At 61.3% G+C, this 57,351-nt stretch carries 52 protein-coding genes (2 of these 52 only partly in view); 34 read left to right on the top strand and 18 right to left on the bottom strand.

The genetic code is table 11. The annotated features are described in order from the left end of the window. From AC0L3U_RS29795 to AC0L3U_RS29780, 4 genes are all read left to right on the top strand, one after another. A protein-coding gene (locus tag AC0L3U_RS29795) for an enoyl-CoA hydratase (protein ID WP_473364204.1) crosses the window boundary here: on the top strand, positions 1-362 show its final stretch. The gene continues 463 nt to the left of window position 1, outside the view; only the last 362 of its 825 coding nucleotides appear in the window; the start codon falls outside the window, past its left edge; its stop codon occupies positions 360-362. Between the two features lie 123 nt (positions 363-485). After that, positions 486-1,070: a CoA-binding protein gene (locus AC0L3U_RS29790; RefSeq protein ID WP_473364203.1), complete on the top strand. Its 585-nt coding sequence runs from the start codon at positions 486-488 to the stop codon at positions 1,068-1,070. Between the two features lie 138 nt (positions 1,071-1,208). Next, on the top strand, positions 1,209-2,489 hold the full coding sequence (locus AC0L3U_RS29785) for an O-acetylhomoserine aminocarboxypropyltransferase (RefSeq protein ID WP_027567230.1): 1,281 nt from the start codon (positions 1,209-1,211) through the stop codon (positions 2,487-2,489). 120 nt (positions 2,490-2,609) lie between these two features. Then, entirely contained in the window at positions 2,610-2,954 is a 345-nt protein-coding gene (locus AC0L3U_RS29780; protein WP_247289433.1) for a hypothetical protein, read from the top strand. A 19-nt stretch (positions 2,955-2,973) separates the two neighbouring features. On the opposite strand, the gene AC0L3U_RS29775 is transcribed toward AC0L3U_RS29780, so the two are convergent. Continuing rightward, positions 2,974-4,056: a COX15/CtaA family protein gene (locus tag AC0L3U_RS29775; RefSeq protein ID WP_473364202.1), complete on the bottom strand. Its 1,083-nt coding sequence runs from the start codon at positions 4,054-4,056 to the stop codon at positions 2,974-2,976. 108 nt (positions 4,057-4,164) lie between these two features. Here AC0L3U_RS29775 and AC0L3U_RS29770 point away from each other — a divergent pair, with 108 nt between their 5' ends. Next, positions 4,165-4,386: a DUF2842 domain-containing protein gene (locus tag AC0L3U_RS29770; RefSeq protein ID WP_007611039.1), complete on the top strand. Its 222-nt coding sequence runs from the start codon at positions 4,165-4,167 to the stop codon at positions 4,384-4,386. On the opposite strand, the gene AC0L3U_RS29765 is transcribed toward AC0L3U_RS29770, so the two are convergent. Further along, positions 4,376-5,419, bottom strand: a complete 1,044-nt coding sequence (locus AC0L3U_RS29765) for a polysaccharide deacetylase family protein (RefSeq protein ID WP_473364208.1) — start codon at positions 5,417-5,419, stop codon at positions 4,376-4,378. The genes AC0L3U_RS29770 and AC0L3U_RS29765 overlap by 11 nt on opposite strands. Positions 5,420-5,546: 127 nt before the next feature. On the opposite strand from AC0L3U_RS29765, the gene AC0L3U_RS29760 reads away from it, so the two are divergent. Next, on the top strand, positions 5,547-6,728 hold the full coding sequence (locus tag AC0L3U_RS29760) for a GNAT family N-acetyltransferase (RefSeq protein WP_473364201.1): 1,182 nt from the start codon (positions 5,547-5,549) through the stop codon (positions 6,726-6,728). A 72-nt stretch (positions 6,729-6,800) separates the two neighbouring features. Here the strand turns inward: AC0L3U_RS29760 and AC0L3U_RS29755 are convergent, their stop codons facing one another. Then, entirely contained in the window at positions 6,801-9,059 is a 2,259-nt protein-coding gene (locus tag AC0L3U_RS29755) for a GumC family protein (protein ID WP_473364200.1), read from the bottom strand. A gap of 203 nt (positions 9,060-9,262) precedes the next feature. On the opposite strand from AC0L3U_RS29755, the gene AC0L3U_RS29750 reads away from it, so the two are divergent. From AC0L3U_RS29750 to AC0L3U_RS29740, 3 genes are all read left to right on the top strand, one after another. Next, positions 9,263-10,396 carry a glycosyltransferase family 4 protein gene (locus tag AC0L3U_RS29750; RefSeq protein WP_473364199.1) on the top strand — a complete coding sequence of 378 codons (1,134 nt, stop codon included), beginning with the start codon at positions 9,263-9,265 and terminating at the stop codon, positions 10,394-10,396. 121 nt (positions 10,397-10,517) lie between these two features. After that, positions 10,518-12,068, top strand: coding sequence for an undecaprenyl-phosphate glucose phosphotransferase (locus AC0L3U_RS29745; protein ID WP_473364198.1), 1,551 nt, complete (start codon positions 10,518-10,520; stop codon positions 12,066-12,068). Positions 12,069-12,248: 180 nt separating this feature from the next. After that, positions 12,249-13,505, top strand: a complete 1,257-nt coding sequence (locus AC0L3U_RS29740) for an O-antigen ligase family protein (protein WP_473364197.1) — start codon at positions 12,249-12,251, stop codon at positions 13,503-13,505. On the opposite strand, the gene AC0L3U_RS29735 is transcribed toward AC0L3U_RS29740, so the two are convergent. Then, entirely contained in the window at positions 13,474-13,950 is a 477-nt protein-coding gene (locus AC0L3U_RS29735; RefSeq protein ID WP_211398202.1) for a MarR family winged helix-turn-helix transcriptional regulator, read from the bottom strand. The genes AC0L3U_RS29740 and AC0L3U_RS29735 overlap by 32 nt on opposite strands. 146 nt (positions 13,951-14,096) lie before the next feature. Between AC0L3U_RS29735 and AC0L3U_RS29730 the strand changes: the two genes are divergently transcribed. Further along, positions 14,097-15,293: an FAD-dependent monooxygenase gene (locus AC0L3U_RS29730; protein ID WP_473289427.1), complete on the top strand. Its 1,197-nt coding sequence runs from the start codon at positions 14,097-14,099 to the stop codon at positions 15,291-15,293. An 87-nt stretch (positions 15,294-15,380) separates the two neighbouring features. Here the strand turns inward: AC0L3U_RS29730 and AC0L3U_RS29725 are convergent, their stop codons facing one another. After that, on the bottom strand, positions 15,381-15,854 hold the full coding sequence (locus AC0L3U_RS29725; RefSeq protein ID WP_473364196.1) for a MarR family winged helix-turn-helix transcriptional regulator: 474 nt from the start codon (positions 15,852-15,854) through the stop codon (positions 15,381-15,383). A 117-nt stretch (positions 15,855-15,971) separates the two neighbouring features. Between AC0L3U_RS29725 and AC0L3U_RS29720 the strand changes: the two genes are divergently transcribed. Further along, the gene (locus AC0L3U_RS29720) at positions 15,972-16,478 is read left to right on the top strand and encodes a hypothetical protein (RefSeq protein WP_473364195.1); all 507 of its coding nucleotides are present in this window, start codon (positions 15,972-15,974) and stop codon (positions 16,476-16,478) included. On the opposite strand, the gene AC0L3U_RS29715 is transcribed toward AC0L3U_RS29720, so the two are convergent. Genes AC0L3U_RS29715 through AC0L3U_RS29705 form a run of 3 tightly spaced genes read right to left on the bottom strand, consistent with a single transcriptional unit; the run spans position 16,429 to position 19,211 of the window. After that, positions 16,429-17,607, bottom strand: a complete 1,179-nt coding sequence (locus AC0L3U_RS29715; RefSeq protein WP_473364194.1) for a saccharopine dehydrogenase family protein — start codon at positions 17,605-17,607, stop codon at positions 16,429-16,431. The genes AC0L3U_RS29720 and AC0L3U_RS29715 overlap by 50 nt on opposite strands. Positions 17,608-17,621: 14 nt before the next feature. After that, positions 17,622-18,404 carry a DUF169 domain-containing protein gene (locus tag AC0L3U_RS29710; protein WP_473348609.1) on the bottom strand — a complete coding sequence of 261 codons (783 nt, stop codon included), beginning with the start codon at positions 18,402-18,404 and terminating at the stop codon, positions 17,622-17,624. Between the two features lie 57 nt (positions 18,405-18,461). Next, entirely contained in the window at positions 18,462-19,211 is a 750-nt protein-coding gene (locus AC0L3U_RS29705; RefSeq protein ID WP_473364193.1) for a YdcF family protein, read from the bottom strand. 182 nt (positions 19,212-19,393) lie between these two features. Here AC0L3U_RS29705 and AC0L3U_RS29700 point away from each other — a divergent pair, with 182 nt between their 5' ends. The 3 genes from AC0L3U_RS29700 to AC0L3U_RS29690 all read left to right on the top strand — a co-directional run bounded on the left by AC0L3U_RS29700 (position 19,394) and on the right by AC0L3U_RS29690 (position 21,285). Next, the gene (locus AC0L3U_RS29700) at positions 19,394-20,335 is read left to right on the top strand and encodes an acetamidase/formamidase family protein (RefSeq protein ID WP_473364192.1); all 942 of its coding nucleotides are present in this window, start codon (positions 19,394-19,396) and stop codon (positions 20,333-20,335) included. Positions 20,336-20,535: 200 nt separating this feature from the next. Next, positions 20,536-20,733 carry a hypothetical protein gene (locus AC0L3U_RS29695; RefSeq protein WP_007603456.1) on the top strand — a complete coding sequence of 66 codons (198 nt, stop codon included), beginning with the start codon at positions 20,536-20,538 and terminating at the stop codon, positions 20,731-20,733. Between the two features lie 72 nt (positions 20,734-20,805). Further along, positions 20,806-21,285, top strand: coding sequence for a GcrA family cell cycle regulator (locus AC0L3U_RS29690; RefSeq protein ID WP_473364191.1), 480 nt, complete (start codon positions 20,806-20,808; stop codon positions 21,283-21,285). A gap of 344 nt (positions 21,286-21,629) precedes the next feature. On the opposite strand, the gene AC0L3U_RS29685 is transcribed toward AC0L3U_RS29690, so the two are convergent. After that, positions 21,630-23,186 (bottom strand): porin, encoded by a 1,557-nt coding sequence (locus AC0L3U_RS29685; RefSeq protein WP_473364190.1) that lies wholly within the window; start codon positions 23,184-23,186, stop codon positions 21,630-21,632. 403 nt (positions 23,187-23,589) lie between these two features. On the opposite strand from AC0L3U_RS29685, the gene AC0L3U_RS29680 reads away from it, so the two are divergent. Beyond that, positions 23,590-24,096 (top strand): MarR family winged helix-turn-helix transcriptional regulator, encoded by a 507-nt coding sequence (locus tag AC0L3U_RS29680; protein ID WP_456764051.1) that lies wholly within the window; start codon positions 23,590-23,592, stop codon positions 24,094-24,096. A gap of 10 nt (positions 24,097-24,106) precedes the next feature. Here the strand turns inward: AC0L3U_RS29680 and AC0L3U_RS29675 are convergent, their stop codons facing one another. From AC0L3U_RS29675 to AC0L3U_RS29665, 3 genes are all read right to left on the bottom strand, one after another. Further along, complete coding sequence (locus AC0L3U_RS29675; protein WP_473364189.1) at positions 24,107-25,225, bottom strand: alpha/beta hydrolase family protein; 1,119 nt, start codon at positions 25,223-25,225, stop codon at positions 24,107-24,109. Positions 25,226-25,488: 263 nt separating this feature from the next. After that, positions 25,489-26,460 carry an SDR family NAD(P)-dependent oxidoreductase gene (locus AC0L3U_RS29670; protein ID WP_473364188.1) on the bottom strand — a complete coding sequence of 324 codons (972 nt, stop codon included), beginning with the start codon at positions 26,458-26,460 and terminating at the stop codon, positions 25,489-25,491. A 145-nt stretch (positions 26,461-26,605) separates the two neighbouring features. Beyond that, a complete protein-coding gene (locus AC0L3U_RS29665; protein ID WP_473364187.1) occupies positions 26,606-27,514 on the bottom strand; it encodes a dihydrodipicolinate synthase family protein in 909 nt (302 codons plus the stop codon). A 331-nt stretch (positions 27,515-27,845) separates the two neighbouring features. Here AC0L3U_RS29665 and AC0L3U_RS29660 point away from each other — a divergent pair, with 331 nt between their 5' ends. After that, entirely contained in the window at positions 27,846-28,085 is a 240-nt protein-coding gene (locus AC0L3U_RS29660; RefSeq protein WP_007603449.1) for a hypothetical protein, read from the top strand. A 148-nt stretch (positions 28,086-28,233) separates the two neighbouring features. On the opposite strand, the gene AC0L3U_RS29655 is transcribed toward AC0L3U_RS29660, so the two are convergent. Beyond that, complete coding sequence (locus tag AC0L3U_RS29655; RefSeq protein ID WP_473364186.1) at positions 28,234-28,368, bottom strand: hypothetical protein; 135 nt, start codon at positions 28,366-28,368, stop codon at positions 28,234-28,236. A gap of 236 nt (positions 28,369-28,604) precedes the next feature. On the opposite strand from AC0L3U_RS29655, the gene AC0L3U_RS29650 reads away from it, so the two are divergent. The 8 genes from AC0L3U_RS29650 to AC0L3U_RS29615 all read left to right on the top strand — a co-directional run bounded on the left by AC0L3U_RS29650 (position 28,605) and on the right by AC0L3U_RS29615 (position 38,657). Next, a complete protein-coding gene (locus AC0L3U_RS29650; protein ID WP_473364185.1) occupies positions 28,605-29,558 on the top strand; it encodes a P-loop NTPase fold protein in 954 nt (317 codons plus the stop codon). 23 nt (positions 29,559-29,581) lie between these two features. Further along, the gene (locus tag AC0L3U_RS29645; protein ID WP_473364184.1) at positions 29,582-30,328 is read left to right on the top strand and encodes a hypothetical protein; all 747 of its coding nucleotides are present in this window, start codon (positions 29,582-29,584) and stop codon (positions 30,326-30,328) included. Positions 30,329-30,976: 648 nt separating this feature from the next. After that, a complete protein-coding gene (locus tag AC0L3U_RS29640; RefSeq protein WP_473364183.1) occupies positions 30,977-32,245 on the top strand; it encodes a tyrosine-type recombinase/integrase in 1,269 nt (422 codons plus the stop codon). A 260-nt stretch (positions 32,246-32,505) separates the two neighbouring features. Further along, positions 32,506-32,784 carry a hypothetical protein gene (locus tag AC0L3U_RS29635; protein ID WP_473364182.1) on the top strand — a complete coding sequence of 93 codons (279 nt, stop codon included), beginning with the start codon at positions 32,506-32,508 and terminating at the stop codon, positions 32,782-32,784. Positions 32,785-33,288: 504 nt separating this feature from the next. Continuing rightward, on the top strand, positions 33,289-33,792 hold the full coding sequence (locus AC0L3U_RS29630) for a hypothetical protein (RefSeq protein WP_473364181.1): 504 nt from the start codon (positions 33,289-33,291) through the stop codon (positions 33,790-33,792). 321 nt (positions 33,793-34,113) lie between these two features. After that, on the top strand, positions 34,114-37,194 hold the full coding sequence (locus AC0L3U_RS29625) for a DUF3987 domain-containing protein (RefSeq protein ID WP_473364180.1): 3,081 nt from the start codon (positions 34,114-34,116) through the stop codon (positions 37,192-37,194). A 294-nt stretch (positions 37,195-37,488) separates the two neighbouring features. Beyond that, a complete protein-coding gene (locus AC0L3U_RS29620; protein ID WP_473364179.1) occupies positions 37,489-38,001 on the top strand; it encodes a hypothetical protein in 513 nt (170 codons plus the stop codon). A 140-nt stretch (positions 38,002-38,141) separates the two neighbouring features. Further along, on the top strand, positions 38,142-38,657 hold the full coding sequence (locus tag AC0L3U_RS29615) for a hypothetical protein (RefSeq protein WP_473364178.1): 516 nt from the start codon (positions 38,142-38,144) through the stop codon (positions 38,655-38,657). Between the two features lie 23 nt (positions 38,658-38,680). On the opposite strand, the gene AC0L3U_RS29610 is transcribed toward AC0L3U_RS29615, so the two are convergent. Together AC0L3U_RS29610 and AC0L3U_RS29605 are read right to left on the bottom strand one after the other, a co-directional pair. Beyond that, complete coding sequence (locus AC0L3U_RS29610) at positions 38,681-38,851, bottom strand: hypothetical protein (protein ID WP_473364177.1); 171 nt, start codon at positions 38,849-38,851, stop codon at positions 38,681-38,683. A 421-nt stretch (positions 38,852-39,272) separates the two neighbouring features. Beyond that, positions 39,273-39,560: a hypothetical protein gene (locus AC0L3U_RS29605; protein WP_473364176.1), complete on the bottom strand. Its 288-nt coding sequence runs from the start codon at positions 39,558-39,560 to the stop codon at positions 39,273-39,275. Positions 39,561-40,042: 482 nt separating this feature from the next. Between AC0L3U_RS29605 and AC0L3U_RS29600 the strand changes: the two genes are divergently transcribed. The 3 genes from AC0L3U_RS29600 to AC0L3U_RS29590 all read left to right on the top strand — a co-directional run bounded on the left by AC0L3U_RS29600 (position 40,043) and on the right by AC0L3U_RS29590 (position 44,884). Then, positions 40,043-40,627 carry a recombinase family protein gene (locus AC0L3U_RS29600; protein WP_473364175.1) on the top strand — a complete coding sequence of 195 codons (585 nt, stop codon included), beginning with the start codon at positions 40,043-40,045 and terminating at the stop codon, positions 40,625-40,627. A gap of 665 nt (positions 40,628-41,292) precedes the next feature. Beyond that, positions 41,293-41,700, top strand: coding sequence for a hypothetical protein (locus AC0L3U_RS29595; protein ID WP_473364174.1), 408 nt, complete (start codon positions 41,293-41,295; stop codon positions 41,698-41,700). A gap of 61 nt (positions 41,701-41,761) precedes the next feature. Then, positions 41,762-44,884, top strand: coding sequence for an ATP-binding protein (locus AC0L3U_RS29590; protein ID WP_473364173.1), 3,123 nt, complete (start codon positions 41,762-41,764; stop codon positions 44,882-44,884). Between the two features lie 198 nt (positions 44,885-45,082). Here the strand turns inward: AC0L3U_RS29590 and AC0L3U_RS29585 are convergent, their stop codons facing one another. Then, the gene (locus tag AC0L3U_RS29585) at positions 45,083-46,342 is read right to left on the bottom strand and encodes a cytochrome P450 (protein WP_473364172.1); all 1,260 of its coding nucleotides are present in this window, start codon (positions 46,340-46,342) and stop codon (positions 45,083-45,085) included. Between the two features lie 442 nt (positions 46,343-46,784). Here AC0L3U_RS29585 and AC0L3U_RS29580 point away from each other — a divergent pair, with 442 nt between their 5' ends. The 4 genes from AC0L3U_RS29580 (at position 46,785) to AC0L3U_RS29565 (ending at position 52,390) form a co-directional block, all read left to right on the top strand. After that, positions 46,785-48,470, top strand: coding sequence for a hypothetical protein (locus AC0L3U_RS29580; protein ID WP_473364171.1), 1,686 nt, complete (start codon positions 46,785-46,787; stop codon positions 48,468-48,470). A 168-nt stretch (positions 48,471-48,638) separates the two neighbouring features. After that, positions 48,639-50,060, top strand: coding sequence for a carbohydrate-binding protein (locus AC0L3U_RS29575; protein ID WP_473364170.1), 1,422 nt, complete (start codon positions 48,639-48,641; stop codon positions 50,058-50,060). Positions 50,061-51,053: 993 nt separating this feature from the next. Beyond that, positions 51,054-51,299, top strand: coding sequence for a hypothetical protein (locus tag AC0L3U_RS29570; protein WP_247452942.1), 246 nt, complete (start codon positions 51,054-51,056; stop codon positions 51,297-51,299). 83 nt (positions 51,300-51,382) lie between these two features. Beyond that, a complete protein-coding gene (locus AC0L3U_RS29565; protein ID WP_473364169.1) occupies positions 51,383-52,390 on the top strand; it encodes a COG3904 family protein in 1,008 nt (335 codons plus the stop codon). A 535-nt stretch (positions 52,391-52,925) separates the two neighbouring features. Here the strand turns inward: AC0L3U_RS29565 and AC0L3U_RS29560 are convergent. Both AC0L3U_RS29560 and AC0L3U_RS29555 read right to left on the bottom strand, forming a co-directional pair. After that, positions 52,926-53,483 carry a hypothetical protein gene (locus AC0L3U_RS29560; RefSeq protein ID WP_473364168.1) on the bottom strand — a complete coding sequence of 186 codons (558 nt, stop codon included), beginning with the start codon at positions 53,481-53,483 and terminating at the stop codon, positions 52,926-52,928. Between the two features lie 99 nt (positions 53,484-53,582). Further along, positions 53,583-53,807 (bottom strand): hypothetical protein, encoded by a 225-nt coding sequence (locus AC0L3U_RS29555; RefSeq protein WP_473364167.1) that lies wholly within the window; start codon positions 53,805-53,807, stop codon positions 53,583-53,585. Positions 53,808-54,718: 911 nt separating this feature from the next. Here AC0L3U_RS29555 and AC0L3U_RS29550 point away from each other — a divergent pair. The 3 genes from AC0L3U_RS29550 to AC0L3U_RS29540 all read left to right on the top strand — a co-directional run. Next, on the top strand, positions 54,719-55,456 hold the full coding sequence (locus AC0L3U_RS29550) for a hypothetical protein (RefSeq protein ID WP_473364166.1): 738 nt from the start codon (positions 54,719-54,721) through the stop codon (positions 55,454-55,456). Positions 55,457-55,740: 284 nt separating this feature from the next. Then, complete coding sequence (locus tag AC0L3U_RS29545; RefSeq protein ID WP_473364165.1) at positions 55,741-56,091, top strand: KTSC domain-containing protein; 351 nt, start codon at positions 55,741-55,743, stop codon at positions 56,089-56,091. Positions 56,092-56,180: 89 nt separating this feature from the next. Next, on the top strand, positions 56,181-57,351 hold the 5' portion of the coding sequence (locus AC0L3U_RS29540; RefSeq protein WP_473364164.1) for a peptidoglycan-binding protein. It continues 860 nt past the right edge of the window; 1,171 of the gene's 2,031 nt are visible here — the first part of the coding sequence; it begins with the start codon at positions 56,181-56,183; its stop codon lies beyond the right edge, outside the window.

The following is a 57,351-nucleotide window of genomic DNA, read 5'->3' as shown; positions in this document are numbered from 1 at the left end:
TCTGCTCGACGCCGATGGTGGCGCTGTCGCGCAACGTGCCGCGCAAGCAAGCGATGGAGATGCTGCTGACGGGCGAGCCGATCCCGGCCGCGCGCGCCCGCGAGATCGGACTCGTCAATCGTGTCGTCGCGGCCGGCACCGAGCGCGCTGCCGCCATTGCGCTGGCCGAACAGGTCGCGCTGAAATCCGCCTACACCGTCAAGCTCGGCAAGGAGGCGTTCTATCGCCAGGCCGAGATGAGCCTTGCAGACGCCTATCGCTATGCGGCAGAGGTGATGACCGACAACATGATGGCGCGCGACGCCGAGGAAGGCATCGGCGCCTTCATCGAGAAGCGCACGCCGACATGGCGGGATGAGTAGTCAACTCCTCATCCTGAGGAGCCGCGGAACGCGGCGTCTCGAAGGATAGAGGCCCGACTGCGGCTTCATGGTTCGAGACGCGCGTGCCGCGCTCCTCACCATGAGGGTCAGAGAAAGAAGAAGATGAGCCACGACGCCTATCCCGACAATTACATCCGGGGCATCCTCAACAACGTGAAGTCGATCGCGATGGTCGGCGCTTCGCCGGCCAACGTGCGGCCGAGCTATTTCGCGTTCAAATATCTGGCCCAGCGCGGCTACGACATGATTCCGGTCAACCCCGGCCATGTCGGCAAGGAGCTGCTCGGAAAACCCTTCGTCGCCTCGCTGTCCGACATCGGCCGTCCCGTCGACATGATCGACATTTTCCGCAACTCCAGTCACATCATGCCGGTGGTCGAGGAAGCCCTCACGCTCGATCCGCTGCCGATGGTGATCTGGATGCAGCTGGGGGCGCGCGACGATGCGGCGGCGCTGAAGGCAGAATCGTTGGGTATCAAGGTGGTGATGAACCGCTGCCCCAAGATCGAATATGGCCGCCTCTCCTCGGAGATCTCCTGGATGGGCGTCAATTCACGCACGCTGAGCTCCAAACGCGCCCCGGTGCCGACGCAGGGCATGCGGCTATCCCTCAATCGGATGAGTGTCGGCGGCGGCGAAACCGCGGCATCGGACCGCGCCGCCAAGAACAAGAGCGAGCAAAGCTGACGCAGTTGCGAAGGTTTCATTTCGCGAACGCGACAATGCGTAGCACGATCGTTCCGATGTGAAGCCGCGCCTTGACGGCAGCCGCGGCGCCAATCAGCATGCCGCGCGATTTCAGACCACGAGAACAGGACGCCCTCAATGAGCGATCGCCTTCCGGGATTTTCGACCCTCGCCGTGCATGCCGGTGCACAGCCCGATCCCACCACCGGTGCGCGCGCGACTCCGATCTATCAAACGACGTCGTTCGTCTTCAACGACGCCGACCACGCCGCCTCGCTGTTCGGCCTGCAGGCGTTCGGCAACATCTATACCCGCATCGGCAATCCCACCAACGCGGTGCTGGAAGAGCGCGTCGCGGCCCTCGAAGGCGGCACGGCCGCGCTTGCGGTGGCCTCGGGCCATGCCGCGCAGGTCGTGGTGCTGCAGCAATTGCTCCAGCCCGGCGACGAGTTCATCGCCGCGCGAAAGCTCTATGGCGGCTCGATCAACCAGTTCACGCACGCGTTCAAGAGCTTCGGCTGGAACGTGGTGTGGGCCGATCCCGACGACATCGCGAGCTTCGAACGCGCGGTCACGCCGCGCACGAAAGCGATCTTCATCGAATCCATCGCCAATCCCGCCGGCAGCATCACCGACATCGAGGCGATCTCGACGGTGGCGCGCAAGGCGGGGGTACCGCTGATCGTCGACAACACGCTGGCCTCACCCTATCTGATCCGTCCCATCGACCACGGCGCCGACATCGTCGTGCACTCGCTGACGAAGTTTCTCGGCGGCCATGGCAATTCGATCGGCGGCATCATCGTCGATGCCGGCACCTTCGACTGGTCGACCGGCGGCAAATATCCGATGCTGTCGGAGCCACGGCCCGAATATCACGGCATCCGGCTGCAGGAGACGTTCGGCAATTTCGCCTTCGCGATCGCCTGCCGCGTACTCGGCCTGCGCGACCTCGGACCGGCGCTGTCGCCGTTCAACGCCTTCATGATCCTCACCGGCATCGAGACATTGCCGCTGCGCATGCAGAAGCACTGCGACAATGCGAAAGCGGTCGCCGAATTCCTCGCCGGCCATCCGGCGGTGGCCGCGGTGAACTATGCGGGCCTTGCGAGCGACAAGTACAACCAGCTCGCGCGCAAATACGCGCCGAAGGGTGCCGGCGCCGTGTTCACCTTCAGCCTGAAGGGCGGCTACGACGCCGGCGTCAGCCTGGTGTCGAAGTTGCAGCTGTTCTCGCATCTGGCCAATGTCGGCGACACCCGCTCGCTGGTCATCCATCCGGCCTCGACCACACACAGCCAGCTCGACGACGCCGCCAAGGTCAAGTCCGGCGCCGGCCCGGACGTGGTGCGGCTCTCGATCGGCATCGAGGACAAGGAAGATTTGATCGCCGATCTGGAGCAGGCGCTGGGCGCGTAGCTGTCCTGGTCATTCCGGGGCGCCTGAGTGCGCCCCGGAATATGGCTCCAGTTAACAGTCATTAACCATATCTGCCGCATACATCGTCACTGGATCGCCCCTTTTGATTCGGAGCCGACGATGCTGCGCTGGATGGTGCCTGCCCTTGCGGCGATGCTGACGGTCTCAGCTGCGATTGCGGCCGATTTGCCGGCCACGCCGCGGCGGCGGGCTGCCGCTCCGCCGCAGGAGCCGCCGCAGGTCTATGTCGAGACCGATCCGGATGCGCTGATCTCGCCGGCCTACGGCATCGGCAGCTACATCCGCAATTTGCCGGGGACGCCACTGCTGCCGGGCTCGCATACGCTGCCGGGCTATTACGGCCGCCCGTGGGACTACGATTACCAGGGCGCGTATTACGGCGGGAAGCAGGTCGATTATTTCTGGCGCCTGCCCTATTCGTGCGGCATCTACGGCTATTGCTGATCAGCCGGGCTGATGGTGATCAGCCGGCCTGACCGACGGGAACTGCGCGCGGCTGCGCTTCGGTTGCGCCACGCGTCGCGAGCCGCTCGGTCTGCATCACCGCAAGCGTCAGCACCACGATCGCGACCGCCTGATGCGCGAGCGCGAGGTCAATCGGCACCTGGTTGAGCAGCGTGAGGATGCCGAGCACGCCTTGCAGGCTGACCGCGCCCAGCAGCAAAAGCGCGCCGCTCGCCGCAGACCCCGCGCGTGAACGCACCGCATCGAACGCGTGCAACGCCGCCAGCGCGAACAGCGCATAGGCCGTCATGCGGTGCTCGAACTGCACCGTCAGCACATTGTCGAACATGTTGCGCCACCATGGCGTCTCGAACCACAGCCGCTCCCCTGAGGGAATGAACGCGCCGTCGATCTGCGGCCAGGTGTTGTAGGCGCGGCCGGCGCGTAGTCCCGCAACCAGCGCACCGAAATAGATCTGGATGAAGGTCACGACCAGGAGCAAGGCGCTCGTGAAGCGCAGCCGCGAGGGTGCTGCGATCGGCGGACGCTCGGCGAGCCGCCGCACCGTCCAAACGATGCCGGCGAAGATGATGAGCGCGAGCACAAGATGCGTTGCCAGCCGATATTGCGACACCTCGACGCGCTCGGAGAGCCCCGAGGCCACCATCCACCAGCCAACTGCTCCCTGGAGCCCGCCGAGCCCGAACAGCAGCCACAACCGCCGCTTCAACTCGCCGGACAGGCCGCCGCGCCAGAGGAAGAACAGGAACGGCAACAGATAGGCGACGCCAATGAAACGGCCGAGCAGCCGGTGGCTCCATTCCCACCAGAAGATCTCCTTGAACTCGGACAGGCTCATGCCGGCGTTGAGCTCGCGATATTGCGGGATCGTCTTGTAGGCCTCGAAGGCCGCCGTCCACTGCGCTTCCGAGAGTGGCGGAACGCTGCCCGTGACCGGCTTCCATTCGACGATCGAGAGTCCGGATTCCGTCAGCCGCGTCGCGCCCCCGACCAACACCATCAGCGCGATCAGCGCAGCGACTGAGATCAGCCACCAGCGCACGGCGCGATGCGGCTCGGACGGGGCGGAAATCGTCGTCATTCGAGGCAAAACCAGAGCTTGAACGGGCAAGGCTTGAACCAAACTGCGTGCCCCTTATAGTCCCCCGCTTCCGCAGCGCAAGTTACGCGAAAGCCGCGATATTCCGTCATGACGATCCGCACCCGCAAGTTCCTCGGCACCATCCTGCTCCTGGTGCTCGCCACCGTCTGGGCCCTGCTCGGCATGGCGCTGGCGCAGATGCCGTGGATCGCCGAATCCGGCTGGCGGCAGGCAATCTATTATGTGGTGGTCGGCATGGGCTGGGTGCTGCCAGCGATGCCGATTGTGAGCTGGATGCAGCGACCGGACCGCGCGAAAACTAGCTCGTAGTTCCACCCGTCGGCTTCACCGGCGCAAAAGCAACCCCCGACACCAGCACCCGCATGATCCGCAGCGAGCGTACCCGGCCATCCCAGGAAATGCGCGGCAGCGCGCGCAGATTGGTGCGTCCCTCCGCGTCCACGACGCCCGGGATCGTCGTCACCGCGCTGGCAAAGCCGGCCTCCTCCGCCATGATGACATGGCTGCGCCGGAACGAGGCGCGATCGCCGAACGGAAAGGCGAGATGCCGGATGTCGCGAGCGAAGGCCGCTTCCGCCACTGCCTTGCCCATCGTCATCTCGCGCAGCGCGGCCGCATCCTTCATGTTGGCGAGAACGGGATAGTTCACGGTCGCACTGCCGATCGTCACCAGCGGATCGGCCGCAAGCCTCGCCAGATCCTCCCAATTCATCGATGCCTCGCGTGAGAGCGCGGCAAGGTCGACCCGATAGCGCGTGCAGAGGTCTGCGATCGCAGCCGACACATCCGCCGGCGGCAGCGAGCGCAGCCAGGCCTCGACGAACGAAAACAGCGCCTGCTTCTCGGCGTTGCCAGTCACAGTAAAGCGCTGCTCCTTCTCGCCCATCATCAGGCTGACACGGCTCTCGCGCGCGATCACCTGTTCGAGTCCGAGCCACCAGGCCTCACCGACGCCGTCGGGAAACGCCGTGGGCACGTAGATCGTGAAGGGCACGGCGTGGCGCGCCAGCACCGGATAGGCAAAGTCGATCAGATCCTTGCCGGCGCCGTCGAAGGTGAGCGCCACGAAGCGGCGGTGTTCCGACAGCGTCACCGCGCGCCGGCAGACCTCGTCCATGCCGAGAAAATCGTACTTCCACCGCTTCAGCGCGCGAATGGCGCGATCGAGGAAATGCGGCGTGATCTCGTTCTCGCGCTGCGGCTGAAACCCGCCGCGCCGCCGCGGCCGCACATGCGCAAAGCGCAGGATGGCGCCGGCACCACGACTGCGCAGCGCGGCCTGGCCCGTGAGCCAGGTCAGCTCGAGGCGCAGCCGTTCCAGCCATCTGTCGTCGGATGCCAATGTCACACCTCGCGCCCGTCGGCGGCCGTTCCCCCTCTTATAGTCATTACTCTTTGTTGACATTTCTTTGCAAAGGTCGGCCACAGGCCGAATTACGCATATTTTTGATTTCTCGACAGGTTCGCGAATGACCATGGCTGCGGCGATGCAAAGCCGGACGGCAGAATTGCCCGCGCGGTCGAAAGCGGGCCGCATCGCGCATGTCGATATCGTCACCGATCTCAGCGCGGCCGAGGCCGTCTGGCGCGCCTTCGAGCAGCCCGGCCACCTCTTCACGCCCTATCAGCGATTTGATCTGCTCAGTCCCTGGCAGCGTCTGGTCGGCGAGCACGAACGCGCCCGCCCTTTCGTCGTTGTTGCCCGCGACGCCGAGCATCAGCCATTGCTGCTGCTGCCGCTCTCGCTGCGCCAAAACCACGGCGTCCGCACGGCCTGCTTCATGGGCGGCAAGCATACGACCTTCAACATGGGCCTGTGGAACGCCGAATTTGCAGCGCAGATCGCCAGCGCCGATCTCGATGCGCTGCTTGCGCCGCTCGGCGAGCATGCCGACGTGCTCGCACTGACGCAGCAGCCGCTGCACTGGAACGACCAGCAGAACCCGTTCGCGCATTTGCCGCGCCAGAGCGCGATCAACGGCTGCCCGCTGCTCACGATGGAACCGGGCGGCCCGCCGGCATCGCGGATCAGCAACTCCTTCCGCCGCCGCCTCAAGAGCAAGGAGAAGAAGCTTCAGGCGCTCGCCGGCTATCGCTATCATTTGGCGACCACCGATGCGGACATCGCCCGCCTGCTCGACTGGTTCTTCCGCGTCAAGCCGGCGCGGATGGCCGAACAGAAGCTTCCCAACGTCTTCGCCGAGCCCGGCGTCGAGCCATTCGTCCGCAGCGCCTGCCTTGCGCCACGCGGTGACGGCCGCGTCATCGACATCCATGCGCTCGAATGCGACGACGAGGTGATCGCGATCTTCGCCGGCGTCGCCGACGGCCAGCGCTTCTCGATGATGTTCAACACCTACACGATGTCCGAGCACGCCCGCTACAGCCCCGGGCTGATCCTGATGCGCTACATCATCGACCGCTGCGCCGAGCGCGGCTACCGCTCGCTCGACCTCGGCATCGGCTCGGACGAGTACAAGCGGATGTTCTGCAAGGACGACCAGGACATCTTCGACAGCTTCGTTCCGCTGACGTCACGCGGAAAACTCGCGGCGATGGCGATGTCCTCGCTGAGCCACGGCAAGCGGCTGGTGAAGCAGAACCAGATGCTGTTCGACCTGGCGCAGCGGCTGCGGCGGGCGTTCGGGTAAGTTCTCAGCCTCTTGATCTCTCGCCACTTGCGAGCTGCCCTTCCTCTCCCGCAAGGGGAGAGGGAAAAACAATCACGCCGCCACGACGCGTGGCGCGTCCCTCGCATCCGACGGCTGCACGGACCTGCTCAGCATCGTCACTTCGCTGAAGCCGACGGCGCCGAGCTGCTCGCACATCAGCGCGCGCGCATCCGGCGTCATCGACACCTCGGGCACCACGACGGCGCGGGCATTCGCCGTCAGGAGCTCGGCCGGAAGGTCGGAGGCACTGCCGGCATCGAGCAGCACGTGGTCGTAGGCGCGCAGCAGCGCGTCGATCGCGAGCGTCACGCGCGGCGACTGCAACAGGCTGCGATCGAAGCCGGGGCGGCCGGCCATGACCAGATGCAGCCGCGAGAGCTTGTCCCGGGTGATGATCTGCGCGAACGATGCCTCGCCCTGCATCAGCTCGGCAAGGCCGGGTGCCGAGGCATCGACGGACACGGCGGCCATGGTCGGCGAGGACGCGGCGAGATCGACCACGACGACCCGCGCATCGCGCGCCAGGTGCCGGGCCAATGTCAGCGTCGACAGCGTGATGGCTTCGCCGCTCGCGGTGCCGAGCACCGTGACTTTCTTTGCCATGGTCCCGGCGGCGCGCAGGCTGTCGGCCAGTTGCTCGATCTCCGCGAATTCGGTGACATCGGCATCAGCCGTCATCTCCGGCTGAAGCGGTGCGGGTTCTGCCATGACCGGATCGACGAAGGGCTCGACGACCATCGGTTGGGCAACCGATTCATAGCGCGCCGGCGTCCGCGTTTGCGTGAACACCGCGACCGCACGAGGCGCAGTCTGGCGCAACAATTCTCCGGTGACGACGACGCCGGACGAGAGCAGCAGTGTCGCGATCGTCGCGATCAGCACGATCGGCAGCTTCTTCGGATAGGCCGGCGTGTTCGACACGACGGCGCGCGAGATGATGCGACCATCCGTCGGCGCGGTGTCGATGGTCTCGCGGGTGTTGGCTTCACGGTACTTCGCGAGATAGGTTTCAAGCAGGTCGCGCTGGGCCTTGGCCTCACGCTCGAGGGCGCGGAGCTGCACGTCCTGGCCGTTGGTGGCCGTCGCCTGCTTCTTGAGCTGCTCGAGGCTCGCCGACAATTCCTGAACGCGCCCGCTTGCGGCACGCGCATCGTTTTCGAGCGTTCGGGCGAGCTTGGCGGCCTCGTCGCGGATCTGGGTGTCGAGGTCGGCGAGCTGTGCCTTCAATTCCTTGATGCGTGGATGGTTGCCGAGCAACGTCGACGATTGCTCGGCTAGCTGCGCCCGCAACGCCACGCGCTGCTGCGAAGGCGTCCGCATGGATTCCGAGTTCAAAATTTCCGACGATTCGATCGGCTTGCCGCTCTGGATCATCTCGCGGATCAGGCGCGCCTTGGACTCGGCGTCGGCCTTGAGCGCGCGCGCATTGTTGAGCTGGGTGTTGACCTCGCCCATCTGCTGGTTCGACAGTGTCGTGTTGTTGGTGCCGACGAACAGGCTCGACTTGGAGCGGAAGTCCTCGGCCTTCGCTTCGGCCTCGGAGACATTCCGTCGCAGCTCGTCAATCCTGCCGGCATACCACTGACTGGCGTTTCGGGCCTGATCCTGGCGCGCATCCTGCTGGAGCACGAGATAGCCGTCGGCGATCGAATTGGCGACGCGCACGGCGAGATCGGGATCGGCAGACTGGAATTCGATCACGATGACGCGCGACTTGTCGACGGCGTAGGCCTGCAGGCGCTCGTAATAGGCGTCCAGCACGCGCTCTTCGGGCGTCATCGAGAACGGATCGCGGCCGATGCCGATCAGCGCCGCAAGCGACTTCAGCGGCGAAATACCTTGCAGCACCGGATCGAACTCGGGCCGCTCCGCAAGCTTGTTCTTCTTGATGATCTCGCGCGCGAGATCGCGCGACAGCACGAGCTGCACCTGGCTGGTGACGGCTTCGGCGTCAAGCGCCTGCCGTTCCTCGGCGCGATCGCTGTTGGGGCGCAGAAACACGTTCTCGCGGCCGTCGATCAGGATGCGGGATTCAGACTTGTAGCGCGGCGTGATGAGATTGACGATCGCGACGGACGTGACGAGTGCCAGCACCGTCGGCACGATGATCCAGCCGCGCTTGCGCGCCAATGCCGCACCGAGCGCGTGCAGGTCGATGTCGCCGGATTCGACTGGCGCCGGCCGCGGAGCAACGGACGCAGGCTTCGCTTCAATCCGAGGATCGGGTTCGGCCCGCTTGGCTGCAGCTTTCGCGACAGCCCGCTCGACCACCGCCTTGTCCTTGCCGGCACGCCAGAACGCTAAACGCATCGAACACTCCCGCAGGCGCAACGCCACGAACCTACCTCAACCGGGGCGATTACACTCCATTAAGGTTGCCGCTGGGTTAATCGCGGCGTGCGGCAGCTCGCGCGTGCACGTCCGTCACCGTTTGTTAACCACGAGGGCTCTTAATCCGTCTCGATATTTCGTCAGATTGTTCGAGCATTCGCCGTCGAGCGCTGGTTTTGATCATGCCCCCCTCTCCCGACCAGCCGCTTCGCATCCTGCACGCCGTGCGCGCTCCGGTCGGCGGCATCTTCCGCCACATCCTCGACGTCGCCAACGGCCAGGTCGATCGTGGCCATCATGTCGGCATCCTCGCCGACAGTCTCACCGGTGGTGAGCGCGCCGACAAGGCCCTTGCCGAGCTCGCACCGCGGCTGAAGCTCGGCGTGCACCGGATGGCGATCCGCCGCGAACCCTCGCTCGACGATGTCCTGGTCTGGTTCCGCTTGCGGCGCCTGATCGCCACGCTCAAGCCCGACGTGATGCATGGCCACGGTGCCAAGGCCGGCGCTTTCATCCGCATGCGGCGGCGATCCGGCGACAGCATCCGCATCTACACCCCGCATGGCGGCTCGTTGCATTATCCCCTCAACACCTTCAAGGGCGAGTTTTACGCGCGGCTCGAGCGTACGCTGATGGACGCGACCGACCTGTTCCTGTTCGAAAGCGCGTTTGCCCGCGACACCTATCAGCGCATCGTCGGCAAGCCGAAGGGCGTGGTGCATTGCGTCTTCAACGGCGTGACGCCGGAGGAATTCGAACCTGTCGTCATGGCCGACGACGCCACCGACCTCGCTTATGTCGGTGAGTTCAGGCACATCAAGGGTGCCGATCTGCTGGTCGACGCGGTGGCGCGCCTGCACGAGGGCGGCAAGAAGGTCACGCTGACGCTCGGCGGCGATGGCGAGGAGACCGCGGCGCTGAAGGCGCAAGTCGAGAGGCTCGGCCTCTCCAGCGCTATCCGCTTCATCGGTCACGTCAAGGCACGCTACGGCTTCTCCAAGGGGCGATTGCTGGTCGTTCCCTCGCGTGGCGATTCCATGCCCTATGTCGTGATCGAGGCCGGTGCTGCCGGCATTCCGATGATCGCGTCCAAGATCGGCGGCATTCCCGAGATTTTCGGCGCGGAGAACCCGGCGCTGTTTGCGCCGAGCAACGCGGACACCATGGCGGAAGCGATTGCGGCCGCGCTCGACGATCCGCTGGGAACAGCGCAGCGCGCCTCGTCGCTTCGCGAGCGCATCTCCGCGCATTTCTCCCAGCAGGCGATGGTCGAGGGCGTGCTCGCGGGCTACCGCGACGCATTTACCAATCACTAACCACTCTTAAGACCCGCTTTAGAGAATCTTCCGATTTGTCCGATAATCCAAGCGCCAGGGGATGCTCGCCCGGGGCGCAAGGACGCGGCCCCGCGGGTTTTTGGAATGGACGTGGACGCCCGTGGAACCGCTCAACGCACGCTCGATGCTCGATGCCGCGACCAGCGCCGCGGCAAAGCCGGCTGATCGGTCCTTTGTGGAGCGCCGTCAACGGCTCTCGCCCGCCGCGCTCGACGTCGTCAACCAGAAGGTCGCCCGCGCCTATTCACCGATCGTGATCACCGGCTTCGTACGCCTCGCCGATTTCGCGCTGCTGAGCCTCGTCGGCATCGTCCTCTATCTCGGCTATGTCATGCCGCACGCCGGCTCCTTCAGCTGGATCTATCCCGCGCAGGTCATCGCCGTCGCAGTGTCCGCCGTGGTCTGCTTCCAGGCTGCCGACATCTATCAGGTGCAGCTGTTCCGCGGCCAGCTCCGGCAGATGACGCGGATGATCTCGTCCTGGTCGTTCGTCTTCCTGCTGTTCATCGGCATCTCCTTCTTCGCCAAGTTCGGCAGCGAAATTTCGCGGCTGTGGCTTGCCGCCTTCTACGTCCTCGGGCTCGCCGCGCTCCTCTGCGAGCGTCTGGTGCTGCGCTCGCTGGTGCGCGCCTGGGGGCGCGAGGGCCGGCTCGACCGCCGCACCATCATCGTCGGCTCCGACCGCAACGGCGAACAATTGGTCGAGGCGCTGAAGGAGCAGGAAGATTCCGACATCCACGTGCTCGGCGTGTTCGACGACCGCAACGACAGCCGCGCGCTCGACACCTGTGCCGGCGCGCGCAAGCTCGGCAAGGTCGACGACATCGTCGAATTCGCCCGCCGCACCCGCGTCGATCTCGTGCTGTTCGCTCTGCCGATCTCCGCCGAGACGCGCATCCTGGAGATGCTGAAGAAGCTCTGGGTGCTCCCGGTGGACATCCGCCTCTCCGCGCACACCAACAAGCTGCGCTTCCGCCCCCGCTCCTATTCCTATATCGGCGAGGTGCCGACGCTGGACGTGTTCGAGGCGCCGATCACCGACTGGGACCTGGTGATGAAATGGCTGTTCGACCGCGTGGTCGGCGCCCTCGCGCTGCTCGTGGCCTTGCCGGTGATGGGATTGGTGGCGCTGGCCGTGAAGCTCGACAGTCCCGGCCCCGTGCTGTTCCGCCAAAAGCGCTTCGGCTTCAACAACGAGCGCATCGACGTCTACAAGTTCCGCTCGATGTACCATCATCAGGCTGATCCGACGGCCTCGAAGGTCGTGACCAAGAACGACTCGCGCGTTACCCGCGTCGGCCGCTTCATCCGCAAGACCAGCCTCGACGAGCTGCCGCAACTGTTCAACGTGGTCTTCTCCGGCGATCTCTCTTTGGTCGGCCCGCGTCCACATGCGGTGCAGGGCAAGCTGCAGAGCCGGCTGTTCGACGAAGCCGTCGACGGCTATTTCGCCCGCCACCGGGTCAAGCCCGGCATCACCGGCTGGGCCCAGATCAACGGCTGGCGTGGCGAGATCGACAATCAAGAGAAGATCCAGAAACGCGTCGAGTTCGACCTCTATTACATCGAGAACTGGTCGGTGCTGTTCGATCTCGTGATTCTGCTGAAGACGCCGATCTCGCTGCTGACCAAAAACGAGAACGCGTATTGACTGAGTTTCTCCTTCATGCCCCGCCTTGTGCGCTGTTGCGCACTGGGGCGGGGCATCCAGTACTCCGCAGCGCCAGCCGTTCTCTGCAAAGCGCGCCGCGGAATACTGGATCGCCGGTCAAGCCTCGCGATGACAGCGGTGTTTGTGGGCGTAGCAGTTGCGTAAACGTATGAGCGTGTGATGGCGTATGCGGCGACAGCCGGGGAGATGAATGCAGCGGTTCGCGCTGCGCCCGGCGTGCTGGCCCTCCAGCGCGCGCTGGTATGGCTGGTCGGCGCCTCCGGCGCGATCGTCTTCATCGAGCCGAGCCCCTACGAGATCGTGACGCTGCTGGCCACCGTCACCTTCTTCGCCACCGGCCTGCGTCTGCGGCTCGCTTTGATGCCGCTGGTGCTGATGCTGGTTCTGCTCAATATCGGCTACACGATCAGCGCGATCCCGCTGTTCGAGCAGTCCGAGGTGGTCAGCTGGATTGCAACCTCCTGGTACATGGCGGTGACGGTCGTGTTCTTCGCCATGGTCACGTCGGAGGACACCGCGGCCCGGCTCGACATGCTCCGCCGCGGGCTCGTGGTCGGCGCGATGGTCGCCTCGCTATTGGCGGTCGCCGGCTACTTCCACCTGGTTCCCGGCGGCGACGACCTCCTCACACTGTACGGACGCGCGCGCGGCACCTTCAAGGACCCGAACGTGCTCGGCGCCTTCCTGATCCTGCCGGCACTGTTCTCGCTGCAGAGCGTCGTCTCCGACAAGTTCGGCAAGGCATTTCGCAACGTCTTCGCCTTCGGCATCATGTCGCTGGCGATCCTGCTCGCGTTCTCCCGCGCCGCCTGGGGCGGGCTGGTGCTGACATCCGCCTTCATGCTGGCGCTGATGGTGCTGACCAGCCGCACCAACGCGCAGCGCTCGCGCATCATCGTCATGGCGATCCTGGCCGCAGTGCTCGGCCTCGCGCTGATCGCGGTGTTGATGTCGTTCGATTCCACCGCCGAGATGTTCAAGCAGCGCGCGAGCTTCGACCAGAGCTATGACGAAGGCAGGTTCGGCCGGTTCGGCCGGCACATCCTGGGAGCGGAGATGGCGCTCGACCTGCCGTTCGGCATCGGCCCTCTGCAATTCCACCGCTTCTTCCCCGAGGACACCCACAACTCCTATCTCAACGCCTTCATGTCCGGCGGCTGGCTGTCAGGCATCTGCTATCCCGCGCTGGTCTTCACGACCGTCATCATGGGTGTCAGGCACATCTTCGTGCCCGTGCCCTGGCAGCGCGCTTATCTGGCGGTGTTCTCCGCCTTCGTCGGCACCGTCGGCGAAAGCTTCGTGATCGACACCGACCACTGGCGGCATTTCTGGATGATGCTGGGCGCGATGTGGGGCATGATCGCGGCTGCGCAGATCTACAAGGCTAGGGCTGGCGACGAAGCTTCTTCAGCTTGAGATCGGGGCGTTTCTCCGGCGGCGTGTCGAGCAGGCCCTTCAGCGCCGCGGTCGCCGCGAGCACGCCCTTGTAGCCCTCATTGGCGAAGCGCAGCAGCAGGCGCAATTCCTGGTCGGAATAGCCGCCAAAAACCTTCTCCATTGCCTGCTGCATCGGCACGTAGAACTGGCCGACCCTTTCGATCGCCTCCGGCACGACGGCAATGAAGACCTTGCGACGGTCGGCATCGTCGCGCTCACGACGGACAAGGCCTGCCTTTTCGAGCCGGTCGACCACGCCGGTAATGGCCCCCGTCGTGAGCCCCGTGACCTCAGCGAGCCGGCCGGCGGTGACGCGGCCTTCGAGATACAGGATGTCCATGCATTCGAGGTCGGAATTGGCAATTCCGGCAACGTTCGCAACGGTCTGGCCATAGAGCACGCCCTGCGCGGACGACCTGCGCATCGCCTCCTCGAGTTCCTGCAGCAGCGCAGCGCGCGCCTTCGTCCTTGACAAGACAGACCTCGTATCTTACTCGATATATATCTTAGTCACTAAGATATTTAGCGACCATAATTCTCCTAGCACCACGGAAACGTCGGGAGCAAGCCATGTCCTATCGTCCTCGCAAGGCCCTGATCATCGGCGCCGGCATTGCCGGCCCCGTCGCGGCGGTTCTGCTGCGTCGCGCCGGCATCGAGTCCGCGATCTACGAGGCCTGGCCCTATTCGAAAGGCATCGGCGGCGGCCTTCAGATCGCGCCGAACGGCATGCAGGTCATGGACGAGATCGGCCTTTCGAACGAGCTGATCAGCCGCGGCTCGATCGCGGAATCGTTCGACTTCTATTCGCAAGGCGGGAAGAGGCTCGGCTCGATCAATCGCGACATGGCGCGGCGTTTCGGCCAGCCCGCGGTCAATGTCTGCCGCGCCACGCTGAACGAGATGCTGATCGACAAGGCCTGGTGCGCGTGCGTTTCACTCTATTTCGAGAAGCGCCTGATCAAGATCGAGGATCGCGGCGACCAGCCGATCATCGCCTACTTCGCCGACGGCACCACGGCCGAGGGCGACTTCCTGATCGGCGCCGATGGCGTGCACTCGGTAGCGCGCCGCCAGGTGGTGCCGGACGGGCCGCAGCCGTTCGACACCGGATTGATCGGCTTCGGCGGTTTCGTGCCGCACGCCGTCCTCGACGGCCGGCCGATCGGCCGGCATGTCGAGACCACGTTCGGGCAGAGCGGCTTCTTCGGCTACGGCTATTGCAGTCCCGATCCGGACGACGGCGTGATGTGGTGGAGCACGCAGCCCGCGCACGGCATGGACGCGGCGATGTTCCGCGCGCTCGACCGTGCGACGCTGAAGCAGCACCTGCGCGGCTTCCACCGCGGCTGGCACGATCCGATCCCCGGCATCATCGAGGCAGCCGAGAACATCGTGGTCACCGACACGCTCGACGTCGCCACCCTGCCGACCTGGTCGCGCAAGCGCTCGCTGCTGATCGGCGATGCCGCCCATGCGACCAGCCCCCATGCCGGCCAGGGCGCCTCGCTCGCGCTGGAGGATGCGATGCGCCTCGCACGGTTGATGCAGCAAGGCCAGGAGCTCGGCGCCACCTTCCAGGCCTTCGAGGCCGAACGGCGCCCGCGCACGGAAAAGATCGTCGCCCTGGCCCGCCGCAACGGCAACAGCAAGCGCGAATTCAGCGCCACCGGCGCGTGGATCCGCAATCGGATGATGAAGTGGCTGTTGCCACTGGGCGCAAAGAGCATGGATTTCATGTACGCGTATGACGCTCGGGCGGTGTAAGCGCATCAGGTCGAACCGGCCTCGGCACGGGCGACGCTAGAAGGACGCAGAGCGTCACCACTTGGTCGATGTCGGCACGACGATTGATCAAGCCTCTGTAGCACTCTCTTGGTCTTCAAGCCTCTTGCGCAGCGCCTTCATGAGGCGACCGGCGGTCCTGAGGTCTTCCATAGGAAGACCTTGCACAAGGGAGTTGATCCTTGGGTCATACTGGCGGATGGCAGCGTCGTAAGTCTTCCGCCCCTTGTCCGTCAGCACCACGAGGTGGGCGCGACGGTGATGTGGATTGGGCTCAAACGTAACGAGCCCGTCCTGCGCCAGGTCATTGACGATGCGCTGAACGTTCTGGCGGTTCGCTCCAAGGTCGCGGGCGAGCCAGGCGACCGGTTGGGCGCGATCCGCGGCTACGATTGCCCCCAGAATTTGCCAGCGGGCGCTTGTCAGGCCGAGCGAAGCGACCAGCCGGTCGCCCCACGTCACGGTCAGGTTATTGACCCTGAACAGATCGAGAATGAGGTCAGTCAAGGCATCACCAGCCGGAGATCGCTTCGTAGCGCGCATATTGTCACCATGAATTTATTGACATCATAATGTCAATATGGTTCCTTGAAGCATAAATATCGACACCATCGTGTCACATTGAACAAGCTAGCCGTTCTCGGTCAAGGAAACCTAATTATGATCAAGGTGATTCATCCCATCGCTGGCGCCATCGCGCTTCTGACCATTTCGACATTTTGGCTGTCGACTGCGCTCAGTGAGCTTTTCGCGTCCCAAGCCGTCATCACCGCCGTCAAGACGGCCATACCATGGGGCTTTCTTTTGTTGGTCCCGGCGCTGGCGGCGGCGGGCGGCACGGGCTTTACACTGGCACGGGGTCGGCGAGCCGGCATGGTCGGCGCGAAGATCAAGCGAATGCCGCTAATCGCCGGCAATGGCATCCTGGTGCTGGTCCCTGCCGCACTGTTCCTCGCACATAAGGCGAGTGCCGCCGAGCTTGATGCAGTGTTCTATGCGGTGCAGGCTGTCGAGCTTGCCGCAGGAGCTGTGAACATCACCTTGCTCGTGCTCAACACGCGAGACGGCTTGAGGATGAAAGGTCGGCTTCGCCGCGTGGGAGAGGCGAAGGTGACAGCTACTTCTCCACGGCGAACGTCAGCCCGGCGTTCTCGACCAGCCGCTTGATCAGCTTGTGCTGCATCGCCGCGCCCGGCGTCCAGAAGCCGGCTGCGACGTCGGTCGTGTCACGCAGCATGCAGATGGCACATTCGGAGATCATCTTCGAGGTCGAGCCGTAGCCGGGATCGCGGTCGCCGGTGACGCCGGCGCGAACCATGCGGCCATCGGGTGCGATCGCGATATAGAGCAGATCGAACAGACCGTTTTCGCGCTCTTCCTTCGACGGCCCCTCGCCCGGCTTCGGTGCGTCGGGGCCGGTCTTGCCCGCATTGGCAGCCATCACGAGCTTGGCGTTGGCCTCGCCCTTCTCGCCGGGACCGGTCAGGACCATCTCGTCGTAGACGAAGTCCTGGCCGTAGGGAAATCCCATCAGCATGTTGGAGCGGTGAACGTTGCGCGTGTTGATCAGCGCCATCATGAACGGCGCCGCCCAGGATTGCAGGTCCTCCTCGAAGGCGGCCCTGTTGCCTTTCGGCTGCTTCGGACCGGTGAAGCCGGGCGTCAGCGCAAAATGATCGTTGAGAATGGCGACAAGGCTGAGATCCTTGGCCACGGCATCGAAGGTCGCCTTCGCGCTCGCGGCGGTGCCGCCCGAGAGCGTGCCGCGCATGTCGCGCACACGCCCTTTCACCCGCGGGGCCGGCGCGCCGAAGACACGTTTGGCCTCTTCCTGGACGAAGAACGTGCCGAGCTCGAACGGCACGGAATCGTAGCCGCACGAAAACACGATCCGCGCGCCGCTCTCTTTTGCAGCCGCCTCGTACTTGTCGATCATCTGGCGCATCCAGATCGGCTCGCCGCAGAGATCGAAATAATCCGTGCCGGTGGCCACGCAGGCGGCGAGCAGTTCCTCACCATAGAGCTGATACGGGCCGACAGTGGTGATCACCGACATCGTCCGTTCCGCCATCGCCTTCAGCGAGGCCGCATCCGACGCATCCGCGACAATGAGCTCCGTATTCCCGGGCGCGCCGATCGCATCGCGCACCGATTTCAGCTTGCCGAGGCTGCGGCCCGCCATCGCCCATTTGAGCGAATGGTCGCTCTTGTAATGCTGGGTCAGATATTCGGCGACGAGCTGGCCGGTAAAACCGGTCGCGCCATAGACGACGATGTCGAATTTCGCAGAGCTCATGGTCGGCCTTTACTTTACTTCTTCGCGTAGCTCACGCCCATGCCGGCACGGACATCGCTTTGAATACCATAGGGCGGGATCGGATAACGCAGGCCGTTCTTCGCCAGCGCCTTCATGCCCACAACCGCCTTGGCGAGATGTTCCGGCTTCAGGGCCATCAGCATCTCCTCGTCCGGCACGCCGCCATAGCGCCGTTCGGCATAGCATGGCAAGGACAGGCTGGGCTCACCGCTCTTGAGCGCCCTGCCCCAGGAATCGGCGCAAGCGGTCTCGCCGACCACGCCCCATTCGAATTTCTTGTAGCCGGTATATTGCAGCCCGTTGATCAGGATGATCATCTGCCCCGGCGTCGCATAGACGAGACAGATATCGGGCGGGTGGAGCCGGCCGCTCGCCAGCGGGCTGACTGCGAGCGCCTGATATTGCCCGAACGGAACCACGTCCAGCGCCTCCTGGCGCTTGCGTGCGTCCTCCGCGGTGCCGTGCCAGACCCCGACATAGTTTTCGCCGGCGAGCCATTTCTCGTCCTGCGGTGCAAGGCCGATCACCGCGCGGCATTGTGCGCCGACGAGATCGTCGGCCGTGATGCCCACGGTCCAGCCCAGACGCGCAGCCATGCTGACGATCTGGTCGGTGGTGTGGACTGCGTTCGGCCGCCGGATTTTCGGGATTGCCTCCATGTCCGCGGTCCGCGCGAACAGCTTCATGCCGATCACCGTGGTCTTCAGCCGCAGCAGGCTGTTGAGATCGGCAACGAGGCCGGCAAGATCGATGCTGTCTGCACTCTGCTGTTGCATGGCGTCCTCCCGGCCGGGCGTTCGCGCACCGGCGCTGTTATTGTTTCTTGAACGGTTCTAGTCCTTCGCCGGTCCCGGGAGCAACTCGCCAGTGCGGCCCATCAGGCGGTAGGCGACAAGCCCGATCCATTCGCGCACGGCGACCTCGGTTCGGCCGAGCCCGTCCGCACCGACATTGGTGAACGAGAAAAGATCGTCGCGCCCGCCCATTCGCCAGTCCACGGGATAGGCTTCGACGTCAAATCCCGCCTTGCGAAAGATCCCCATCGAACGCGGCATGTGAAAGGCCGAGGTGACCAGGAGCCAGCGCTCGCCCGGCTTGGGCGCCACCAATTGTTTGGTGAAGATGGCATTCTCGTAGGTGTTGCGAGAGTCCCGCTCGAGGATCAGGCGCTGCTTCGCGATGCCCAAATTCTCCAGGATCGGCGCGGAGTAGTCGGCCTCCCGGGCGTCTGTCGAAACCAGGTTCGCGGTGCCCCCGGTGAAAACAACGCGCGTGTTCGGATAGCGGCGCGCGAGCTCGGCCGGCGCAAACAGGCGATCGGCCGCGTGCGCGACGACCGGCGTGCGGTGTGCCGCCGACAGATCGGTGTCGACCGAGCCGCCGAGCACGATGATGCCGTCGGGCGCGCCGCGCGACGGATCCCACGGCGGAAAACGCGACTCCAGCGGATAGAGCAAAAGGTTACCGAGCGGCGAGAATGCGGCGAGCGCCAGCATGATCAGCGTGGCCGCGGCGAGCTTGCGGCCGAAGGCGGCAAAGCGCGTCGCCATCAGGACGACCGAGACGATCCCGAGCTCGATCATCAAGTTGATCGGCAGCACCGCTGTGCCGAGGGTCTTGGACAGGACAAAAAGCAGGGGAGCCTCGCTGGAATGATCGTGCCTGGTGCGCGCGGACTTGACCCGCCCGTCGATCTTCAGAAAGCTTCTTGGAAGAGGATCGATTGCCTGGTCAAGCCCGGGCCTGTGAAATGGACGGATACCACATGACCCATCACCACCTGCATTCCAGCCCCGAGACCTGTCATTGGGGCTTCTTCGAAGCCGCGCTCAAGCCGGTCCTCACCATCGCAAGCGGCGACGAGGTCACGATCGACACCATCAGCGGCGGTCCGGACATGCTGCCCGACCCCAGCAAGTTTCACATTCCGCCCGAGATGCACGAGGTTCACGCGAAGAACGAGCGCATGCTGCCCGGCCATATCCTCACCGGCCCGATCGCGGTCGAGGGGGCCGAGCCCGGCGACGTGCTCGCGGTCGAGATCCTCGACGTCCAGCTCCGGCAGGATTGGGGCTGGAACATGATCAAGCCGCTGTCCGGCACCCTGCCCGACGATTTTCACGAGACGCGCATCCTGAACATCCCTCTCGACCGGTCGCGGATGGTCGCCCGCATGCCGTGGGGGCTCGACCTGCCGCTCAAGCCGTTCTTCGGCGTGATGGGCGTTTCGCCGCCTCCCGCCTGGGGCCGCATCTCCTCGCTGGTCCCGCGCGCCATGGGCGGCAATCTCGACAACAAGGAGCTTGGCGCCGGTGCGACGCTGTACCTGCCGGTGTTCGTCCCGGGCGCGCTGTTCTCCTGCGGCGACGGCCATGGCGTGCAGGGCGACGGCGAGGTCTGCGTCACCGCGATCGAGACCGCACTCCAGGGCCGCTTCCGTCTGACGCTGCGCAAGGACCTCAAGCTCGATTATCCCCGCGGCGAGACGGCGACGCACTACATGACCATGGCGATGGACCCCGACCTCGACCAATGCGTGGTGCGGGCTCTGCGCGACATGATCGTGCTGCTGGGCGAGAGGCGCAATTTGTCGCGCGAGGACGCCTATACGCTGTGCAGCCTGGCGGCCGATCTGCGGGTGACCCAGACCGTGAACGGCTCCAAAGGCATCCATTGCATGATCGACAAGGCGATCGTGCACGGCTGAGCCGACCCGCCCTCTCCTGACCTCTCGAGGCCACGCCGCCGACTGCCTGCTCGCGGGGCGTGTCCTGCCATGCCTGATTTCCCTCGCGATTCCAACGAGCTGACTAAGAGTCGCAGCCTGCATTTGACTTCCGCTGCCAAACCTAAATAGAGTCTTAATAGTAACTTTTATGTACCCGCGTATGAGGCTAGCGTTTAGGCATGGCCACCGAAAAAGCCGAGACTGACCGCATTCCCGTAACCTTGGCGCTCTCGACCATCACCTATCTGGAGAAGCTGGTGAGACAGGGCACCCACGGCACCAGCGTTCCCGGCGTCGCACGTACGTTGATCGAGGAAGGCATCCGTCTCGCCATCAAGGACGGGCTTTTGTCGATCCGCGACAATGGCAGGACGTGAGCGCGCGCCGAACGTGAGGCGGACGGATCTCGAGAGGCGGATGGCCGACATCTGCAACCTGGGACCGCACCAATGCCTGTTCTCTCACCCACCTGGACCGACGAACGAATTGAACTTTTGAAGCAGCATTTCGAGGCTGGCCTCTCCTGCCGCGAGATCGCGGCCGACATCGGCGTCAGCCGCAATGCCGTGATCGGCAAGCTGTCCCGCCTCAATCTGACGCGCGGCCGGACGGTCGACGACCGCAAGGTTCAGGACAGGGGCCTGGCGCCCTCGCGCGCGTCACGGACCGTGCCGCGGCTGCAATACGAGATGCTCGCCACGATCTACGGCGAGACCGGTGCGCCGATGGTCACCGGTCCGATCGACGACGCCAATCGCTGCTCGCTGCTGGAGCTTGCCGAGAACCGCTGCCGCTGGCCGATCTCGACGCCTGGTGCGGACGATTTCTGCTTCTGCGGCAACTCCGCACCCGACGGCCAGTCCTATTGCGCCGGCCACAGCCGCCTCGCCTATCGGCCGAATTCCCGCGCGCGCGTCATGCGCGCTTAGAACCATATCCTAGAGCCGTGTCCTCAAACGAAAAACCTCCGGCAGGGCATTGCCGGAGGTTTCTGGAGGTTTAGCATCAAGTCAGAGCCGCGACTTTCGTCATCGGCTGAAAACTATATAGCTTAGTAACTCAGGTAAGTAAATAAATTTGGGCCGACCGAATCGCATGGCTCGTCTTCGTCGCCCGCACGGGCCGCCGGATTTTCCGAACGCCCGCTCATAAAAAAACATCTCGTAAAAAAGCCCCGGCGGTTGTCCCGCCGGGGCTGCGTCATATCCGAAGACCCATATCTGAAGACCAAGTCCGAAGACCAAGTCCGAAGACCAAGTCCGACGATCAAGGCTTACCAGTTGCGCTGGGCGCGAACCAACAGGCTGTAGGTGTCCTGGTCCTTCAGCTCATAGGCCGCCGCAGGCTTGGCAACGCTGGTGAGCGCCGGCGTCGTGATCACGCCCGAGTACTTCTGGTCAAGGTGGCTGTAGGTGAAGTCAGCCGAGAAGGTCAGGTTCTTGACCGGGGTCCAGCGGGTGATGACACCGATCTGGCCGATGTTGAAGTCCGGGTTGCAGGTGCCGGTCAGGGTCGCGAACGCGGCACTGCCGCAGATCATGCCCTTGGCCGTGCCGCTGTAGCTGACGGCGGCCCACGCACCATAGAGCGCCGAGTTCCAGTATGGGCTCCAGTTGTGGGTGTAGGCACCACGGAAGCCGTAGGTCTTGGTCAGCTCGAGGCCGCTGCCGGGTGCGAACACCGCGTCAGACACGCCGGCGAAGCCGATGCTCTGATACGCGCCGCCCGAACCGCCGAACATCGAGTAGCTGGTCGCTGCCAGCTCCTGGAAGTTGTAGCGGCTCGCGCCATCAGTGTAGACGCCCGAGATGTTGATCAAGTCCCCGGCGCCGGTCGGGATGTTCTTGATCGAGAGAGCCAGCTGGACGGCCCAGCCCCACTTGTCTTCAGGATGACCGGTGGCTTCGCTCGCGCCGTAATAGGCGACATGGTTGTCGTGCGCCGCGACCGAGGCCTGGAACAGGCCCCAGGCCTGGTCGACACGGAGCGTGCCGACGAGATCGGGGGCGCGGGTGCCGCCGAGATCGTTGGAGCCGTAGGCACCGCCGAGGACGCCGGTGGTGGACATGCCGGCCGTATTCCAGAGGGCGGTCTGGAAGACCTGCGTCTGGTCCTGGGCCGAGACGATCGCCGTCACGCCCTGGCCGAGATCGGCGGTGTAGGTGAACTGGGCAACACCGTTGGTGCTGCCGCTGCCGCCGACGAGCTGGTCGAAGTTGTTGCCGGGATAGTTGATCCAGGGCGCGTCGAACTGCGACACCGCCTTACCCATGGTGAAGCCGGCGAACTGGATGAAGGCGTAGTAGACGCCGAGCGCGCCGCCCGAGATCCCGCCGTCGGTGCCGTTGATGGCGCCGCCGCTGGACCCGATCAGACCCGTGCCTGCGGCGTTGACGCCGAGCGTGCTGCTGTACTGGGTGGCACCCGTTCCCGAACCGGCGCCGACATAGTTGCCGGTCGTCCAGGTGAAGACCGCATCGAAATAGGTGCGGACAACGCCGTACTCGGTCGCGGTGCGCGTGTCGATGTTGAGATCTTCACGAGCGCGCATCGAGTAGTAGTTGGTCAGGCGGTTGTTCGCCGCGAAGACGTTGTTGTACTGGGCGCTGTAATTGCCGCCGGCATTGAGCGCCACTTCGGCACGCAGATAGCCGCCCAGCTTGATGCAGGTGTCGCTGCCCGGGATGTAGTAGAAACCCGCGCCGTAGAGCGAGCAGACCTTCACGTACTCGACCGCCTTGGCCTTGACCGGAAGATCAGCCGCCTGAGCTCCACCGACGGCGATCAGACCCGCCGCAGTGCCGAGCAAAAGGCTCTTCACCAATTTCATATTAAAACCTCCAAGTTGCTCATGTTACGAAGACCGGACCGTGAGGCCCCCCAGATCCCCGTCTTACAAATCCGCTCGGCCGCTTTGCGCTTCGGACAGCCCCTCTTTCGATGCGAGGGACATGAGCAAACCACCTGCAACGGGACGATCGAGTACCCCCCACCGTCACAAGCAATATGACCGCGCCGTTCACTAATCAAAATACCTTATTTGGTCAGCTATGTAGTTTCGCTAAACCTGTGCCCCTTACGCAACACCATTGCGGAGCGATTCCATGAGCTGATCATCTTTGTAGTTTTAGTGACAAAATTACCCTGCTCTGCACTTGCGTCAGAGCAGGCTTGCGTGGACTATGGCTTGCACGACACCGGCCGCATACAAATCAGATCACGGGAGTGACGCTGTGTCAGCGACGAGGAAAGAAGGGGCGCGCCTCCGCTCCATCGGCAATCTGGATATCATCAGGCGCTTCACCTGGGAGATATCGTCGATCAACATGTATCTGGAGGAGCTGCGTCAGTTCTGGGCGAGAACGCTCGGCATCAGCGGCCCGCAATGGCTGATCCTGATGGCGATCTCCGACCTCGACAAGGACGACGGCATTCCGGTCAACGTCGTCTCGAAACTCCTCCACGTCGATCCGTCGTTCGTCACCACCCAGTCCAAGCTGCTCGAGAAGAAGGCCCTGTTGCGCCGTCGTCCCTCGCCGACCGACGCAAGGGTGGTCCGGCTGTCCCTGACCGAGAAGACGCAGAAGCACCTGGCGAGCCTCAACGATCAGTACAAGACGATCAAGGAATTCGTCTTCCAGGAGTTCGACGAGAAGGAACTGACGGAATTCACGACCAAGCTCGCGATGCTCAAGACCCGCCTCGAAAAGGCCTGCGTCCGACTGACCCTCGACTTCTGAGGTAACGTCCCTAGATGCGCCCCGCGGCGCCGAGCCGCGATTCGAGCCAATCGAAGATGTATTCATTGGCAAGGCTCGGGTTGTCCGCATGGGCCTGCGCCGCGCCGGTTTCGGCCGCGGTGAACACCTTCAACACGACATCCGAACTGCCGAGCCGGGACGTCTGGACGATCTGACGCGCCCGATCGGCCTTGAGCCAGCCGTCCTCACCGAGCGTGATCAGCACCGGACAGTCGGCGCTGGAGGCCATCAACGGCGCATGCGGCACCGGAACGATGCTGACGTCGCTCATCGCGAATCGGCTGGCAAAAAAGGCCCGCTCGTGCAGGTCCCACAGGCCGCCATCGCAGACGGCGGCGGCAAGCCGCGGCTCCTGCAACACCGCGCGCGCCACGAAGGAAGAACCCCAGCCATCGGCGACGATCCCGACACGTGCGAAATCGACCTCGCTGCACGTCTCCAGATAGTCCATCACGCACGGAATCGCACTCTCAAGATCCCGGCGCCGCAACAGCGCGTCGAGATGATCGTCGCGCTGGTCGCCGAACAGGTCCAGCGCCAGCAGCGAGAAGCCGCGCTCGCGCGCATGCGGCGCGAGCTTGAACAGAAATTCCTCCTTGCGGTGGCCGGGTTCGCCGATGCAGATCACGGTCGGAGCCCGCACACTTCCCGACGGCGCGTGCGCGGGCAGGAAATAGCCCTGCAACGAATGGCCGTCGAGCCAGGGTATCGTCAGGACCTCTCCGGCTGGATCGCGCGCGGCGAGGAAGCGGCGGGCGCAATCCTGCATCGCGAGCACCGCGACCCAGCGGCGCTCGTCCGCCTGATCGAGCGGCATCGCGGCCGCGCTGTAGTAATTCATGGCGCGGAGCCAGTTGCGCTGCGCGGTCGCCCTGTGACCTTCCGCGAACGCGGCCTCGGCACGAAGCCGATTGGCCTGCGCCAGATTCTTCCACTCGCGATGCCAGGACTGGTCGTTGCCCCGCTTCAGCTGCCGCGCGATCATCAGGCATTCGGCGATCGTGGCGCCGCCCTCCTGGGCCGCGGTGAGGAGCCGCGTGAACTCAGCGGAGATGTCCTCTCGCTCCGGGCAAAGGGTCCAGTCGTCGGAGAGGCATGCGGGTATCATCGGGAGCTACGCTCTGGTCATCGCCTTACAGATGACTGAGTAAACTATTTTGGTTCCCTGACCAAGCTGCCGTGCGCCGAATGAGAGCCGTTCGAGATCACCATCGCTTGAACGCAGGGACGTGTTGCATGCGTGACATTCCTATTCGTCATGCGTGACCGAACACCCGCAAGAAGACTGGCAAGAGGTGGCACGCGAAATTGCTGTGCGCCTCTTGCCATGATGAGCATCATACCTATATCCGCGCGCGCTCGTTGACCGCCTCAGCCGAGCCGCCAGCCGACCTCCTGCGTAAAGCTTTCGAAGAAGGCGCGATCGTAGGCCTGCTCCGGCGTAGCACGAACGCGCTCGTCGAGGCGCTTTGCGTCCTCGCCCACGAGAATGCGCCATTGCTCCGCCTTGACCCCGTCGAGGATGATCCTGGCGGCCTGCGCCGCCGTCGTCGGCGCATCCTCGAGGAAGCTGCGGGCGCGTTCGGTGAACACCGCATGGATGTCGTCGTCCGACATCTTGTCGGCATCCGGCACGCCGGCCGCGACCATGCGCTTGCGGGTCAGCGCGACCTCGTCGGCATTGAGCCGCTCCGAACCGTCGGCGCTCTGCACCTTGCGCGAATTGGAGACGATCGAGGTACCGATATGGCCGGGCATCACCACCGAGCATTTGACGTGCGGCGCGTGCAGGCGGAGGTCGTTGATCAGCGCTTCGGTAAATCCCTTCACGGCGAACTTCGCCGAGCTGTAGGCGGTGTGCGACTGGGTCATGCCGATCGAGGCCCAGAAGCCGTTGACGCTCGCGGTGTTGACGATGTGGGCCTCGTCGGCCGCGACCAGCATCGGCAGGAAGGTGCGGACGCCGAGATAGACGCCGCCCCAGCAGATGTTGAAGGTGCGCTCCCACTGCTCGCGGGTGTTGGTGAACAGGCTGCCGCCGCCGCCGATGCCGGCATTGTTGAACAGAAGATGGATCCGGTCGGTCTTCTGCTGCTCGGCGAGCTCGTCGCGGAATCGCTTGAGATGATCCTCGATCGAGACGTCGGCGACGTGGCTCGTGACGCGCAGGCCCTGCGGCAGCTTCTCGACCTCGCACAGACGCTTGGTCTCGGCCATCGCGGCTTCGGAGACGTCGCACATCGCGACATTGCAGCCCTCGGCGACGAGCTGCCGCGCGAGCTCGCGCCCCATTCCCGTGCCGCCACCGGTAATGACGGCGATCTTTCCTGCAAAATCCTTCATGGGACTTTCGGCCCCTCCCTTGTCGGTATGTTTCTTCACAGCTCGCGCCGCGCGCATCGGAGCGCGCACAAAATGTAGCAGCGCCGCATCCGCAGGTAAAAGCGGATCGGCGCTGCCCTGTTCACCAGTAATTTCGGGGCGTGGACTATTCGGCCGCCTCGACACGCCGCCCGTTCAACGCGCCGAGCCCGTCCAGCGCCTTGCGGATCGCCGCCTGCTGCACGGGCGAGGCCTCCGGCATCGGCGCACGCGGATAAGTCCTGGGCAGGCCCTGCAGCGTCTGCGCATAGCGCGTGCAGGCCGGCAGATTGTCGGCGATCACAGCGTTCCACAGCGTCAGCAGCTTCTTGTGCAGGTCGAGCGCGCGCGGATGGTCCCCCGCCTTCACCGCATCCCACAGCGCGACGGAGGCATGCGGTGCTGCGGTCAGGATCGCGGCGATCGAGCCATGGGCCCCCAATGTGTAGGACGGATACATCAGGGCATCGACCGCGCTGTAGATCAGCTTGTCCGGGGCCATCATCATGAGGTCCGCGAACAGCTTCAGGTCGCCCGCGCTCTGCTTGACGCCGACCACCAGCGGCACCTCGGTCATGATCCGCGTCAGCAGCGCCGGCGACAGATACGACCACGGCACCACGTTGTAGATGATGATGGGCATCCCGGTCTCATCCGCCATGGCGCGGAAATGCGCCACCATCGCCTCGTCGTCCGGCTTGAACAGATAATGCACCGGCGTGACCTGGAGGGCGGCGACATTCATGTCGCGCACCAGCTTGCCGCGGCGGATCGCATCACGCGTGGAATCGACGATGATGCCGGCGATGACGGGAATGCGCCCCTTCACCGCGGCGACCGTCGCCTCCATCAGGTCGCGATATTCCTCGTGATCGAGCGTGTGCCCCTCGCCGGTCGAGCCGGCGGCCGCGACGCCATGCGCGCCGGCGCCGATCATCCAGTCGACCTGTGGCGCCACCAGCGTGTAGTCGATCTCGCCATCCTTGCGGAACGGCGTCGTCATCGGCGGGATCACGCCGGTCGGTCGTGCCTTCATGGTCTGCCCTCGCGTTTCCATATCCCTTGTGGCGGTCCCGCTCTTTTGGCGGGTGGCCACGGTCCTTCCGAGCCTACCGGCTGCGCGCGGCCTGTGAAGCGCCACCGGCGCGGCGCTGCCCCCGGAATTCCACATCCCTGCGACTCACCCCTGCAGGTTCCCCGTATTTGCCCGGCTTCGGTTTAGGGGCAATTTTTTTACAATCCGAATCGCTAAATGGAGTCCGGACGCTGGGTCGAGTCGGCCAGGCCAGCGTGTTGTTTGCGTCACAGGCTCTGGCACTCCGCTTGCATCCTCTTCGTGGTCAGAAACTACCGATGAGGTGACTGGAATGTTCGTGACCGTCGTTGCCGTGCTCTGCCGGCTGAGTGCAGCCAGCTCAGGCAGTTGCATCGAGGAAATCGTGACCGACAGCAACATGACGCCCGAGATGTCGATGATGCAGTGTGCGATCGGCGCACAGGCCCCCCTGGCGAAATGGATGGGCGAACATCCGATCTACCACGCCAACTGGCGGCTCGATCGCTACAAATGCGTTCCGGGTCGCTACGAGATCAAGGGCCACGCCTAAGGCCCCGCAAAACTACTGATACCAAGACGACGGACCAAGACTAAAACGAGGAAACGCCCCGGAGGCCGACTGGCTTTTCCGTGCGGGCATCGACAGCGCCAGTCCCCATTGCGGCGGCGCGCTTTGTGACAACGATCACACCTTCCTCTTAAGCCACCGCACGCAGAATGATCGCACGCGCGCGTCGCCCCTCCGGCGTCGGCATCAGCGCATAATTGTGCGGCTGGTCGCGGAGCAGATGCAGTTCGACCGGCACGCCCGCCGCCCGCGCGGTCTGCGACATCGACGCGGTCAGATAGAGTAGATCTGGAACAAGCTGAGATGCCGTCGGAGAAGATGGTGAGGACACTGGTGGACGGAACGACGAGGATATGGCGGTGGGGTATTTGAGGTAAGGTCGAACCTCGTGCAGTTGCGCTCATTTGTGGACCGCTGCCTTACGATTGTTCGGCGCGGTGCCAACATAGAAGATATTGTTGAACTCAGCGAAAGTCTCTCAATCTGGACCCTGACTAGGCAATGACATCCACCGAAGCAGTAAAACGCGAGATCGAACGGTTCTTACGCTCTCCTGCCCCCGAAGTGCTGTGCATTACCGGATCGTGGGGCGTTGGAAAAACCTATACGTGGCAAACGATTCTAGATCGCGTTCGGAGCAAACATGAAACGGGACTGTCGCGACACTCTTATGTTTCACTCTTTGGAATTGACTCTCTGGAGGCAATGAAGACGGCAATATTCGAGAACTTGGAATTTCTGCTACCAGAAGGCAGCACAAGTCTTGAACGATTTCTCTCAGGAGGTAATGCGGCTTTTAAAGGCGGAAAAAAGCTGGCGGGCGCTCTCTCTGCCCTCCCCGTTCCTTATCTGGGTGGCGCATTATCGAAGGCGCAGCCGCTTCTATTCTCGGCGATCCGCAATCAAATCGTTTGCGTCGATGATCTTGAGAGGCGCGGCTCGATTTCGGTGAAAGATGTCTTTGGTCTAATCTCTTACTTGCGCGAACAGCGAGCGTGCAAAGCTGTGTTTTTGCTCAATCCGGCGCAACTGGACGATGCCGGACAGAAGCAGTTCGATGATTACTTTGAGAAAGTCATTGATACGCAACTCGTTCTTGCCCCGACCAGTGCAGAGGCACTTGGTATCGCGATCACTGATAGTGACGATCTATCCAGCCTCATTCGGGAACACTGCGAGAGGCTGAACATCTCGAATATTCGCGTTATCAAGAAAATCGAGCGTCTAATACGGATGCTCGACGAACAGATTCTCAGCAAATGCTCGCCTGACGTTATGCGTCAGATTGTTCACTCGATGGTCATGTTTGGGTGGCGCAGCTGGATGCCGGAGCCGCACCGCCGCCGAGTTCTTACCTCATGCGTGGACAGTTCGAGCGGTACACGATGGGGCGCGGTGAATTCCAAGACGAAGAGCACGGTAGTGACGACCCAGAACGTGAGCGTTGGGACGTAATTCTCGACGGTTACGGTTGGGGAATGATGGACGATCTTGATAAAGCGCTCCTGAATTTCGTTGAAACGAGCCTCTTGGATGCGGACGAGTTATTGTCGAGGGCGAAAGAAGTCGAAAATGGCTTAGGTCAGCGGAAACAAATGGAAGCGTTTGAACAGTGCTGGCGTCCGTTCCATGACAGCTTCAAGGATAACGAAGACGAAGTATCCGCGAGCATCGTTCATGGGATCAAAGACAATTTCGCTGTAGTATCGCGTCCAAGCCTCGATGCAGCTGTTGCGATACTCGAGGAAATTGGGCGCGATAGCGACGCGGCCAACTTGATCGACTACGCGGCGGCAAACGGCAGCTCGGAGTTTTGGACGTCCGACGACCCTTTCTATCGCGGGGTGAAGAACGAGCGCATCCTACAAGTTATGCAAGAGCGACGACGGGTAGCGCAGCCGACCCTTGATTTCGAGAATGACTTGCGCTCGGTGGAAAGCTTGAAGCGCGAGAAGCTGGCCTTGCTGGCGGCCGTACCCGTGGAACGATTTGAGCAACTATTCAAAGACAGCTCTGGCGAACAGCTGAGAAGCTACATTTACGCGCCTCTGGAATTGGGCAAGGTCGGAGGCATAAGTGACGATGCAAAGCTGATCGCGGCCAAGGTCAAGGAGGCTCTGAGGCGAATAGCGAATACGTCCAAGCTAAATGCAATCCGAGCGAGTAAATATGGCGTGTCACTAGACTCCGATGAGCCACTTGATGCTGGGCGATCAATCGAGTAGCCGATGATGCCTCTCCGCCTACGGACCGCGCCGGTACCGAACTAGGACCATTCGCGATGGCGACTCAGTGGCGTTTCGAAAGATCTCGAGAAAAAACGCTTCCCGCTAGGTCTTTGATCTGATTGATCGGCGCGAGAGGATTTGAACCCCGCCGCCTGGTCTCTCAGACTGGGGTATTACTGGGCCGCCGCCCTGAGGCGCACTGCGAATCCCCGCACAGCACTTAAGCCCCGCTGTCTCTTCCCCATCTCGTAAGGCCGGCATGATGACACCATACCCCTGTTTTGCCCGACGCGTCAAATCGCTTCGGAAAAACGAAATCCAATCAATGACATCGCTACTGTGCATGGGGTTGTTTTCGGCATTTTAGTTTGCCGGCCACCGAAGCAGCCACCGCAACCAATCGTAGCGCATGCGTCACCGGCGGCAGCTGGCTCCATGCCGCCCCTCGATCACCCGACAGATGCTTTGGAAAAAATGGTCGGAGCGAGAGGATTTGAACCTCCGACCCCTAGTCTCCCAGTGATGCAATTAGGGTTTCTCGGGGATGCTCATTAAGTCTCAGCTACTCTCTTAAGTACTTGCATGTCAATAACTTTCGACGCCTCAGCTTGTATCGGAACATCCCGTCGGATATCATTGTATCCGATGCAAAAGTTTCCTCGGGTTTCCCGGCAGGCGTTGACGGACCGTTTCGTGAAGGCGCTTAAGGCGTCCAACGGGCGTGTCGAAATCGGGGACGCCAGGTGCCGAGGGCTATCCATCCGCTGCACCCCCGCCGGCATCAAAACCTGGACATTTGCCTACAAACTGAACGGCCGGATGCGCCGGATCACCTTAGGCGAATACCCTGATCTGGGCCTGAGCGAGGCCCGCGAACAGGCCGATGAGCGGCGCCGACAGCGGAACGGCGGGAACGATCCTCGCGCCGTTCAGGACGCCGAACGCGCTACGCAGACTAGGGCGGTGCTGACCTTCGGCGAGCTCTGCGACCTGTACATCGCACACGTGAAAGCCGGCGGCAAAATCAGCTGGAAAACCGACGAAGGGTACCTGAAGCGCCCCAAGGCTAAGTTCGGAACGCGGCCAGCGGTCTCCGTCACCAAGCGCGAGCTGATGGACTTCTTCGAAGAGGTCGCCCGATCGTCGAAGTCCAGCGCGAACCGGACGCAGTCGACGGTTCGGACCGTGTGGGGCTGGGCCGCAGAGCGCGATCACGTCCCGATGAATTTTCTCGCTGGCCTAAAAAAGGTCGGAGGCAAGGAAACCGAGAAGGATCGCGTGCTCACGGCAGATGAGCTTCGGGTGCTCCTTGGGGCGCTCAACGACCCTGAGGTGGAGGCGACCGAAACCGTCCGATTGGCACTCAAAGGCGTCCTTCTGACTGCCCAACGCCCCGGCGAGGTGGCAGGGATGATGCTGTCAGAGCTCCACGACCTCGACGGCCCTACTCCACACTGGATCATCCCCAGGCTTCGGACGAAGAACAAGAAGACCGAGCATACGGTGCCGTTGTCGTCGGCGGCGGTCGACCTGATCCGGCAAGCGCTCGAGCTGAGCGGCAAGTATGCAAAGGACCAAAACGACAAGCCAGTCTTCGCGAGCCGGTTCGAAAAAGTTACCGCCCTCGCCCGCCACTCCCTCAGCCAAGCGGTTAGGCGGATCCTGGACGATAAGCGTTACAAGGATGCCTTCGCAAAATTTACACCGCACGACCTACGACGAACCGCTGCGACGCTTGCGCAGTCGCTGCGCATCCAACGCGACTATGTGAAGGCGCTGCTGAATCACAAGGACGACGATGTGACCGCCATCTATGCGCGCTGGCACATGTTCGACGAGAAGCGCGAGGCGGCCCTGGCGATCGAAGCAGCGTTGTCAAATCTGCCGACGAAGTCGTTGGAATTGGCGGCGTGACGGCCCGACCGTCCGAACGAGTCTCAACAATGCCCTTGCGTACATCACGAAAACGTGAGAACCTAGTTTTGTAAACGTCGCGCAACGGAGACGCGCGTGACGTGGAGCGAGGGACACGATCCCCGGCTGTGTAGCGGCGAACACCCGCAGGTACTACCGCAAGGTAGGCCGTCTGCTTCGGCAGACCCCACAAGGCGCTTTAAGCAAACTCGATCCGACTGCGCACTCGGGCTCCAAGATCAATCGATTGGAGCAAAGCTGTGTCCAGAATTCAAACCCGCCTTCTGCCAGATTTTCCAAATGAAAACCGCCTTGGTGATGCGCTTCTTTTCCGCGAGCTGCTCGGGAATCCCGGACGAAGCACCTTCGCCCGCTATCTGTCGCTGGGATTGATCCCTCCTCCCGACAAGAAGCTAGGAACACTGAATCGCTGGTACGAAACCACGATCGCGGCCGCGGTCGAGGCGCTGCCGACCGCACGATCACCAAAGGGTACACCGCGCGCTCGCTCTTCCGCCAACGAAACGGCGGTGGCGTGATGACACTCGCGCTCATGCCAGAGACCCGGCCCACCAACGTCGTGTCGTTCGTCCAGAACGGAACAGCCTGCGTGATTTTCTTCCCCTACGCGGCAGAATTTACCGAATCCGATTGGAAGAGGATCGACGCAGCGCCTCGCATCCGGTTTTTTCTGTACGCGTGTTCGGACGCACAGGTGCCACCGGGCCAATCTGGTGGTTACGGTGAATTCGAAGACTACTATCCCGTTGCCAGTGTGCGATCCGCGGTCAACAGGTCCACGTACATGTGTTCGGAGATCCTGTCTCCCCGGCAGCGATCGCGCGCTGGGCTTGTCAAAACGCTGATGAACCTGGCCGCGAAAGCATGCAGCGACGATCACAGCTGCGCTATTCTGGCCGTGACCGATCGTCAGTCTCTCGTCGACGATTACGCGGTGTATCGACCGCACCCACGGTTGAAGCCCCGACCGCCCCTCCGTACAGACCAAACGTCTGATGGGGACGTTCCAGTGGGAGGCGCGCATGCAGCCCGCTGACATCCACTCGCTGTCGCAGGTGCCTCATGCACCGTTGCCAGCCATTGCCCTGTCGATTGCCGAAGGCATCGCGACGATAACGCTCGAGCCCCATGTGCGGGAGCTAACGGCATCAGAAAAGAAGGCCGTTCTGGCCGCAAATCGCATCCGAGTTTTCATTGACGGCCGCGTCGCCGGCAACTTGTCAAGGAAGCCGCCCGCGCCGATCAAGCTTTCTGACTATCCGGCGGACACACTTCGATTCTGCTTCCAACACGCCACGCTCGTCTGTGTGGGGGTCGTCGATTGTCGTAAAGAACAGTCGGCAGACGACGTCGAATCGCTGATGAGGCAGTTCGACGGGAAGGACGTCGAGGATAGCCGCTTTGTGATTAGGATGCTCACCGATGCGCCGTACGATGTCGGCGACTATATCTCCCGACATAGGCCGTACGTACCGTTTCGTGTCGCCTCCCCGCATTACACGGAGACCGTGGAGGGCGACGCGTAAGCGCGGGGATGTCGTTAATAGCTGCCTGCAGTAGCGGCCTTCGGGCCGTGGTGGTTCGCAACCGCGCCAACCCTCGACGAAATTCGAGCATCCGACCACAGACCGGGTCGCCGAGCTGCTTCGCTTCAAAGCGAAAGCCCGGCCGGAGTGACCAGCTCCGAACCGGGCTTATAAGGTTTTGCAAGTGCCCAATATACATGAAGACCGCGCGCAACACAATGTTGCGCCGTCTACCCGTGCAGACGCGCCTTTGCCCTATAGGGCGCATGACGCCATTTGCATCGGCTCGCGCCGATCCGCGCACCCGTCGAGGTGCGACCAATGACCGGCGCGACAAATGTAGAACACGCGCTCGACGCCGCCCGCCGCGGCCTCCGCGTGTATCCGTTGGCAGCTAACACCGACGAAGCTGCCTTTCCCGAGGCCGACACCGCAGCAACCACTGACGGAAGTCAGATACGAGAATGGTGGGCCCTCTGGCCAGACGCCAACATCGGCATCGCAACTGACAATCTGCTCGCAATTCGGATTGATCCTCGATGCACCGACGAGGCGTTCCGCAACACGCTCGGCACGTTATTCCAGCAGCATGGTGGGCGGACCGGCAGCCTCGTGCTCGTGGGAGAGCTCGTCGGCAGCTACGTCATGTTCGAACTGCCAGTTGGCGCGTCAGTGCAAGGCGGGCCGGACTTTCTGTGCGATCGCATGAGCATATTGTCGTCGGTTGACGACGTGCTGATCGGACCGGGGTCCACCATCAACGGTCTCGCCCCTTATCGCTTCCATAATGAGAGATCGCTGTCGCCGGCGCCCCCCTGGCTTTTGGAGCTGTGCGGCGTCGAGCTGCCTGCAGAAAGCAAGTCAATGGACGTTGTGGCTTTGAAGAAACCCGCGCCGGCCGTGCCACTGGCACCCGTCAAAACAAAACTCGACTGGGCGCTCGAGGCCTCGCAGCACGTACCGGTGCACCCCTGCCGCTGGTACGTTGACCCCGGCCCGGGCGCCACTCCGAAGGAACGCGAGCAGGCAATAAGTGCGGCGAAAGAACCGCTAACCAAGTGGAAGGACTTCGCCACGCAAGATCCGGAGCAGATCCGCAAATGGTGGGGCCGGTGGCCGGACGCCAACATCGGTGGTGTCACTGACCAGCTCTTGGTGGTCGACGTCGACAAAAAGAACGGAGGTTGCGAGACGTATGAGTTCTTGCGACTCCTTGAAGATTTCCCCGAGACAATGACGAACAACACGCAGGGCGGTGGCCAACATCTATTTTATGTATTGCGTGCAGATGATCCACGCAAAAACGGCACACATACGCTAGGCCCGGGCATCGATGTTAAGACCGATGCCGCATACGTCTTGATGCCAGGCAGCACGATTGAAGGTCGCTCGTACACGCGCGCTAATAATGCGCCGATCGCATTCGTGCCTCCCTGGATTGTCGAGCAGTGCAAAAACGCAAGGTCGAAACCGAGTGCAGCCGGCAAACGCGTCGTCGAAGAAGACGATATCGCGATCGAACTGTTCACAAAGTGGATACGCGATCGAGCGCCATACGCCGAACTCGGCAAGATCGACGATACGACCTTTATTGTGTGCGCGCGAGGTTACGACTTTGCTTGCTCGCCGCAAACTGTCTACGAAAAAGCGCTGGGTTGGAATGAAACCCACTGCAACGGGCTCGGTGACTTGGAGCGCTTGGCTGTAGTCGTCGAATCTGCCGGCCGTAACCGTCAAAGACCCATCGGGTGCGATCACCCGTTGGCACCAGGTTTCGATGCGGTTGAGATCGACGAATCCAAAGCGCCCCTTGCAGCCGAGATCGACACGAGTGAGGCGGCCGCAGTGGACGCCTCAATACCGACCGCGAGAAGCGGCGATGTAAGAGCGTGGGAAAATGAGCCCAATGCGATCTTCGTTGACCATCTGAAGCCCGGTGACTTGCCGGCCGGCGTTCTCCCGGAAGTGGTGGAGCAGTTTGCGCACGACAGTGCTCGCCGGCTCGGCGTAGACGCTGGCGCGCCTGCCGCGGCATTGGTAACCGCGCTCGGATCGCTTGTGCCTGCCGGGAACCGTCTGCAGATGCGTCAACGCGATACCAAGTGGACCGTGAAGCCCATCCTCTGGACGGCCATCATAGCCCCGTCTGGCTCGAACAAGTCGGCGACCATCAATGCCGCGATGGACCCCGTAAAAACGCTTCAACAAAAGTGGCGGAAAACGTTCACGGCTGACGAGCACAAGCGGAAGCTTGACGAGACGCGCCGCGCAACGGCCGAAAAGGCAGCCAAGGTCAAGCCGGAAAATACCGACCAGGTTTTTGAGGACGAAGCCGAAGCGGAGAAACCTAGATTCAGGCAGAAGATTTACAACGACGCGACGACGGAGGCCCTCGCAGTGGCACTTTGCGAGAACCCGGAAGGACTGCTGTATCACGCTGACGAACTTGCGGGCTGGCTGGCCGGCATGGACGCATATCGCGCCAAGGGCGGAAAGGACCGCGCCTTCTGGCTGCAGGCGAAGGAAGGCGGCGACTTCATCGTCAACCGGAAACTGTCAGAGCGGATATGCGTCGAAAACTGCGCCATCTCGGTCTTGGGTGGTATCCAGCCCGACAAGATCAAGGCGCTTAAGACCAGCATGTCGGATGACGGGCTGCTGCAGCGATTTACGCCAATTGTCCTTCATCGCCGGGATAGCGGCGCCGACATCGACCCCGATACATCCTTGGACGAAAGGGTATCGACGGCCGCAAACGCGATCGCAGAAGCAGGCAACAGCACCCTGTTTCGATTTTCACCTGAGGCTGATGCCGAGTTGCACGCCATTGAGGCGTTCAAGGCCGGGGAGATCGCGCGGCCGGACGCATCCCCCACGCTCTGCCAGTGGCTCGACAAAATGCCCAACGAGTTCGGCAGGCTTTCCCTCGTTTTCCACTTCATCGAGCATTACGGGGCTTCTGGCGCCGCTGTAGGCACGCCGCCGGCCATCATCAGCCGCGACACCGCGGTGCGGGCGCGACGGTATCTGACCGAGTTCGTCTATTCGCACGCGTTGACATTCTACCTGAAGGATCTGGGTGCATCCACGATGGACGAGCACGCCCTTTGGATCGCCGGCTTTGTGCTGGCGCGCGGGCTGCCTGCCATCTCGAGCCGGGACATTTATCGCGCCTATCCCGCCCTGAAGTCGCCGGAGAAGCGGAGCCTGATCGTGGCGACGATGCGCGTCCTGGAAATGCACGATTGGGTCAAGCCGGCCCACATCGATCGACATGGCGCCGAGGACCGTTGGACCGTTAATCCGGCGGTACATGACGGCAGGTTCGCAGAAATCGCGGCAACGGAACGGAGCCGGCGGGATGGGGTGCAGGAACGCATCAAACTGGGTGCAGCTGCATGATTGTCACCGTTGTCACCGCCTGTCACCGCGTTTCCAGACAGTCGCGGCGTAACGGTTTGTCACCATTGTCACCGTCTGTCACTTGCGCGCGTGAGAACCATAAAAGCCCTTCTTCTAATAATAGAAGCCAGAGACCCACTGGCCGTCTTTCCTTCAAATTCCCTCAAGTGACAACGGTGACAACCGGGGCCAGTCCTGAGCGATGCCAATTACGTCAACACTGGCCGATTCCAAAAAAGGAAAGCCGACTCGCCGCCGGCGCCCATCAATCGATCCACCTTCGAGACTCTCAACATGCAGCGATCAACACCTTCCGCCACTGGCACCAAATTCACCGTTCGCGGCCAGGTCTACATCCAAACCGGTGCGTTCTTTCACGCCATGAGCAACGAGCGCGAGGTTCGCGTCCTCGAACTCGAAACGATCTGCCCGGATTGTTCGCAACCGTTTCGGGCCACGGCATCAATGCGCCAGATCAAAACCCGGCAGTTGGTCCGACGCTGCCCGACATGCCGCAAGATCCACACAGGCCCGGTGTCCACCGCGGAGCCAGTCGCGCGCAAGACCGTCAAAAAGAAAGGCACTGGCCAGAAGATGCCAGCAGCATCACGCCGACCTGTGGTCCGCAAACTCGAGTCGCCTTCCCAAATCGCACTTTTGGAAATCCGGCCCGTAGATGTACGACCAGGGGAAACGCCGGCGTCGGCGATGCAGCGGGCTTTGTCGGGGACGCTGGACGGACCAGCCGAGCCGCCGGCGGCCCTGGCACAGCGCCAGTGGTGCGACATCTCGGGCATGCTCGATTAGGACGGAGCGGTCAACGAATCGTCCTGTGTCATAATTTCGCGAGCTATTCCGTTTATCGAACCGCATTTTTGTGGCGGTTACCGAGCCGCCTGCTGCGGATTTGGAACGTTGGATAGATCGCATCACGACTAGGGGTAGGCATGCCTGCTTTCAATCTTCAATTCCCGGCGGATCCGGATGAATGGCTGGCAAACATCTGGCGCCTGCTCGACGAAGCCGACCAAACGTGGCGGTTTACGAAGAAAGGCGACAAGCGACCGCTGTGTGACATCGATGCGTCGGTGTCGGCCAGACGAGGGATCAAAGCGGCAAAACAGCTCGCAGCCGCCGAACGCATCTTGGCTGCAGCTCGAGCACGCAACTTGTGCCGCGCTCTCCCCGGTCAATCGATCGCTGATCGAATGCTGCGGGTGATGCGGCCAGGCGAATGGCTCGGCATGGGCGATATCGCCCGGATGGCCGGCGTTCACAAAAGCGGGCGCGGCAAGGTGCACCAGGTTTTACTGCGCCGGGGATGGGTCGAGAAGGCTCGCAATCCAGCATACCGGGGGATCCTAGACCCGTGGCAGATTAAGGCCGGCGCTGAGCCGGAGCCGTTGCACCTCTTCCGGCTGACAGAGTTGGGTGAGCGCATAAGGGCGGCCTTGCCGAAGTAAGGGCCGGCCCGGCGAGTCGGCAACTATTCGCTGCGCTGACCAAACACCCGCCAGACCGCTCCGAACACCAACAGGATGCCAAAGAAAACCGCGTGGCCGTATCCACTGGCGGAGCCATCGTCCCGCCAGAGATGCGGCACGTTGTAAATTAACATTGTGATGCCAAGCGCGGCCAAAACGGCGGCAAGCTTCATGTGTCCTCCAAGCAAGCCCGCGCCACACTGGCGCGGGGCACGTCGCTACTTCAAGAGTTTCGCTATTTGTCGCTGACGATTTTCTTCGGCCGGACTGCTGACGCGCGCTGGCGTTTCGGCTCACAACCGCGGAGGCCTCGCTCTGCGTCGTCGACGGCAATCGCTTGAAGGATTTTGACTCCAGCGGGGACGCTGACGTTAACATCAAAGGCCAAGCGCACGTCGCCCGATGGAAGAATGTCCACGTTTAGGGGCTGCTTCATTGCACGGTTCTCCGGGTTCAAGAGGGCATTACGTGAGTCTCCCGAACGTCTCCTGTCAAACCGCCCCTGTGGAAAGAAGAGTAGAACTGAGAGAACGAGGTGATGAAAGAAAAGCCCGCCGCGCGTTTCCGCGCAGCGGGGCCATTAGGTCCCCCGGGCTAGGCTGCGGCCGCTACGAGGGCCTGGAATTCTTCTGCGATGGATGAAGGTACACAGGCGTCAATCAACATCATTCCCCACGACTTCGGCTGTGTCATGTCGAGGGACACACCTGCGCAATCCCCGCAGCGATTGAAGAGTGCCAAAAACCGCAATGCCAATTCGGCGGGCACGCACGCATCGATATGGGAAAATCCGCCTTTCGCGGCCAAGTCGATATCGCAGCTGTAGGTAGCGGGAGTAATCGGGGTGACGATCTTGGACGGGAATGGGATGATGTTGGACATGGTGTGCCTTTCCGCTTTCGGGCGGGATGCAGTGAATGATCCCGGTGCGAAAAGACCCGCACACGGTCCGCAGCGCCTTTGGACTCTCGTCTTGGACATGTCGCTGCCACCGGGACTCTGAATTTGAATACGCGTGCTACTTCGGGTTTTCGGCCCTAGAACGCATAATGCGCCGATTCCCATCGTAGTCAACTAAGCTATTGATATCATTGCATAAAACTGAGTGAAGCATTCTCTACACGTCAAGAATTGGAGTGATGCGCGAGCCACTTAGCGCGAGCACAAACTCTACAAAATATTTCGCGCGAGCACCGTGTGCGCGATCGATTTCGACCATACGGAAAACCCCGGCTCGCATCAGCGCTGCCAAGTGTTGCGATCGTTCAACAATTTTCGCGCGCTGTCGGCATACGCAAAACATTTGTTTTCCGTATGAGCGTAGCGTACAGTGCGAGGAACGCGAAGCGCGCCAGGAGCAAACCATGAAGAAAGTAGCGATCTATCTGCGCGTGAGCACCGACAGCCAGACAACAGCAAACCAGGGCCGTGAGCTCCAGGCAGTCGCGGCGCGCTCCGGCTGGGAAGTCGTGAAGGTCTATGAAGACGCTGGCATCAGCGGCGCGAAGGGTCGCGACAAGCGCCCCGGCCTCGATGCGATGATGAGGGCCGTTAATTCGAAAGAGTTCGATATGGTCGCCGCCTGGTCCGTCGACCGTTTGGGGAGATCGCTGACGGATCTCCTCTCCATTCTCCAGGCGCTCCGCGATAAAGGAGTCGATCTCTTCCTGCACCAGCAGGGATTGGACACTTCGACCACTGCAGGTCGCGCGATGTTTCAGATGCTCGGCGTTTTCGCCGAATTTGAACGCGGCATCATTCGCGAGCGGGTCAACGCCGGCCTTGCGCGCGCCAGGGAGAAGGGCACACGCCTTGGACGTCCGCGTACGGCGATTGCGGTCGAGAAGCGCATACGAGCTCTCCGCGGCAAGGGCATGGGCGTTCTAAAGATTGGGCGGACCCTAGGCGTCGGCACTAGCGTGGTGCAACGTGTTGTCGACGCGATGTGACCAGCCCACTGGCGGGTGGCCCCCACCCCCGCCCACCCCCCTCCTCTACGGTGGTAAAGGTGCCGTACTGCCATCCGACTAGTGCGCGATTTTTTGAGATTCCGGGTCGCGGTGACGGCAGTTTAAAGTAGCGATTGCTGCAGCTAGGCATAAACCGAGATCGAGACTGGATCGGCCGGCTTCCGCTCTAATGCTGCATACCGGCCTCAACTTGAACATCGGGAAGAGTCCGCAAAGGGCCGTAACCGGACTCAAGCCCCGCAGCGAGCTGCGTGTTTATGCCATTTGACCGAAATTGGGACCCCCATTGTGCGTGCTACTGCTGCTTATCTTTGGCACTCAGTCGCATCATCATCGCTTGGCTCAGGACGATTTTGTGGCTAATCTCGCTGGCCTAATCTCCGCCCCTGCCAGCCAATCAGCTTTCAAATCCGGCTTGTAGAGCGGAGTCATGAGCCTGGCGGAAAAGCTGTCATTCAAATCGGGCCAAAGAAGCCGCGAGAGACCTGTAGTCAAAGGGAGATGGCACAATCCAGTTGGCTCGGTATTGGAAACTAGTCTGTTTTCAGTGTTGCACGGCGGCAATGACACGCGCGCCGCTGCAGTTCGTCTGACGTCACCCACATACGGCACCCAAACAGTAACAGTCAGATTCGGGGGTCTTCATGGAACATTACTTCCTTAAGCTTTCATATTCGACGACGGGCTGGAAAGATATCGTCCAAACGGCACCCACCTTCGATCAGAGGTTAAAGCCAGTCCGCGATCTCATAGCCTCGCTTGGCGGATCGTTCGCTTCGTTTCATTTCTATGAAAGGGCGCCCTATCGCAACGAGCAGTTGCAGCACGTCGTACTGGAAAAGTTTGCAATGTTCGGGCGTGACGATCTCTTCGCCGTTCTCGCTTTCCAAGAGCGGAACTCTGCGCAAGCCTTCAGGATTGCGCTGTCGACGCAGCCAGGAATTAAGAGCGTCGAACTCGTTTCGATCATGCCCTTCGAGGACGTCGTCGCAGACTCGGTTGGAAAAGCGAAGAAGGCGATCACCGGAAGCAAGTACGCCGGTCCAGGATGAGAGCAATCATAGTCTGTAGATTAGACTGAACTCCAAAGAAGCGCGCCAAAGGGGCGGAGGAATGTCCAATACTCCATCGCCAGAGCCTTGTTCCTGCCCACGATGCGCGAACCCCGCTCGAGCGGGGGCGCGCTTTTGCGATGCCTGCGGTACTCGATTGCATCCAGAAGAGACTTCTCATTCAGACCGAGAGGGAGAACTCAAGCATGTTACGGTACTGTTTGCAGACATAGTCAATTCAACAGACCTTGTCGCAGGCCTATCCCCCGATGACGCAGAAGCGATTCTCAACCCGACCGTGACGGTGATGCTGGATGCCGTACAGGCATTCGGAGGGATCGTGAACCAATTGCGCGGCGATGGTGTGCTGGCACTATTTGGTGCACCGCAAAGTCAGGAGGATTACGCGTTGCGCGCCTGTTGCGCGGCATTGCGTATGCACGAGCTAGCTGCTTCATCGGAACAGCGCATGTCGCTACGTGTTGGCCTCGCCTCAGGTCTCACATTCTTGAGCACGACTGGAATCAGCATAGCAGGGATCTATGGAGCTTTTGGAGCGACGCTTCACCTCGCGTCGCGGCTCCAGGCAATGGCGAATCCGGGCACCACACTTTGTGATGCAAGCACGCGAGCGGCCGCTGGACCCTCCGTTGAGTTTACCTCGTTGGGGCTGAAAGCATTGCGAGGGTTCAGCAATCAGCAGGATGTGTTTGCTTTGACAGGAGTGCATCATCGCACTTCCAGATTTAGCGAAGCGGTATCGCGAGGCCTAAGTCCACTCGTTGGGCGTGATAGCGAGCTCGACGAACTCTGCAAGATCGCCGCGCGTGTTCTCGCCGGCTCATCCGCCGCAGTTTCAATCACCGGTGAGGCAGGAGTAGGTAAGTCCCGCCTCGCTTGGGAGTTTACCAAACAGCTTCAGGTAGGTGGCTGGCGAATCGTTCAGGCAGATGCCGTTTCATACGGGCGGAACGTGCCGTATCAACTCATCGGCTCCGTGCTTCGCTCGACTTTTGGGATCGATCCAAGCATTGAACCATCTGCGTCAGCCGATGGCATTCGAAAGCAAGTAGCCGAGATTGGCGATCCCACGGTTCAGTTAGGTGCTCTTCTGTCGCTCCTGGCGCTGCCGTTGGGTGAAGATGCCGCCGCGTGGGATGAATTGGATCCACTGCATCGAGGCGACGCCTTGCGCGACACTGTGCGGATTCTATTTGACGCGATCAGTGGACGCCGGCCTGTCGTATTATTGTTGGAGGATTTGCAGTGGGGTGACGAGCAGAGTCGAAAGCTTCTCGACTTTGTTCCATCATCTGGTTGCAGGCTATTGCTTCTAGCAACTCTTAGGCCGGATTTCGCCCCAACGACAACCGGTCAAGCCACAAGCGTAATCTCTCTTGCAGCTCTCTCGCCTAGCGATACGCAACGATTGATGCAAGGGGCATTCCCAGGCGTTGCTGATCATTCATTGCGCCAGAAACTGGTGGCGCGGTCTGCGGGAAATCCATTTTTTCTGGAAGAACTAGCTCGCAACGTATTGGCGACTGACATTTCCAACAATGCCGGGCAGACCCATCAGCCTGAAATTCCGCTCACAATCCAAGCGGTCATTGCTACTCGCTTAGATCGGCTGGATGCCGAACACAAACGGATTGTAACGGCTGCTTCTGCCCTTGGAAACCGGTTCTCTCTTCAAATACTCCGCGCCGTTTTTGATTCCAGCCCAGACGCGAGTTTTCGTCGGAGCCTGCGTTCGTTATGCGATTCCGGAACGTTTCAGCAACCCGACATGGACGAAGCCAGCTTTTCACATGCTCTCATCCAGGAAGTCGCATACTCGAGACTTCCACGAGGGCAGCGCCGCGATCTGCACAGCCAGATTGTGGCGGCACTGTTGCGAATACATCCCGGCCGCCTCGATGAACACGCCGAGATGATCGTTTATCACGCCGCGCTTGGGGAGGTTTGGGAGGAGCTGCTCAAGGCTGCTGTCATAGCCGGGCGCCGAGCCGCCGGCCGATCCGCGTATGTAGAAGCATCGCGGCTCTTCGATCATGGAATCACCGCGTGCAGGCACCTTCCGCATTCGTCGGATCGACTCCGGAACGAAATTGATTTGCGCTTCGAGCTGCGTAATACGCTTTTTCCTACCGCGGGTATCGAAAGAAGCTTGGCCAACTCCACGGAAGCAGAGAAACTTGCGGTAGAGCTAGGAGATCGGCGTCGGTTGGGATGGGCGACCGCTTATGTTGCTCGGGATTTGCAGCTTGTGGGTCGTCCTGGTGCGAGCATGATGTCGGCAGCCCGTGCATTGGAATTTTCCGATGGGGACAGAAGCCTGACACGCGCGGCCCAATATTTTGGAGCACAGGCTGCTTATTCGCGGGGCGACTATGCCAACTCCGCTGCTACGCTCCGGAGCTTGATCCATGATTTGGAGTCGCGCGATCCTTTGGCGTGGGCAGGGACGCCAGGGCCCTCAGTCATCTTCTATCGGGCGTGGCTCATTTGGGCACTATCTCAACAAGGACATGCTGATGAGTCGATAGCAGTTGCGCGCGTGATGCGTAGGCTGGCCGATGAGGTAAACTTGCCGCTTTGCAGGACAATCGCACACTTGAGTGAAGGTTTCGCCCTCGCTCTTGCCGGGCGCCCTGCAGAGGCGGAGGTCGCCCTGCGAACTAGTCTCTCATTGTGCCGGAAGTGGGAGTTCTTCGCCTGGTCAACCAACATCTGTCTGAATCTAGGCTACGCTCTGGCTCAATTGGGCGTGTTCGAGGAGGCCTTTGACCTTTTTCAGCAGGCTATACATCGTACAACGACTAGCAGCATCTTCGTGAACCACGCTCTTGAACTTGCACGGTTCGCCGAAGCAAACCATCGTGCGGGTCGCCTCGAAGAAGCCGTTCGGCTCTCCCAGCGAGCCATTGAAGTGGCTCGTTTGTACGAGGAGAGAGGCAACGAAGCATTGGCGGCGGTGGCATTGGCGGAGGCCTTATCAGCTCTTGGATCGGTCCTTAGCGCTAAGACTCACTATGCCGCCGCCCTTCGTCTAGCCACCGAATGCCAAATGGCACCTGTCATTCGTCGGTGCAATGAAGGGCTTTCGAAGCTTCACGATGTGCCGGACCGTGCTCGCGCCGCGAGCACGCCGATCACCGCGAAGGTAAGCGGCGCGCCGTAGTTCTGAGCCCCGAGGCATCCGCTGACATGAACGGTCGAGCCTCAACGGAAGCCTCGGATAACCCGTCAGGGCGCGCAATGCCGCCGGAAGCTTACCTCACGTCGGCCAGCGCATAGCCGCATAGCGGCTCCTTTACGCGGATATCAAGGAGAGGTGTGGCGACTTCACTGATAGGCCGCTCTGTCGAAGAAGGGCGGACTAGTCGCCGAGGCGAGCCATCAAGCGCTTGGGACCGCGGAAAGCGATGGTTCGGATGTAGTCGATTGGCTGTTCGTCCACCAGCGCAAGCGCGGGATAACGCCGGACGATCTCCTCGATCAACACCATGAGCTCCAGCCGGGCCAGGGGCGCACCGATGCAAGAGTGCGTACCACTGCCAAAGGATACGTGCTCGCTCGCATTCGACCGTCCGATGTCAAGGCGGTCGGGCTCGGGGAACAGCTCAGCATCGTGGTTGGCTGCACCGAGGGCAAGCAGAACATTGGCGTTGGCGGGAATGGTGACTCCCTGCAGTACCGTAGGCGCCCGAGTCCTCCGCCTCCAGTACACGATCGAGGTGCTAAAGCGTAGCGCTTCCTCGATGGCGCCAGGAATCTGCGAGGTATCGCTGCAGATCGCCTGCCAGCTCGGGCGGTGGCTGAGCAGTGCCAGGAGCGCGTTGGCGGCAAGGTTAGTGGTGCTCTCGTGCCCTGCCAGCAGCAACCCGAAAACCAACGAGGAGATTTCGTTATCGGATAGCTCCGGTTCGACATCCCCGCGGTGCGCGATCAGGAAGCTTGCGTAGTCGCTTTGCGGGCAGCGCAGGCGGTCATTGACCATGGCGACGCAGTAACGCCAGTAGGCCACCATGTCCTCGGCGCCGCGGCGTTGCTCCCCCGGTGAAATATCCCCAAATGTAATTAGTACGCGATAGCTCGCCCAGCGCTTGATTTGCGGTGCATCGTCGGCCGGAATACCCATGAGTAGGAAGAGAACCCGCGCCGGAAACTCATACACAAGGTCGGCAACGAGATCGACTTCGGCGCGACCATCGAGGGCGCTGATAGCCTCGCGCGCTAGTCGACGTATCTCCGGCTCGAGCGTCAGGAAACGTCTGGCATTTAGGAAGCGTCCAGCGACTCGCCGAATACGGTCGTGTTTGGGCGGATCGCAATTGACCTGTGTCGGCTCCGCTCCCATGCCAGCCTTCAGGATCGCCAAGGCTTCGGGCGCTAAGGGGGTGACCGGGGCCAACGCGATATCGGCTGAGCAACTGACCGCATCCCGCAGAAGGCACAGAACATCCTCCCGGGTCGTCACGACCCAGTAGTTGATCTCCGGGCAGAAGAACACTGGCTCCTCGGCACGGGCGCGCTCGAGAAATGCGTACATGCCGTGATGATCGAACGGCTTGAATTGTGCCCCGATACCTGAAGTGCTGATGAGCGAGTCGCTCCCGGTGGACACCAACGTCGTCATCTTCGGCTACCCCCAGAAAGGTACGCTGCCCCTGGTGAGAAACTCTATCACACTGGTTGTATCGTGCATTCCGACAAATCGATAAATCTGGCTCTGCAATGCCGGAGTTGGTCAATGGTGGCGGTCAGCCAATCACGCACGGCAGACGCCGGTCGAAGGTCCGGTCAGGGTCATTCTCGACCGAATTGGGCTGTCCGCATGATGTCCGGTTTAGGATCGTTAGCGGACAAAGACGCCCCCGGCGGGCTGCGTCGAGCGGGTCGTTCTCAATTTGCGCCAGTATTCTCTCGTCTGAGAGGGCGCATTCGCCAAGACCATCTTGAGTTGGGCGGCTGCGATCTTAGAACGGTGACTTTCCCACCGGTTGTGCTAAACTCCACTTTCCGCTGATGCCTTCCGGAATTCGCGAAACCGGCCTCTCACCATCAACTTGAGACGCTGGATGCCCCGCATCATCAATGCATATGCCGACAACTCGACGCTAGCCAACTCGCTGAAGGATCTCGGCGAGGCGATGTTCGGCGATCAGGCACAGAAGGAAGTTTACCGGCAAAAGGCGTTCGGCCTGAAACGCGAGAACGACAGTGCCGAGCCCCTCGCCTCGGCAGTTCGCGCCGGCAATCGCAACGACATCGGCTACTACGGAGTGCTCGCGGGCAAGACCGGCCAGGACGCCGCCGACTACGGCCGGTTCTCGGCAGCGAACCACGCATCCAGTTTTGACGATCCTCGGCTCGCCATTTCGATGTTGGGTGCCGGCGGGGCCGCAGGAAGCACTGCCATTGGTCAACGTCGCTCTCTCGATAACGCTATCACGACCACTGGCATGAACAACGCCACGACGCTGGAATCGCAACGCATTGCGTCGGACCGCGCGCGTGAGACTCAGCTTGCGATTGATCAGCGCACGTTGACGCCGGTTCTCGACGATGCCGGCGTGGCTCACTATGTTCCCAAGTCGCAAGCGGTCGGCGGCGAAGCGCCAATGACTTCCGACAACGTGGTTGCAAACATGCTGCGTCGGCAAGCCGCTGCGGCGCAGCCGGGTCAGACGTCATCGGACCCGCTTGGTGCCGTCGATCCCCGCATCCTGAAGAAAGCCGGCCTGGACCTACCGGAGCAAACTTTAATCGAGCCACGCACCGGCCAAACCGCCATTTCTCGTGACGGCGGCCGCACAGCGATCCTGCCCGACGGCCGGACTGTGCCGGCGACCGGATTTCAACCGGTAGGCACGGACGCGGCCCTGGCCCAGGCTCGGGATAACAACGTGCGCTCGAGCTCATCGACGCCACTGGTTGTTGGCGACCCCAAGAAGAGCCAGGCGGCCGCCGACGCGTCGAGGACATCGGGTATCGGCCCAAAAATTGCAACCTTCTTCAACGACGAGCTCGGCGCGCTACCAGCCGCGACGAGCGTGATGAAAGCGGCCACTGGCTCGTCTGAAATCGCTCCGGACATTCAGCGGGCACGATCATCACAAGATATTCGGAACAATCAGGCTCGAAGCGTGCTGCTCGGCGGCCCCGGTCGGCAGACCGTTCAGGCACAGCAGTGGGTGAACGACTTGCTTCCGCAAGGCAACGCACTCACCAATCCGGAGACCGAGGCGGCGAAGATCCCGACCATCGTGAATGCACTCAAGGGCGACCACGAACAGATTCGCCAGCTTGTCATCGATCCCAACACGCTGCCTGCCGAACGCGTCAAACTGTCACAACAGCTTCACCAGATCGAGAACACGATCCGAATGTACACGGAGCCGCCGCAGCAGGCTCCCTCAACCCAAGCTGCCGCGGCACCTGCTACGCCGGCCGCGTCCGCTGCCGCAGCGCCAACACAGACTGCCACCAATCCGCAGACTGGCCAGAAGCTCGGCTTGGTAAACGGACGGTGGGTGCCGCTATCGAGCGCCGACAGCGACCCGGCATCGCCGCAGAATGCGGCAACGTCGAGCAACGATCCGCTATCTCAGGCACGCGACGCGATTGCCCGCGGCGCCGACCCCGCAGCGGTGAAGCGGCGGCTGCAGCAAAACGGCATCGATCCGGCAACCCTCGCCAAACCGCAGACAGTTCTTCAGAACGGGCACACGTACAATCTGCAGCCGGACGGAAGCTATCAGTGACGCACGTAAGGCTGGGAACGAATTCATGTTATGCTAGCCCCATCATCTCCGCGGCCGTGTTTTGTTGCACGGCATCGAGATTGCGGCGGCCCCTCATCTATAGTACCATCTTAGTGTTGGCTGATTTAGTCGCGTCGCCGGCGGCGTCCCTCCTTTCGAGGATGCCCCGTGTCTCGGCCTCAGCCATATTCTCCCGTTCACTCGTTCATTTCAGACGTCTCGACTGGCACCTTTCCGGGCCAGGCGCTCGACGTTGAGTTCAACGGCATCAAGTCCACCACAGACGCGATCCGCGCGAATCTCGCGCTGATCCAGCGCGACGATGGCGCATTGGCAAACGGGAGCGTCGGATACGACCAGCTTTCCACGTCGCTGCAGGCCGCCGGGCTCGCGCCGGCCGCTGCGTGGTTGACCGCGACGGCTTATCAAGTCGGCAACGCGGTCGTGGCCAATAGTTCGCTGTACCGGTGCCTTGTCGCGCACACTTCCGGCGTATTCGCGACAGACCTGGCTGCCGCCAAGTGGATTTTGGTGTCCTCGCTGGTTTACTCGGCCGGCAGCAACATCACGTTCGCCGGATCCACGATTTCGGTGTCAACTTCGCCGTCATTTGTGACCCCGAATCTGAACGTTGCGACCGCAACGAGCATCAACGGGAATTTCTTCACTTCTGGCAGCTACACGCTCACCGGAGGCGCCGGAAAAACGTTTACGTTCAGCAACACGCTGACCTTGGCGGGCACCGACGGCGCTTTGTTGACGTTTCAGGGCTCCGACACCTATGTCGGCCGCGCCACGACCGACACGTTGACCAACAAGACGCTCACGGCTCCGGCGATCACGGGCGCCACCATCAGCACCTCGTCTTACAACGGATTGACGGTGACGGCGACGACTGGAAGCTTTACGCTTGCCAACGGCAAAATCCTTGGGGTCAACAATTCTCTGACCCTTGCCGGCACCGACAGCACCACGCTCACGTTCCAAGGCACCGACACCTACATCGGGCGGGCGACCACCGACACGCTGACGAACAAGACGTACGACACCGCCGGCCTAGGCAACGTTTTCAAGATCAACGGGACGCAGATTTCTGCAAACACCGGCACGGGCAATAACGTGCTGGCGACTGGCCCGACGATCTCCCAGCCGAACATGGTTGGGACGACGACGAATGACAGCGCGGCCGCCGGTAGCGTCGGTGAATACGTTGAAAGCGTCATAGTTTCCGGTTCCAAAGTAGCCCTCACTACTGGAACAGCCAAGACCGTTACAAGCATTACCCTCACAGCGGGAGATTGGGATGTTGATATTTTTGGTTACATCCTCCCCGCTGCAACGACGACGACGACGGTTGCTCTAGTTTCTCTTTCCGGCACGACAAACACGCTGGATCTGACGCCCGGCAGATTCAGTTCGCTTGTCACATCGTCAACCACGTTTACTTCTGGAAACGAAATAGGACTTCCGCTCCCCCGATACCGCTTGAGTTTGGCTGGGACGACGACGGTGTATTTCGTTGCATCGTCCACTTTCGCCACAAGCACTAGCGCGGCTTACGGCATCATTCGCGCAAGGCGAATTCGCTGATTGGAGATGCGCTGGTCGTGTGTGCATAACGTCAAGGCTGCATTAATGGCACGAATGTAAGGAACTCAGAGAATGTCACAAACTCCCGCATATTCGCGCGCGTTCAGCTTCACCAACTTCCAAGCCACCATCCGACGCTGCCGCCGCCGGGGATCGGCAATTGATGGCGGCAATCGATGATCGTCACGAAGTATGGCCGGTCAGTACGTTGGCCCGAACGACATGCTCAGCCACTACCTCGTGCCGGGTTACACCCCAAAGCAGGACTGGCAGAACGCCGTTCGGCAGGCCCCCTAGGCCGCCTGCTTGGACCGATGCAAAATGCGGCGCCCAAGCCACCGGAGCCCACATACGGCTTCTGAGTGCCCCAACCTGCCGGGGCCCTCTTCAGCGCGTCCAAGACCACGGATTACCCACCGGCTAAATTGCCGATTTTCGGTTTTTCGGGGCCGATCGGACTTCGAACGCAGGCGGCCTCGGGTTAAATTGGCCAAGTGAAGAAGATACACGTCCGGGATATCAAGCACCTAAACGGCCGTGGTGACGGCTGCGACGGCGCTACGACGATTTGTCGACCCAAACTGCCGTGTATCTCGTCAAACATACCGAAGAGATTTAGTCCGATTTGACCAAGCCATCCGAGTGAAAGCACAGGATCAGGCGGACCGCCGAGACCCTCCCCGTGGCGGAAGCATTTCGGCCGAGGTGGCCAGCGCGTCGTGTGGAGCAAGACAGTTATCTGCGCCAACGCCCGTCCATGGCATCTCCGACTTTGCCCTCTGGCAGCTCTGCAGAAGGCTGGGGTCCCATCGCCAACAAGGCACTCAACCCAAGGATCCAAAGAGCGGCGGCGAAGGCTGCCTTTGCACGGATGCATGTGCCGGCCCGCTGAGACCCGCAAGGGCAGTCCTGCTCATCCCATGGTTGGACTCGACCCACAGTCTGCAACGTGGTTGCATATGACGCTCGATAAACCTTTTTGGGGGGATGGGAATGAAACAGCTCATTTTGGCTGCCGCACTGGCGCTGGCCACAACCGCCGCACAAGCGCAGTATCTCAGCGGCACCGGTTCAAATCCGAGTACGCATACCTCGTCGGGATATACCCGCAGCACCGGTACTTACGTGGCGCCGTACGTCGCGACCAATCCGAATGGCACGCAACGCGACAACTTCGGCACCAGCGGCAACTATAATCCGTCCACCGGTCAGACCGGTCACCGGACCCCGCGCTATTGATTGCAACCATTGGAGACGTTCGATGAAGTGTCGCCGGTTGCGACAACGAAGTCGGACGTCTTTCTTGATAAAGGCGAAAGGTGATGGCCAAGTCGCGCCCAATATTTACAGTCCTATTGCTGCTTACGCTCTCCCTGTTTTCGCGCGTTGTCCACTCCGCCGAAGTCAAAGTCGGTGTGGGGAAATCTGGACAAGCAACGATCTGGATCACTGGGGAGATTGTACCTGGTGACGCTGACAAATTTTCGCAGTCAGTTCGTCAAGCCAATGATTCCGGGAAATTTGTCGCCAACGTTAGACTGGATTCTCCCGGCGGCAATTTGCTCGAGGGGGTAAAGATCGCTGACGCCATAAGGTTCGGCAAAACATCCACCAACGTGGGCAAGACGGCGGTCTGCGCCTCGGCTTGCTTTCTGATGTTCGCCGCCGGTTCAACCAAGAACGCCGGCTATGGCGCTCAGGTCGGCGTCCACGGTGCGTCAGGAGAAAATGGAGAGGAAACGGCGGCATCAGGCGCTGCGACGGTCTCTATGGCCAAAATCGCCAAAGAGTTGGGCGTGCCATCCGCAATCATCGGCCGCATGGTCGTTACGTCTCCACAAGACATGGTTTGGCTAAGCCCGCAGGAGCTTCAGTCGATGGGCGTCACCATGATGGGCCGTCCCTCTCAAGTCTCTCCGCCAGTCGCCAGTCTGCAACAAACCCCGCCGAACTCGCCTTTATCGGTATCACCCTCAGGAGCGGGGCTCTCCGCTGCAAGATCAACGCCCAGTGCCAGTCCTACTTGGGGAGAAATCGTCAACAGGGCAATGGAAAAATCAGCAAGTCAGAATAACGGGAAGCCGCTTTTTAGCCGCTCCTGCCAGCCCGAACTGAAGGTGTGTAACATCGGTCTGAGCTACTTGGATAATCAGGGCAAAGTCGCGTTTCTGAAAACAGTCGAGGACATGAACGGCAAGGTCATTGCACGTGAGGCATGCACTTTGAACGATTTTCAGGACGTCCGAACTTGCGTCAACTGGGATGACGGCACTTCGCATCGTGACATGAAGGACAGCAAGGGAGTTTGGTCGAAGGTGGCAGATGAATAGCTTCCTGCAGAACTCGTCCCTTATCTAGGCCGACCGCCACTCGATAGACCTTGATCCTGGCCTCGAGACGTGCGTCGGATAACGCAGCTGCGCGCCCCCTCCAAGCCCGGCTATGGCCGGTTCGGTCGCCGCAGGCCCCACCCGAGAAGGCTTGGCCGTCTCATTGGCGCGGTCAGCACCGCTTAGGCCTGAGTCGTTTGCGTGGCCGTGGACGGCCGCCCGGGTAGCGCGCTCCGGAAGGCGTGCCGCCTTCACCAGCCGCCTTAAGCAACCAATGCAACCGCCGTTTAGGGGACGAAGAGGCCTTGCTCCTGACGCCCTCCCCACGCCGAGCTCAAGTAGGCGCGAGAAATCAAGGCGCCGCCGCGACCATAGCGGCGGAGAACGGCGCGACCCCGCACCAGCTGATGGCGATCTTGGCTGGAAGACTTTGGCCCAGGCCGAGCTGTACACGGAGAAAGCCCGCCGGCAGCTGTTGGCCGGCGGCGGGATGGGGCTGATCAGTGTGGGCGGAAGTGGCCGCTGACTCGCGTAGCTAATTGTTGCGGCGCTTGAAGAACCCACGTTTTTGCTCTTGAGGCATCAGCAGCTTCTCCAGCTCGTCACCGTGCTGCAACCAAATATCGACATAAACATCTGGCAACTGCACAAAGTGCGCGATCTCAGCGATAGATCTCTTCTCCTCGGCGGCTCTGAATTTATGACGAGCCTTCCGCGGAATCAGGATCGCCAATGCGCGAAATGCCCCCAAATGGTCATTCAGGGCCGGCAAAAACGGCGCGCCCTTTAGCTCATTGAGGATCATCGCCGGAATGAGCCTTTTCACACCCTCCTCGGTGCTGACGAGCTCGGCTCCGCCGTCGAAAACATGCATCGCCTCTTTGCAGATAACGAGCCGCTTCCAGTCATCCGGAAGATCTTCGCCATACAAAATCTGAGTGATGATGTCGTAATCGCCGCTGTACATCCCACCCCGGGGCATTCCGATGCGGCGAAAGGCCCCACGGAACGCCTTCTTCTTGCGCCCGACAGGATGGAGCCGAATGTCTTTGTGGTCCGTGTTCGCGCGAATCCAATCGAGCACCTCGTTCACGGGAACGGGGAGGTCATCAGTGTGCGCAAACGCACTCACGAGGGCTACGTATGTCATAGCCCCCGTCTACAACTATTTGGTGTTTCGAATAAAGAGGTATCAAGCCCCAGCGAGGAACTTATCTACCCCAATCCTGGTAAGGTTCTCAGGGAAGTGCTCAGCCGGTGCCGACTGGCCGGACTCAACTTGGACAAAAGCTGAATGTGCTTCCTCGCAGAATTCCTCAACAGTAACCTGCTGTTCCCCGGGGAAGAATTTAAGGTCTACAAGCCTTTGACCTTCCTTAGGAAACAGGAACGATATCAAACGATCCATTTCCTTCATGACACATTCCTCGCTGCCACCACGGCAGTTACCTGTTTGTACGCCGCAGGGCGTGAACAGTTCGTTACGGACTTATTAAGTTTTAGACACCTCATGTCAAGAAAGTTCTTGACACTCTGGCGAAATCGCCCTTAGCACGATTCGTCCCGAATCCCCACTAAATTCAACTTTACCGGGCATCGAGTCAAATCTTTGACCGCCTCTTCGGACGTCTTTCGGGTCAATTGGTTACTTTGTTGCCAAAGCGCAACAGGCACTTGTGCACAACTCCTATGACGATCACTGCGAAGATGACGAACGAAACGACGTCTTGTTCCAGGTGGGTCACAAGTCTTGAATTGCCATGGAACTACGTAGCAACGGGATGTGGCTCCCTTCGCCTAAAGCCTTGAGCTTGCCTGAAGCTTGGCTCCGCTAGGAAGCCGCACCTGCAGCTGATGTCGATCCAAACGGCCCCGACAGGCTCTCAAGCCCCCCCCCCTCTATCGCCGCGATATCCCGCTCGACCTGGGTGATCGATGACCGGCAGTCGTAGCCCGCCCTCGCCTTAGTCTAAGGCCAGGCGCCGGCCGCGCATCCTTAGGTCCTCGAGGGATTGGTGTTCCTTAGCGGGTGTAGCCCTCAACAATCAATTCCACCGGCACTCGACATGACGCTGCCCCACCATACGAGTTCGAACTTGCAATAGGCTTAGCCTACGGCGGGCGGCCCGCTGGGGGGAAGTACCCAAACGCTAGCGGGGACGGCCGGCCTAGCAAACCGGCTCGATCGCGCACGAGCTTTCCCATCGCGGCAATCAGATACCGCCTTCGACCTTTAGACGATAGCAGTGGACCAGCTGCGCGCACACTTGCCTTGCTCTCCCGCCCTAGTTGCGCTTGGATTGGCGCCGGGTCTGGGGAGTTTTTATTATGCGCATTTTAGTCCTGGCGGCGGCCTGCGCCGCGCTGACCGGCTGCATGACGGCCGGCGAAACGGTGTCGTTCAAAGCCTCCAGCCCACAGCAACAGGCTCTCATGCGGGACGGGCAGCCTGCCCTCGTCTCTCGGCAAAAGAGCTCCCTGGTCCTAGTTCGGCCAGCCTCCCGACAGCTCCAGGCGAACGGCCGGCCTGTATTCGTGGTGGGCATCAATAACCTGAGCCGTCAGCCCGTCGAGTTTAGAGTCGGACAGGTCGAAGCGATCCAGCACGCCGCGGGATCCGACTTCGAAATGAAGATCGTCACCTACGAGATGCTGGTACAAGAGGAAAAGAACCGGCAGGTGGCCGCCGCGCTTCTGACAGGCGTTGCCGCGGGCGCCAACGCATACAGCGCCTCTAGGGCTGGTTATGGCAGCTACACAACGCCTAGCGGCCGGACAGGCACCTTCTACAGCCCAACGGCAGCGGCAATCGCGCAAGGCAACGCTGCCGCTCAAAACGATGCAATGATCGCCAGCACGGTCGAGGCGGGCCAACGCAACATGGCCGTGCTCGAGCAAGCAGTGATCAAGGACAACACGCTCCTGCCCGGGGAGTGGTACGGCGGACAATTGCATGTCGCTCCCCCTACTGATCAGGGCGGAGCTCAGAAGAGCTACACGATCATCATCACTGTCGGTTCAGATCGCCATGTCATTGACGTGGCTCAAGGTCCGGCGGGTGCCTAGATGCGTTGCTCGCTGCTTGTAGCTTTCTTTTTTCTCAGCAGCACGAACGGCGTTCATGCCGCTTGTTATGCTCCCACGGCCCCGTATTGCGCGGCACGTTATAGCGCGTTCGACGATCAAGATGAGTTCGATCGGTGCCGCCGTGAAATGACGAACTATCAGATTGAAGCACAAGAGTTCCTCGCTTGCATCCGACGTGAGACCGAGGAGCTAAAGCGCAAGTCCGACGGTGTCATTGACGAGTACAACAATGCGGTCGAGGGCTTCAATCGGAGGGCACGAGGATGAGATCCGCTCCAGTACTGCTGGCGATCGCGACCTACGTCCTAGCAGCATCGGCCATGAGCGCCGAGACCGTGGACGTAAAATATCGCGGGCCAGTTGATCTAAAGTCGTTCGATTGTCAAAGCATCTCGCGAAGCAGCTTTATCAACCGCGTTTGTTATGACCCTCGGAACCAGTATTTGGTCATCCAGCTAAAAGACACATACTACCATTATTGCGAGCTGCCGAAGGTTACCCTCGATGCGTTGATGTCCGCCTCGTCGATGGGACGGTACTTCAACGCCAATATAAAGGGCTCGGGAAAAGATGGCCCCTACGATTGTCGTACGCACAAAGTGCCGTCTTACTGACGGACGGATACCTTTTAGCCAATTGGTGTAGTTACGGCGAGCTACAACCGCGCTATGTGTAGTTGGCGGAGATTCGGCGGGCAATTTGCGTGGCGGGGCAAGCACTAAATACGGTCAGACTGTTCGTGCTGTTGCTGAGCACAGGAGTCACCGCGGAAGCACAGGTTCCGAACCAGATCATTCGAGATATGATCGGGACGCTGCAAACTTTGCAGCGGAATAACGGGCCTATGGGGCCCGCCCTGCCCGGCGCGCCCATCCCGCAACCCAACATCTCCACGTCCAAACCGACCATTAGCTGCACAAACGTGCGGTCGCCGTTAGGAATCTTGCTTTGCAGTGATGGTAACGCAGCCAAAGCTGACTGGGACGTCAACGCTGCAACATGGGCTTATTCTGGTACGCTGAACGGCGCGGAACTTAGCACTTTCCAACAAAATCAAACTGATTGGGTCCAATCCGTAAGCAGGACCTGTAAACTCGATACTTCCCTCAACCAAGACCAGCGCCGTTGCGTACTCGAATCGTATCGAACTCGGACGAAGGAACTCCTAGGAAAGCTTCGCGGTGATGCGCTCGAGGAGGCTAAACAAGCGCCTAATGAACGCGCCACTCTACAAGCTCACCTCTTCGCATTAGGCCTTCTCCGCGACCAGCCAGATGGCGAATTTGGTCCGAATACAAGAATTGCGATTAAGGCGTTTCAGGATTCCAGACGCGCTCCCAGCACTGGTTTCCTGACCAAAGAGGATCGGGACGCGCTTCAGGGTACCCAGCAACCAAGCCGACCGCCACAGACGTCAGGTCCCTTTCCTCCCGACCGATTCACTCCTCAGATCACCGAGCGACCACCTTCGCAAGAGAACGGGCCCCGGTTTCCTGAGCAAGTCACAAGTGAAGCTGAGGTGTCGCTGAAACGACGTGACACGGAGGGCTCCGCCACCAAGATCGTGGAGGTTACGGGGCTCGGAGAGTCACCTGAAGCAGCGCGCAAAGACGCCTCGCGTTTGGCTGTTCAACAGGTGGCCGGCGTCTACATCGATAATCGGCGCCGCGTTGAAACCAAGATGTCGGCCGATCAAGTCTCGACCATCGTAGAAGAAAAGCTTCTGTCGTACACCAATGCCTACGTATCGAAATTCGAGCCGGTGTCCCAGGAGTGCACCAATGGAAACTGCAAAGTTGTCGCACGGATTACGGTGAACGTCGCCCCGCTGGTCCAGACACTGCGCGCAAGCGCGGTGCCTACGGTCGAGTTCG

This window comes from Bradyrhizobium sp. Kon69, from assembly GCF_055807515.1.
Note: the sequence above shows the minus strand (reverse complement) of the source record. Positions and strands in the feature narration are given on the sequence as shown.

Coding starts and splice junctions, on each gene's coding strand:
- AC0L3U_RS29630 (WP_473364181.1), top strand. CDS start 33,289: ATGCAGCCCGCTGACATCCACTCGCTGTCGCAGGTGCCTCATGCACCG.
- AC0L3U_RS29655 (WP_473364186.1), bottom strand. CDS start 28,368: ATGTCGCAGACCGCGCGGGCGGCGGGCGTGCCGGTCGAACTGCATCTG.
- AC0L3U_RS29760 (WP_473364201.1), top strand. CDS start 5,547: ATGACCATGGCTGCGGCGATGCAAAGCCGGACGGCAGAATTGCCCGCG.
- AC0L3U_RS29615 (WP_473364178.1), top strand. CDS start 38,142: ATGCCTGCTTTCAATCTTCAATTCCCGGCGGATCCGGATGAATGGCTG.
- AC0L3U_RS29610 (WP_473364177.1), bottom strand. CDS start 38,851: ATGAAGCTTGCCGCCGTTTTGGCCGCGCTTGGCATCACAATGTTAATT.
- AC0L3U_RS29785 (WP_027567230.1), top strand. CDS start 1,209: ATGAGCGATCGCCTTCCGGGATTTTCGACCCTCGCCGTGCATGCCGGT.
- AC0L3U_RS29595 (WP_473364174.1), top strand. CDS start 41,293: ATGGAACATTACTTCCTTAAGCTTTCATATTCGACGACGGGCTGGAAA.
- AC0L3U_RS29565 (WP_473364169.1), top strand. CDS start 51,383: ATGGCCAAGTCGCGCCCAATATTTACAGTCCTATTGCTGCTTACGCTC.
- AC0L3U_RS29550 (WP_473364166.1), top strand. CDS start 54,719: ATGCGCATTTTAGTCCTGGCGGCGGCCTGCGCCGCGCTGACCGGCTGC.
- AC0L3U_RS29720 (WP_473364195.1), top strand. CDS start 15,972: ATGATCAAGGTGATTCATCCCATCGCTGGCGCCATCGCGCTTCTGACC.
- AC0L3U_RS29640 (WP_473364183.1), top strand. CDS start 30,977: ATGCAAAAGTTTCCTCGGGTTTCCCGGCAGGCGTTGACGGACCGTTTC.
- AC0L3U_RS29600 (WP_473364175.1), top strand. CDS start 40,043: ATGAAGAAAGTAGCGATCTATCTGCGCGTGAGCACCGACAGCCAGACA.
- AC0L3U_RS29770 (WP_007611039.1), top strand. CDS start 4,165: ATGACGATCCGCACCCGCAAGTTCCTCGGCACCATCCTGCTCCTGGTG.
- AC0L3U_RS29545 (WP_473364165.1), top strand. CDS start 55,741: ATGAGATCCGCTCCAGTACTGCTGGCGATCGCGACCTACGTCCTAGCA.
- AC0L3U_RS29695 (WP_007603456.1), top strand. CDS start 20,536: ATGGCCACCGAAAAAGCCGAGACTGACCGCATTCCCGTAACCTTGGCG.
- AC0L3U_RS29580 (WP_473364171.1), top strand. CDS start 46,785: ATGCCCCGCATCATCAATGCATATGCCGACAACTCGACGCTAGCCAAC.
- AC0L3U_RS29715 (WP_473364194.1), bottom strand. CDS start 17,607: ATGAGCTCTGCGAAATTCGACATCGTCGTCTATGGCGCGACCGGTTTT.
- AC0L3U_RS29555 (WP_473364167.1), bottom strand. CDS start 53,807: ATGAAGGAAATGGATCGTTTGATATCGTTCCTGTTTCCTAAGGAAGGT.
- AC0L3U_RS29705 (WP_473364193.1), bottom strand. CDS start 19,211: ATGATCGAGCTCGGGATCGTCTCGGTCGTCCTGATGGCGACGCGCTTT.
- AC0L3U_RS29750 (WP_473364199.1), top strand. CDS start 9,263: ATGCCCCCCTCTCCCGACCAGCCGCTTCGCATCCTGCACGCCGTGCGC.
- AC0L3U_RS29700 (WP_473364192.1), top strand. CDS start 19,394: ATGACCCATCACCACCTGCATTCCAGCCCCGAGACCTGTCATTGGGGC.
- AC0L3U_RS29730 (WP_473289427.1), top strand. CDS start 14,097: ATGTCCTATCGTCCTCGCAAGGCCCTGATCATCGGCGCCGGCATTGCC.
- AC0L3U_RS29585 (WP_473364172.1), bottom strand. CDS start 46,342: ATGACGACGTTGGTGTCCACCGGGAGCGACTCGCTCATCAGCACTTCA.
- AC0L3U_RS29620 (WP_473364179.1), top strand. CDS start 37,489: ATGCAGCGATCAACACCTTCCGCCACTGGCACCAAATTCACCGTTCGC.
- AC0L3U_RS29790 (WP_473364203.1), top strand. CDS start 486: ATGAGCCACGACGCCTATCCCGACAATTACATCCGGGGCATCCTCAAC.
- AC0L3U_RS29675 (WP_473364189.1), bottom strand. CDS start 25,225: ATGATACCCGCATGCCTCTCCGACGACTGGACCCTTTGCCCGGAGCGA.
- AC0L3U_RS29660 (WP_007603449.1), top strand. CDS start 27,846: ATGTTCGTGACCGTCGTTGCCGTGCTCTGCCGGCTGAGTGCAGCCAGC.
- AC0L3U_RS29755 (WP_473364200.1), bottom strand. CDS start 9,059: ATGCGTTTAGCGTTCTGGCGTGCCGGCAAGGACAAGGCGGTGGTCGAG.
- AC0L3U_RS29625 (WP_473364180.1), top strand. CDS start 34,114: ATGACCGGCGCGACAAATGTAGAACACGCGCTCGACGCCGCCCGCCGC.
- AC0L3U_RS29710 (WP_473348609.1), bottom strand. CDS start 18,404: ATGCAACAGCAGAGTGCAGACAGCATCGATCTTGCCGGCCTCGTTGCC.
- AC0L3U_RS29590 (WP_473364173.1), top strand. CDS start 41,762: ATGTCCAATACTCCATCGCCAGAGCCTTGTTCCTGCCCACGATGCGCG.
- AC0L3U_RS29605 (WP_473364176.1), bottom strand. CDS start 39,560: ATGTCCAACATCATCCCATTCCCGTCCAAGATCGTCACCCCGATTACT.
- AC0L3U_RS29725 (WP_473364196.1), bottom strand. CDS start 15,854: ATGCGCGCTACGAAGCGATCTCCGGCTGGTGATGCCTTGACTGACCTC.
- AC0L3U_RS29690 (WP_473364191.1), top strand. CDS start 20,806: ATGCCTGTTCTCTCACCCACCTGGACCGACGAACGAATTGAACTTTTG.
- AC0L3U_RS29685 (WP_473364190.1), bottom strand. CDS start 23,186: ATGAAATTGGTGAAGAGCCTTTTGCTCGGCACTGCGGCGGGTCTGATC.
- AC0L3U_RS29775 (WP_473364202.1), bottom strand. CDS start 4,056: ATGACGACGATTTCCGCCCCGTCCGAGCCGCATCGCGCCGTGCGCTGG.
- AC0L3U_RS29645 (WP_473364184.1), top strand. CDS start 29,582: ATGATGGACGATCTTGATAAAGCGCTCCTGAATTTCGTTGAAACGAGC.
- AC0L3U_RS29570 (WP_247452942.1), top strand. CDS start 51,054: ATGAAACAGCTCATTTTGGCTGCCGCACTGGCGCTGGCCACAACCGCC.
- AC0L3U_RS29650 (WP_473364185.1), top strand. CDS start 28,605: ATGACATCCACCGAAGCAGTAAAACGCGAGATCGAACGGTTCTTACGC.
- AC0L3U_RS29780 (WP_247289433.1), top strand. CDS start 2,610: ATGCTGCGCTGGATGGTGCCTGCCCTTGCGGCGATGCTGACGGTCTCA.
- AC0L3U_RS29670 (WP_473364188.1), bottom strand. CDS start 26,460: ATGAAGGATTTTGCAGGAAAGATCGCCGTCATTACCGGTGGCGGCACG.
- AC0L3U_RS29665 (WP_473364187.1), bottom strand. CDS start 27,514: ATGAAGGCACGACCGACCGGCGTGATCCCGCCGATGACGACGCCGTTC.
- AC0L3U_RS29740 (WP_473364197.1), top strand. CDS start 12,249: ATGGCGTATGCGGCGACAGCCGGGGAGATGAATGCAGCGGTTCGCGCT.
- AC0L3U_RS29735 (WP_211398202.1), bottom strand. CDS start 13,950: ATGCGCAGGTCGTCCGCGCAGGGCGTGCTCTATGGCCAGACCGTTGCG.